This is a genomic window from Candidatus Borrarchaeum sp., assembly GCF_019058535.1.
Classification (GTDB): Archaea; Asgardarchaeota; Sifarchaeia; order Borrarchaeales; family Borrarchaeaceae; genus Borrarchaeum; species Borrarchaeum weybense.
Map to the genome: position 1 here is coordinate 1 of NZ_JAHPYX010000135.1, position 48,957 is coordinate 48,957.

Genomic DNA, 48,957 nt, shown 5'->3' on the forward strand with positions numbered 1-48,957 from the left:
ACACTGGGCTGCTTTCTACGGTCCACCGAGTTGCTGCTGGAAGACCTTAAATGCTACCAGCGGTACACACAGGCCGAGAGCGAACGTGAAAAACGCCAGATCGAGGATTACTGCCAGAATTTAGGCACTTACCCCACCTTCTTCGTGGACGAAATGAAAACCTACTCCGAACTGGTATTTGCCACCCTCCAACGCTATAAGGAATACGGCATCGATCCCACCGGCTGCGTCTTCTGGGAACTCTACGCCAGCCCACCCAGCCTGGACGTCGATGAGTTCCTCACATACGTTTACCCCCATATCTATGAGATGTATAAAAGCGTGAAGCGTTACCACCCGCTGGGCATCACCTATTACCCCGACAGCGTGGAGCGCTGGAGGATTCTGTTCGATTACGCCGTCAATGATAAACAGTACCTACCCACCATCTCTCTACCCGCTGCCATTACCTTCCCCATCAACGCCAACGGTGACCTGGAATGCGATCACCAGGCCATGATCCGGCTATGCAAGGAATACAACCAACCCTACACCGCTACCATCCTGCCCTACTTCATGCGGGACGCTACAAAAGAAGAAATCTACCAAAAGGTCAAAGAAATCGCAGAAGCCAGCGTCCAAGCAAATCTACCAGTTATGATCTCGCCGGCGGCGCTGACCAACGACACCGACCCCGAAAAAGTCGATATCTTCTTCCAAGCAGTCTGTGAGCATGGCAACTACACGTTCCCCGCCTATCGGAAACTCAGCAAGCAGCAACTAAAAGAATGCCCCGTCTGCCAACAGGTCACCGATGTGTGCTACGAGGACCGGACAATTGTCTGCCCCTCCTGCCACTACAAAGCACGGTTTGCCGGTGACGAACACATGGACTACGCCGTCATCATCCAAGAACACAACTAGTTGTCAGTTAGTCACTGACATATCAAAATTTTTTATTATAATCTAATTTTAGTTGGCAGATTAAATAAAAACAGTGCAGTATACCTCTTGTTTTAGGTTTGATCGTTCTTATAATGCGCAATGAAAATACTTTTCAGTACAAATAGTTCTTACAGAGAGATAGAAAGGGAATTCTTATTTTGGTGGTCTCTCTGGAGTTATATTTCAATCTCGCTAGTCTTGCATTAAAGGAAATTGAAAATGGATTATCAGCAAGATTAGCACTTAAGAAAATATCTTCTAGGTATAGTATTACTAATACGAAACTAAGAAGCAAAGTCCATGCTTTAGTCATTGAAACAATTCGTCGTCTTAACTACATAGATTGGGTTACAAATATCTCACTAGAAGGCACTTCTATTTCTCAACTTCCTCCATACATTCGATCCATACTAAGATTATCAGTATATCAGTTGAAGTTCTTATCAACTCAACCTTCACAGTTTTTTTCTGCATTAATAGGGCTTATTGCGAAAAAATTTGGCAGAAAAGATGCAGGATTCGTCAAAGCAATTCTATACGAAATTGAAAAGAGAGATACAACTTATTACTTCACAAGATTGTCTGAATACGAAAAAATAGGACTACAGCTATTTCATCCTACTTGGTTTGTAAGGTATTTGTTTCGAATTATGGGACGTTCTGAAGCATTAAAGGTAATGAGAAAGAATAATTCACAACCTACTCAATATATACGCGTAAATACTTTGAAAGTCCATCCTGAAATGCTCCAGAGGAAATTAGCGAAAGAAAAGACTATTGTGACTATTGATCCCGAATTATTTGATGTGCTGCATATTAAAAAGATGAAAAGACCTCTAATTCATAGTCCATATTATAAAAACGGCTTCTTTTACATTCAAAACAAAGCTTCTGCACTTGTCACTCATATCCTGAATCCTAAAGAAAATGATGTAGTTCTGGATGTGTGTGCTGCACCTGGAGGAAAAACTACTCACATTGGACAGTTTATGAAAAATGAAGGGGAAATTGTTGCTCTTGATAGTTCTAGCAAGCGTATGTATGAACTTATAGAAACGTCTCAAAGGCAGTCTATCAATATTATTCAGCCATTACTTGCTGATTCTCGATCAATTTCATTTGCCTCTAAAAAGCAGTTTGATAAAGTTTTAGTAGACGCCCCCTGTAGTAGTACAGGGGCTTTTTGGTCACGTCCAAGTAGAAAATGGTCTGTTAACAGGAGACTTATTAAGTGGCTAAGTCAAATTCAATGGTCTTTATTGGAACGAGCAGCAAGTTTAGTGCGCTCAAAAGGAATCTTGGTGTATTCGACTTGTTCACTTACTCTTGAAGAAAATGAAATGATAATAGAACGCTTCCTTAAATTGAATTCAGATTTTAAACTTACAGAAGCAACACCATTTATTGGAATACATGGTTTTAGGGGGTTAAATCTCTGTCAAAGATTATTTCCTCATATTAACAATACTGATGGGGTCTTTATTGCTAAGTTAATTCGGCGTTCTCGTGAAGAATAAGAAAATCTAACTCTGATTACAATGGAGACGACTAAACCAAGACATCATATCTTGTCTCGTCTATAAAATCTTAATTATTTACTCCCAAACTGAACTAAGAAATGACTTGTATTCTCTTGGTAACTCTGGCCTCTGAATTATTATTACAAGTCCATTCACAAAGCCTCCCATACCCATGACAAAAATTAGTGAGAATAAATCTTTAATAAACCCTATTTCCTTCAAAAACACGACAAAAATCAATGTGATGACGGCCGCTATAATACAAAATGAATAGATATGAATTAAATTAAGTTTTAGGAGTTTTCTTATATAATTTGAAAGATAAATGGCAACTGCGCATGTTGTTATAGTCCAAAGAACACTTAATCCTATTACACCAAAATTCAAAATCACTGGTATGCTTAAGCCACCAAGTATTATGAGTTGAATCAAATTCAGCTTTATTAGAAGTTCTGGACGTCCCATTGCATTTAGTAAATCTCTGTATGAAACAGATATCGCACGAAATAGACCATAAATCGACAATATTTGCAATAAAATTACCATCGGTAACCATTTTTCTGTATAGAAATAAAGTGTTATCTCCCAGGCTAAAGGAATAACGATTACGACAAAGGGAAGTATAAATAATAAAATGAGTTGTAAAAACCTTTCATATATCGATCGTAGCTTATTTTCCTGATTTAATGATTGTGATAAGGCGGGTAAGGATACTTTGCCTATAACTTCAGCGATCCCGTCGACTGGAATACTTGCTAAAAGGAAGGCAATTGAATAAAACCCGAGTATTTCAGAACCAGCAAATTTTCCGATAATCCCTTTATCTACATTAATCAACAAGAAAAGTAGATAACCAACCAAAGCATATCGTACACCTTTGTTTATCACATTTCTTACGATTTGTCCAGAAAAATTTAACTTTGGTAACCAGGGCGCAAGAATCCATACACATATAAGGCTAGCAATACATCCCACCAAAACACCATAAACAAGACTCAAAACCCCATAGCCTAACAAAGCTAATGGAATTGCTACTAAAGGAAATAGTATTTCACGAATTATTGCAGGTATCACTCTTTTCTCAAAAAGAAGTTCTTTCTCTAATTTTAAAGATGGAACGGCGCCAAAGGATGTAATAAGAAGCACTAAAGAAAGTATGGGCAATATTTCTGTTAGAAGTGCTGAATTAAAGAATGTACCAATAGGTGATGCTAAAAAATAAATAAACGTAATCGAAATTCCTGCAAGGATCGGTTCCAAGACGAATATTACAGTAAAAAGCATCGAGTTATCTTCATTTGATTGAATGATGCTGGTTCTAAATCCTAAGAATAGTGTTGTAAAAATGTTTACAAATAGCCACGCAAGCGTCAGGATTCCAAAATCCGAAGGAAATAGTATCCTCGCCAAAATTATGTATGATATAAAACCTATGAATCGTGCAACTCCTGAACTTAAGAAAATTGCTAATGTACTTCGAACTATTCGTTTTTGCACAAAAGGTTACCCCAGTGTTTCTTTTTGAAATATAAGATTCGTTCGTTCCTCTATATTCGAAATTCAATTCTAATTTTAGTCTTCGTAAAGGGCAGATAACCTTTACTTTATTTTTATCTTTTGCATACAGAGCTATTTTTCATTTAGTTGTAATATAAGCAAAAGATCATATCAATTGAATTGCATGGAGGATTGCAGAAGACTTTTATTGAATACTGGTTCTTGAAAACTGCTAAGTTTTGGTGTCATCTATGGTTAACTTTGCCGAATTTTTGAAACGAATGAGTTATGAACAATGGCTCTATCTTGTTGTAATTTTCTCTTTTATTCTTAGGCTTCTATGTTTACACCCTTATGTTTTTGAAGGACCAAGTTTTTATGATGAAGCACATTGGGTTATCAATGCGAGAGCTTTCGCATCAGGATTAGGTTTTACAGATCTTGCAATCCCTGGTAATCCACCAGAAAGCATTATTCAATATTCACCAGGTTTACCTATTGTAATCGCTTTACTGTTTCACATACTTGGTATTGAAAGTATATTGCTAATAAAAGCCATTCCAATACTCGCAAGTATAGGTCTAATTATAGTTACTTATTCTGTTACAAAATTACTCTTTGGAAAGCGTATAGGGCTTGTTAGTAGTATATTCGTCTCATTTCAATACCAATTATTTGTTTTTTCTCACATACTTCAGCCAGAAATTATCTTAAGTTTTCTTCTGGTTTTGCTTATCTATATCACTATTTTATGGTCAGAAACAAAGAAATCTAAATTTCTTTTCATTGCAATGCTAATTTCAATTACACTTATTGTTGTTAGAGTCGTAGGTTTTCTGATAGTTCCCTTACTTTTCATATACATTCTTTTAACGGGAGCAAATTGGAAAGAACGTATACTATTTAACATCTTCTTATATATTGGCGCTCTCTCTTTCTTCGCTCTCTTAATCTATGAATACTTCCTAACTGGAACTTTCTTAACATCTTATCAGAAGGAATTATTTTATTATAACCCTCATGATTGGAGTGGAAGCGCTGTCAGTAGTACAGATATTGGTTACATTTCAGCAAGAATCAGTACAGGTATAATATTCTATTTACTTGAAACACCATCAATATTATTATTTGAAATTATTCCGCAATTAGGCATACGCCTTATTTTAGGTTATTTCTTTCTAGGACTTGGTTTTTTTCTTGGTATGAAAAGAAGGCGAAAAGAAGTGATTATTCTTCTTTTGTTTGCAGCGCTTAATATGATCTTCTTCAGTTGGTGGTATTGGAAGCAAATTAGGTATATTTTACCCATTAGCCCGATATTACTCCCTTTCTGTGCAATATCGTTTGTTAAAATAGCTGACTGGACTAATAAGTTGCTTAGAACTAAAAAATCATATTTTCTTAAGTTTAATAGCAAGAATATGGCAATTATAATCTCCGCTATCATTGTTTTAGGCTTTATTATGCCTGATGCCATTCGTGCAGTTTTACACGTTGAAAAAGATAGAACGCATCCTTTAAGCGTAATTCAAGAAGAAACAGTTGATGCATATCAATGGATACGAGATAATACACCAACCGATGCCATCATTATGTCAAGAAATCCTCATAGAGCCTTCTATCTCTGTGAACGGAAAGGAGTGTTCCTTCAATTCGCTCTGGAGGAACAAAATCAAATAGAGTTCATGAGAGACTGGGATGTTTCTTACATCATTCTAGAAGATACACCTGATATAAGACAAGCCTATGATTGGTTGATTGATCCATCTAATGCTCCTAAAGAATTTCAATTGATGTATTACGTAGAAGTGCCACAAGAAGCACAAGAACCATTTTTCATCATAATATATTCATTCAAATGAAATCTTTTAAAAGAATAACTACTCGTCGCAGGTAAGAATGGATTATACACTCCAATCCTCACCTAAATCGAAATTAGTTAATAAATTGAGGCAATGATGGTATTTCTTGTTTATTGCAGTTACAAGATCTATATTCATAATGTTTGCGAGTGAAGCGGTCCAAGCGATAATATCAGCCAATTCTTCTTCAAGTTCTTCATAACTTCTATCTTTTACAATTGCACTCGCTAATTCACCTATTTCCTCAAAAAGCCAAAGAGTAGTCTTAAGAACACCACGTTCATAATCATTTTTGTAATACAGCTGCCTCATTAATTGTTGAAATTCTTTTAGTCGCAAAAATTCACCTCTAATTGTTTTGAAGAATGTGTTCTGGTTAAAGAATTTAAAATCTTTGTAGTAATTATGTAAGTTTAACAATCCCATAACAATTAAACGAATTAATCAGGTTAAAATAATGATTAAAGGTCAACTTAATCAATTTTGGCGACAACAAACCTCTTTTCATTAAGATATGTTAAAATTGATTTTAAGCACGTTTAATTCTTCAATTGAAGAAGGTGAATTTTTTAACCATAACATTTTTGTAAGATCATTTCTACAACAATTGTAGAGGCGTCTATAAAGGCGTTTAAAAATGGTATTTGGACGGACACCTCTATTTAGGTACAGAAACAAAAAGAAGTTTTTTGCATAAAAGTCAAAATCTATTGAGTTTAACAAATTAGATGAAAATTTCTATAAAAAGAAAAAGGGTGAAGACAATGCGAAAATGCCCTAACTGTGGAAGCACAAGTATTAAAGAAGAAATTGACCGAAGTAAGATTATTGGATATTTGCTTCACGACCCAATATATGAGAAAACGCTCGTTTGCAAGAACTGTACACATAGATGGAAATCTGGAGAAGAAGCACAAAAGCCTGCAAGGCCATCACCAGAAGAACCTGAACCCCCATTAGAAGAACCTGAATCCTTAATAGAAGAATCTAAACCCCTACCAGAGGAACCGGAAGCCCCACCAGAGGAACCGGAAGCCCCACCAGAGGAACCACCCACTTAAGACTAAGGTGGTATTTAAAGTTTCAGCATGACGTAGTAAAGACAAAAAGGCTAAAATTTCATAAAGACTCTTACTTTTTCACTATTTTTTGATATCTTTAGAGTTTCAAACTAAAATTAGGTTAAGCAAAAGAAAACATATTAAGAGAAAATGATAAATTAAGGAAAATCTTCATTCTCGTTGCGAATAATCTTTATAGACAGAAAAGCAGGCAACGAACCAAAGTTCTTATCAGTCATCTTATTACATTGTGTTAACTTTTCTCTCGATTTTCAGTCTTGGAGAGTGTCAAACTTAGCCAAATGGTATGATACCCTCTTGCGACAACTGTGCTATAGTTACTGCAATTATGAAAACAATGACCAAAATTATAACTGTTCCAGGGCCAACTTTAATTCCTGGAGCGTCATCTTGGTAAAATCTTATTAGTCCAGCACTCGCTGAAGGCATTGGTGCATCTTTTTTCTTTTTAGATTTCTTAGTTCTGCGTGACATAAAAACTCATCCTCATTTTTTAATAACCTGACTTTATAATGTTTTCCTCATTACAAGTTTCGTAAAGATTTATTTTATCTTTTCTCCGCAAGAAGACCCCTCAACTTGTTGGGTGGTAGTTCACCTTAATAAATTCTTAAGAATGAAAAGAATAGCCTAAAAAATACCATATTAGTGTTTATAGAATTCTTTTAAAGGGTTTTGTCGAATTTTTACTGAGAGGGGTTTACGCGACGCTAAGTTTATATGTCTCTTAGGAAAATACATTTTATAGAACTATTTTACTTATTTTCATGTTTTAACTCACTTTGTTATGAAATGTTCATCATTTCATTTGGATGGTGAGATGTGTAAAACAAGGATAGGTATGATCCATGAGTGATCCATTAAACAGTGAATATTTCAAAAATATTGAAGAAAATGTAGAAAAGTCATATGAACTTGCAAAAAAGGCAAGAGAAAAGAACTTAGATCCCTCACCACTTCCTGAAATAGCCTTAGCAAATGATCTTGCAGCGCGAGTTGAAGGATTGGTTGGGCCAAAAGGTGTTGCGCAGGCTATTCGCCAACTTCAAGAGAAACTCGAACGCGAAGAGGTAGCTTTTCAAATAGCAAAAGACATTGTCTATGAGAAATTTGGAAAAATGAGCGATGAAGAAGGTGCCGAACAAGCAATCCGGACTGCCCTAGCCATTCTTTCTAGTGGAATCACGGCTGCTCCATTAGAAGGTATTGCAAAAGTTAAAATCAAGAAAGGAGCAGATTCAAAACGTTATTTGAGCATCTATTTTTCTGGACCTATAAGAGCTGCTGGAGGAACAGAGACAGCATTGACCGTACTAGTAGGGGATTTTGTACGACGATTGCTGCATCTCGACAGATATAATCCTTCAAGTAATGAAGTCGAACGATATATCGAGGAAGTTGATCTTTACAAACGTGCAGTTCATCTACAATACCCTTCAATAGATGAAGAAATTCGAAAAGCAGTAGAGCACCTTCCAGTTGAAGTTACTGGTGAACCAACGGAGAAAATAGAAGTATCAGGTTATCGCGATATTCCTTCTATTGAAACAAATCGTGTCCGTGGAGGAGCTATTCTTGTACTTAATGATGGTATTTTAGGCAAAGCCCATAAACTCCCAAAAATAGTTAGAAAAATAGGACTAGAGGGATGGGAATGGTTAAAGAATCTAAAAGAGTTAAAATCCAAAAAAGAAACTGATGCAAGTGATTCAAAACGGATGACAAGTGATAAATACCTTGCAGATGTAATTGCAGGTCGTCCAGTATTTGCACATCCCTCTAGACCCGGTGGATTTCGTCCAAGATATGGAAGAGCTCGAAATACGGGACTTGCTGCTGTTGGAATAAATCCTGCAACAATGGAAATCTTAGACGAATTTCTCGCTACAGGAACTCATGTGGTTACTGAAAGACCAGGAAAGGGTGCGATCGTAGTTCCAGTAGATAGTGTAGAAGGACCAACAGTGAGACTCAAAGATGGTTCGGTGTGTTCATTCAATAACATCGAAGAAGCACGTTCACATATACATGACACAGAAAAAATCCTCTATCTTGGGGATATGCTCATTGCGTATGGTGAATTCTTAGAGAATAATCATCCTCTCATTAATTCAGGATACTGTGAAGAATGGTGGGTTCTGGAATTAAAGAACGCCTTAATGAAATCATCCCTTACAAAGGAAGATCTTTGTGTGCGTCTCAATATTTCTCCTGAACTTCTAAATCAATATATTGAAAATCCTTTCAGTATCTATCCGAAACCAATTGAGGCAATTAAACTTTCTCAATTACTAAAAATACCGTTACATCCAAGATATACCTATCTATGGCATGATATACTTCCTGAAGAACTTAATAACCTTTTAGAATGGCTTATGCAAGCAAAGATGGAATATAATGGCGAATTTTGTGCTGAAATACGCGTAATTAATACAGATTTTACTTCAAAGAATATTCTTGAGAAACTTTGCATCCCACACAGCGTGAGGAAGGATGAGATCGTAATATCTCACCATGCTCCAACATTGGCATATTGCCTTGGGTTCCAAAAAGATATTACATTAGAGAAGATCCGTTCCAAATTTCAAACGACTCCTATGATGAGGGATGTACTCTTCATAATTAATACCCTTTCTGACATCGAAGTCAGATCCAAAGCACCCATATTTATTGGAGGGCGCCTAGGACGCCCTGAAAAATCAAAAGCACGTGCTACATCTCCTCCTGTCCATGTACTTTTTCCAGTTGGATTTAATGTAGGTCATAATAGAAATATCGTTGAAATAGCAAAAAAGGGAGATGTTTCTCTTGAGATCGTTCGTAAAGAATGCTCATCCTGTCATTATACATCATTTATGAACTTATGTCCAAGATGCGGGCATCAAACTGCTACTGCACTTAAATGCCCTAAATGCCACACGGAGAGTCAAAAAAATATCTGTCCTAATTGTAAAACGCCTATTCGAGGATTTGAAACACAAAAGGTTTCTCTTCAGCGAATTCTCGATGAAGCCTTGCGGAAAACTGGAGTTAGAAACATAGAAAAAGTAAAGGGAGTTAAAGGCTTAACTAGCAAATTCAAACAACCTGAAATACTTGAAAAAGGCATTCTTCGCTCTAAATACGGATTATATGTGTATAAAGATGGAACAACACGATTTGATGCAACTGATGCGCCCTTAAGTCATTTTAAGCCAAAAGAGATTAAAACATCAATTGAAAAACTCGTAAATCTTGGATATACTCATGATTATATGGGTAATCCGCTCATTGACAATGATCAAATTCTTGAGTTAAAAGTACAAGATATTGTCATTCACGACGAATGTGGCGATTATCTTGTTAACGTTGCCAAATTCATTGATGAATTACTCGTCAAAGTATATGAGCAACCTCCTTTTTACAATATCGTTAAGAAGGAACAATTAATTGGACACCTTGCGATTGGATTAGCACCTCATACCTCTGCAGGTGTCATTGCTCGCATCATTGGATTCACTGAGGCATATGTGTGCTACGCGCACCATTACTTTCATGCTGCTAAAAGGCGTAATTGCCTGTTTGGAACAGAAGAGGTACCCATATGGGACATGGAGAAAAATCAACTTATTCTAACACCTATTAGCGAAATTATTGAAGAATCGATTCTTAAAGGCGCAAATAAGGAGATTGTAGATGATTTTGGGACGATAGCAGTGGAAAATCTCTACCCACAATGGCATGTTGTAAGTATTGATGAAACTACTAATGAGCCTATTTTTCAACCCATTAAACATTGGATCAAAGGAAAAAGCACTCATTGGGTTAAAATAAGGACCGAGACAGGCAGAATTCTAAAAATGACCCCTGATCATATTGCGCTTGTGTGGAATCAGTTTAGTCAGACAATTACAAGAATAAAAGCCAAACAGTTGAAAATCAGTGATTACATTCCTATTGTTACAAAACTTCCCTTGCCCATTTTAAAATCACCTTCAAAGATCAATATTCTCAGAGAATTAGCCAATAATTTACCTAATGATATTTTTCAAGAATTTAAACATCAGGTGCGCTTACGAAACGCAGAAGAATGGATGAAAACAAAAATTCTTCGATATGCAAGAAATCATAATTTATGTGATCTTAGCAAACATTACAAACGTATACCACCTCAAGTTAGAAAGCATCTACTCAAACTATTACCAGAAAAACCTTTGAAAAAATCACTTTATTATGATTGGTTCATGTCGATCCCCCTCAGTCATCTTGAAGTTCTTCAAAGAGAGGGCGTGTTTGAATGGGACGATATTCCCGATGATGCAATACTCGGTATGGCTAGAGATGATCACACTGTTAATCCCTACATTCCATTTTCAACTGATTTTATGAGATTACTTGGTTATCTCATAGCGGAAGGATACATCAGGGATGAAGCTACTTGTTACCAAACGAATTTTAGTGTTCCAGATTCTAATTTAAGAAAACATGTAGGATACCTTATCAAGGGTATCTTAGGATCTACCCCATATTATAAGAAGGATAATCAACAGTTGGTTCATACAGGACGTATACATGCATATCTATTTGCTTATGCATGGAGAATAGGAAAAACTGCTCTTACAAAGCGTATTCCTAAATATGTATTTTCTCTTCCAGAAGAATACAAATTTGCGTTTCTATCTGCTTTTATCGATGGAGATGGAAGTATTCCCTCTACAGATCCCTCAATTCTGTTCTATTCAGCATCTCAAGATCTGTTAAAAGATATAGGACTCTTGCTGAATACTCTAGGGGTTTTTTATAGAAATCGTAAACCATCTCCTATAGGACATTATGGAAAGAAAATTTTAGCAAGATATAAGACCCTTGGTAAATTACCGAAGGCATCAATCGTTTATCGAATTTCAATCCGTGGACCTGATTTGTGGTTATTGAAAAGATTAAAATTGATCCATAGTGATAAACGTAAGAATGCTGAAAGATTAGTTGCAAAAGGATTCATAAATGAACGAAAAATAAAACTCAGTAATGGAACTTTTCATTCTCTTGAAGAACACTCAGGATTGATTTTTGATCCTATTGCTGAAATTCAAATCTCTAATGAGATAGCACCCTCATATTGTTTGGAAGTCAAGACGTTTGATGACATAAATATCTTTAATAATTTTTCCACCATAGACATAATAACTGCTAACTGCGACGGGGACGAAGATTCTGTCATTCTTCTTTTAGATGGTCTTCTTAACTTCTCTAAGAAACTACTTCCTGAAAAAAGAGGAGGAATGATGGATGCGCCCTTGGTTTTGACGGTTTGTTTAGATCCTCATGAAATTGATGATGAATCATACACTGTAGATCAAGTTGCGAATTACTCCTTAGAATTTTATCAAAAAACGCTTGATAATGTTGACCCAAAAGATATTGAAGATATAATAGATAATGTTGGACATCGTTTGGATTCTCCAGCACTGTATGCAGGTTTCCGATTTTCACATCCTACATCCTCTATTGCGGCGGGACCAAGTTGTACAGCTTACAAGACACTTGACAGTATGGAGAAAAAGGTTATTGCCCAACTCAATTTAGCAAAGAAAATCCGTGCAGTGAACGCTAAAGATGTTGCAGAACGTGTATTCTCACACCATCTCCTTCGTGATATTGTGGGGTGTTTAAGAAGATTTGGTAGGCAGAAAGTAAGATGTACGACTTGTAACAGGAAATATAGACGAATTCCACTCTCCGGAAAATGTCTAAATTGTGGAGGGAAACTAATACTAACGGTTTCAGAAGGCACTGTTATGAAATATCTTGACTTAGCGGAAAAAATTGTAAATGGCCAAGATCTGGATTTATATCACAAACAACGTATCATTTTGCTTAAGAAGGCTCTAGAATCTTTGTTTGAAGATGATGCACCAAAACAAGTGAAATTAGGTGAATATATTTAGAAGATGCAAGTTTTTGTTTTAAAATTACCACGATAAGGAGACCCCTCCAAGTTGTTTGGAGGAGGAATTGTGTGTTTTTGTTTTTAGACATACTACCCTTTCTGCGGACACAGGGGTATATGCCCACGGGTGTTTTAATGACGGGTACTCTCAAGTCCCGTCGCTCCCAACATCAGGGAGTTGGTTCTCTTCGCCAAAGTAATCAGTCAGTACTATACGATGATCACTGAGAGTTTCCTCTCTGTTTAAACCACCGTTTACAGAGCAAGGGACTAGAGAAGCATCCCTTAGTATGTTCTTTAACTCTCCGGATAACGTAGATACCGCCATGCTTTACCACAGCCTCTCTTAGGCTAATCAACCAATTACTCTCGTTCCTCACGGAACAAGCCCCCACTTGTTAGGGGGTGATTGACCTCATCGCTAATATACCTCCTCTTGTGTAATAACAAAGATCTCCGTCCCTCAATGGACACTTGAGATCCAGCAGGAGCCCTCATCGGTACTGTTTCTTGTGTACGCCCTTCACGCCAAGCCAGACACCTGGGATATCGCATATTGTTATTGTAGTTAACTGCTATTTATGTTGATGGAGAACTGTGTGAAAGTGAAACAAGAAAAAGAAGAATCTCATCCCCGAGTAAAATCCTATTACTCTAGAAGAGATGAGGATTTTAGGAAGAATCATATAACTATATAAGTTCAGATTTACAAATAAACTATGAATCTTGCTTGAAAACTGGTGTTTAGCAACTCATATGGAGTTTTTCCATAAAACTAACTTACGAGTTGAAGAAAGCCTTACTTTAGTAAGGATAACTATTATTGAAATTAAATCTTTTTGAGGGATTCTTTTGGAGAAAGCTAGTGACATTATGACTAAAAATGTGGTCTGTGTAACAGTTCCAGGTACACGTGAAGATGTTCTGCAATTAATCCATGAACACAAGCATTTTGGTTTTCCTGTTGTTAAGAAAGAAGAAAACACGCTTGCAGGAATCATTACTAGAACTGATTTAATGCGAAAACCAGATGAAAACCAGATAGCGCTTCTTATGACGCGTGATGTAGTTTCATTAAATAAAGACGCTTCTTTGAAAGAGATTGCTTCAACCCTCTTATCTAACCGAATTCGTCGTATACCGATAGTTGAAGATGATCAAATAGTAGGTCTCATTACGACTGCCGATATCGTACATAAAACTATCCTACGTGCAAATATCAGTGATCCTATTGAGAAACATATGAAGAAAGAAGTTGTTTCTATTTACGAAGGTACCCCATTACCTGTTGCATTGACCATAATGGAATTAGCAAATGTTGAACTTATGCCGGTTCTTAATGATGCATCGGAACTTTCAGGTGTCCTTAGTAAGGCGGACCTCTTTTCATCATCTGAAATTATTTCTGAAAGAAGGATCTCCAGCATGTCTGCAGAAAGTGAAGGAGACTCATGGTCATGGGATGCCATCCCACAATTAGTAGTCACCAAAAAAGAACTTAGACTTCCTTCAAAACCAGTCTCTGAAATAATGATAAAAAATGTAATCTCAACATTTGAACAAACTCCTATTAGTGAATGCGCAAAATTAATGAGGAAACATGATATAGACCAAATACCCGTTACAACTTTGAATGGCGAACTTGTTGGGATTATACGAGATACTGATTTACTTCAAGCATACTTTGATAAGATCTCTGAAATGTAAATCCCAAAACAGATTCAATGTTTTTTAAAGATGATTGAGGACACATCCTTTATTTGACCTATTGCCTTGCAGGGACATTTCTAATCGAAAGATTAAATAATCAAAAAGGTCTACCGAATTCAATCTCTCCATAAATGAATGGATGTTGTTTCCTGCGGTGAAATAATAATGAGAAAAATTGCACAAAATAGGTCTATAGTGCTTTTCTTCATGCTTTCCATTTTACTAATTCAACTTACTGGCACTTTCATGTCACAGGATGTGTATGCTGATGAAAAAACAATTATCCTTTTTGATCAAGTTCATTTACAGTTTTATACGTCGGAACGAATGCAATCAGCGATAACATCATTAAATAATACTGAAGATTTCATAGTTTATTTCAATGATCAACGTTTTACTGAAACATCACTTCTTGGCGTGGATATCCTCGTTATAGAAAATCCAGAACGATCCTTTTCTTTGCAGGAACGTTTAGTTTTAGTCGAGTATCTAGACAATGGTGGAAATATTTTCTTACTGGCAGACCCTCGTGGCACAATTTCTAATCTGAATAATATCATAGATGCTGTTCAATATACAGATGGACGCTTTTCTCAACACGTTATTTTTGACGAAGAGTTCAATCAAAATAATATTTCCACACAAATCAGTGTTTCTCGTGAAGAATTGCGAGAAAGTAGCCCACTCACAAACGGTGTCAAAGAAATTATTACACATTCAATTTCGATCGAAGATGACGATCCTAACAAAGTTATTGCAACAGGAAGCAACTATTCACTCGCAGGACTAGAAGGAAAAAGCCAACCAGCTTGGCTTGTTGCATCTACGGTTGGACGATCTCGAATTGTCCTATGTGGTTCCACAAGGATGTTTAGTGATGTTAAACCAAGTAAATCTGAAGTTACATGGTATCAAACAAAAGATAATGCACGTCTTTGGCAAAATATCTTCTCATGGCTAGCTCAAAAGGAAATACCGCCCTCATTTCTAGGCACAACACTTCCACCTCCACTTACTTTAATTATATCAGCTTTTATTGCAGGGATCGTGTTCATCGGTGGGGGTTTTAGTCTCTATTATCTACTTCAACAAAAAGAACTGAAGCCAGTATCGGAAATATTAAGACGAAAGAAGAAAGCGGAGAAGTTAGAACCAACCCCAGAGGAAGAAATTGCGCAAATTGAAGGTGAGAAGGCCATTTCAATAGATGATGAAGAAATAATAACTGAAGAGAAACCTGCTCCTCCGAAAAAGAAGAAAAAGAGAAAAAAGCGGACATATAGAGTTCGTCGATAGATCTTAGACCTCGATAACTATCGCTAGAACATTTTCATATCTATGTTAAAACAGTCATTTTAGGATCTCAAATGTTTCCGTGTAAATACTTTCAACCTCAGTTTTCCATGCTTCAAGTTTTTCAGGAGAAGGATAATTCTGGAATAGTCCTTTGATTTCTTTCATTTTTGACGATATTTTTCTAAGTCGATTGATAAGTCCTAGTTTTCCAATGCCACTAAAGAGACGTTTCACCTTTTCGGTAAGGTTTAACACCAGATCTTCTCCTAAACTGGCACTCAAAATGTCTTCCTCTTTTAACAAGCGATGTTTCATCCCATAGTTCAATTCATCATCAGGAGTGTGTTGTAAAAATAGACGAAAGATGTCTAGTCCAGCTTGTTTCGCACCATATTCTTTCATATAATCTATATTATACTCCCAAAGACCTCTTTCTGATAGATCGCCTTTCTCAAGAGCACGATCCACGTTAGTGGCTGCTAAGTATCCACCCATCATTGAAGGACCGATCCCGCCTCCATGGATTGGATTAACCTGACATGCAGCATCACCCACTATTAACAAACCATTTGTCACCTGAGACCAAATAGGTCGTCTTGTTGGGACGAAACCGCCACCTTTATGCACTATTGTGGATTCTTCAAAAAGAGCGTCCTGTAATACATATGCATAAAGTTGTTTTCGAGGATGTGGGTTATTTGGTATATTCTGTACCCCTAAGCCTACGTTAACCCTTGTTATACTTTCTGGAAACACCCATACATATCCTCCAGGTGATATACTTTGTGTCAAATAAATTTTACAGAAGTTCGGATCTTCAATCTCGTGATTAAGATCTCTTATTTCTCTAAAACAAACAATTACATCTTCATTTTGAACAGTTCGTTCTACGCTACTGTTGCGTAATTTTCTACGAATTACTGCATTAACTCCACTTGCATCAATTATCACCTTTCCTCGAATTTCTTTTTTTTCTCCACTTTCTAACGAGCGTGTTAGTACACCAGCAACGTATTCTCCTTCATAAACAGGTGATATAACGGAGGTGTTATCTAAGAATTCCACTCCCGTGTCTATTGTAGCATTCAGTAACCTCTGACCGAATTTAAGACGATTTATCATATAGCCTTTGATGCCTTCTCCCTGAATTTTTAATATAGTCTCTTTATCTGGGGAAATCACATCAATTCCATCTATATTTGCCTCGCATTCATCTTTTGTAGGGTAACGTAATCCTATTAGTTTGTTTAAAGTATCAAAATAATGTTTCCCGATAGCATCTCCGCAAACTTTGTCTCCTACGACCTCTTTCTTCTTTCTATCAATTATTAAAACTTTATAGCCCTTCAATGCCAGTGTTCTTGCGGCTGTAGTGCCTCCTGTCCCTGCACCAACAACAATACAATCATAACCCATATGTTTCACCAAAAAATATTCATTCTGAAATTTCTGAGAAGGTACTAAATTTAGGATAAATATCATCAATATTTGCTCTGAAATAACCTAGCGAAAGGAAGAGTTGAGTATTTTTTAAGATTTTTCTAACACTTCCGAAGGTGCAAATTATCTTTATTATTTATGGTTCTTTTTAAAACTGAGTAGTTTTGCAACGCACATAATTTTTAGATAAAACTAAAAATACCTCCTGCACGTAAACATTATCAGTATTTTAAAGGGGTGAAGAGTTTTTGAATCTAGAAAAAATAATTGAAAAGATAAGAGCGCGATTAGATGAACTAGACAAATACCGTGAGAAAGCCATTAAACTCTCAAGAGCGACAGTAAGACTATGTGGAGAATCTATTCGGGCGGTTCACACACGCAACTACAACAAAGCCATTGATAAGAATAACTCTGCAATGGAAAAATTAGAAGAATTAAAAATGCTGGCAACAAATGCACCCGATTTTTTAAACTCATATCTAACTATTGCCTTTCAAGAGTATGTTGAGTCGAATGTATTATTGAACTTGATACAAAAAAATGATTTTACTTCACCAGACGAACTTCAAGTACCATATGTGCCCTATTTACTTGGACTAGGTGATGTAATCGGGGAGTTACGAAGATTTGCTTTAGATGCATTAAGATTTAATAAAATTGAAGAAATGCAACGCATGCTTTCTTTAATGGAAAAAATATACTCAGAATTAATGTTTTTTGACTATCCAAAGGCGATTATACCCGGTTTAAGAAGAAAAACAGATATTGCTAGAAGTCTCGTTGAAAAAACACGAGGTGATGCTGCTACGGCTGTTCAACAGGAAAAACTGCTCGCAGAACTAATGAAGTTTAAAAAAACTAGTGAAGAAAAGTGATCCTTAATAAAATGTACAAATTTCTTAGTATATGAAAATCAATGAAAAGATGTTTTTTATTTAAACTGGTTTTTTAACAACCATTCTACAATCATATATACTTTAAACTGTTTTCTTTTGGCGAGTTATATCATTATGCAAAAAAATCGAATTAGTCGGTAATTTATCTTTTTAGAGAAATATGTGGTGTTTAAATAGTAATTATAATTCGTTTTATCGAGGAATAAACCGTTATTTGACTTTTTAGCATGAATTTAGTAAAGCAATTTCTAACAATGAGGCGACGTGTGTGAAGGTAATAGAAAAGGGAAGATCTCTCGATTATGAAACATATGAATTTATAAGAGATTGTGGCATCACCGCCATTGTTTTACTTAAATTTGATCTTACTATGGGACCATATATTGCTTTTAAGGGATTATATGACCATAATGTGCCTATTATAGAAGCTTTAGATAATCTAGAATATCTCACGCAATTTTATATAGGAATTGCAGGAACAGAAATGGATTTCCTTGAAAAAAATGGTGAACGGATTATTATTGCACAACAAACACATAAAATAGATGTTACCGATATTACTGATGCCATGCTAATTTGTATCGATCGCTGGGTCTCGAAAACCGCTGCCCTTAAACTTGCTAATGAATTATTAAAGAAATCACACGCTGAACCTCATCGCCTTGAAGAAGAAATCACTCATCTTAAAGAAACATCACCAAATTTGAAAGCTGTTTTGAAAAATACACCTAGAAAGTTGACTCTAAAGCGCCCCTTACCAAAAAAAGTGAAAAAAAAGCAGAAAATAACTAGTATGATTGGATTTAACACGACGCCTTTTGCCGACTTTCAACAAAGAGAGTTCAACGAGATTGAATTGAAGTTACGTGCTTTGAAAAAATCAATGTTTTTTCTTCAGGTAAACCTGGAAAACCTTAACATAGCCCATTTCCTCGATGTGTTCATTTCTCATATTGAGTTGAACAAAGATACAACATTCTCCATTAATATAAGCAAAACGCAATCGAAATACGATTTAAATCTCACATTAGTTTTGCCCCCTAATCAAAGGAATTTCGTGGAACGCTTAGCAGCTGCCCTGTCTATGGCAGGAATTTCAGTCTCGATCGTGCGAGAAACCGCTCTTGAAGATAGTTGGATACTTCCTTTGGGAATTACTCACGGCACCTCACTTAGAATCTCAAGAAAACATAAAGACTACATCCAAGTACTCAGTTCACCAGAAAATTTCATTTCACTATTTAGAAGTACATTTTTATCATCTCTCACTTTGGCTACATTTCTCAACGCTCTAGAGACGATGCAAGTTACTGTTATATGCCAAGGGATCAAAGAAAATAAGGTTGCCGTCGAAATAATATTAGTAAAACTACACCAAGAAAAAGCAGAACTTGACAAATTCTGTTTGCCGAAAGAATTTTCTGAACATTTTGTTAAAGTAAGAGGAAGACGTGCTTTAATCAATGTCGTAAAGAACCTATTATTAAGGCATTGTACGAAAGGTATTAAAATCTCTTTACAAGAATTGACAGAATTCTTAGTTGGAGACAGCTAATGAAAATAGCTGAAATAGAATACCCATTTGTAACTAATAAAAAGGCGCATACTAAAGGCTTTAGTGATCACGTACATGTTTAAGAATATGTCCTGCTTCAGGGAGTATTAATCTTTGCATGGCTATTTTTACTGCATTTGGAGAACCAGGAAGACAAAAAATCACCTTATTCATAAATACTCCAGCTAATGCTCGGCTCAATATGGCTGCAGACCCGATCTCATCGAAACTGAGTTTTCGAAATAGTTCACCAAAACCAGGCAGCGTTTTTTTTAGTAGAGGGGAAATCGCCTCAATAGTTACATCTCGAGTTGTAAGACCAGTTCCGCCAGAAAAAATCAGCAAATCTACATCATCTTTATTTCCATATTGTTTTAGAATGTCTTTGATATAACTGATTTCGTCAGGAACATATACTATTTTCACTACAGAGTGCTTATATTCCTCTGCTAACATTTTTATTAGATTTCCAGAAACATCATCAGTTTCGCCAGATGCTGTAAATTGATCATACCTTGAATCACTTACTACTATTACACAAATTCTTAATTGTATAGGCATATCTTTCTTATGGAGAGATGCCGTTGGTGGTTGTCCAGTCATTCAACAGCCATCTCCCTCTTTATCTTTCTTACAACACGAATATCTTTCACTCGTGTGAGGGGATACTGCCCGTCATCATCCTTTTCATATTTTTTCACCATCTCCCAAATATTCAATAACGCCGTTGCAGTAGCCATAAGTGCCTCCATCTCAACCCCCGTACGCCCTATACTCTTAACACGTCCTCTCGCTGTTATGCTGCTGGCACCTACTTCATATTCAACCGATACATTTGTTATTGGGATGGGATGACAAAATGGGATTAGTTCTGGTGTTTTCTTTGCAGATATTATTGCTGCAATCTCAGAAACACTAAATACATCTCCTTTGTCCACTTTTCCATCCTTTATCAACTGAATCGTTTCAGGACTTAAAATAAGTTCTCCCTCTGCTAAAGCCTCTCGATAAACTTCCGATTTTCTACCAACATCAACCATATGACTGTGAATTAAAATCACCTCCAAGGAGGTCTGATACCTAACATATCCTTGTCGCTAAACATTGTATTATTAAATACTATTTAAAATTCAGTCTAAATGATATTTATGAAGTTTTTTTATACTTTTGATAGATTAATGAAAAATAAATCAGAAAATCATAAACATTGTCAATTAAAGACCGTTAATTATGGGTGTATCGCGCAATATCACCAAAGATTCATGTGCACGGTTCAACACGAATTCTTGTAAAGTTCTTTTATCCATACCTTTTCTTTTTGCATAGCCATACATCCCAGCACAAAAGAGACAAAAACCAAAATCGTAAGACTGTTGTTTGTTTGTTTCTTTAATGATTTTGTTTTTTTGAAAATAGTTTTCAGCTGTCTGAATGCTATATGCAAGAGCCTCTTGCATATTATCCTCAGCAAAACCTATAAACGCATCAAAATTGAAAAAATTGCTCAGGATAACGCGTCCAAGATACTCTCTGTAAATACATTGAGACCGGCAAAGTTCACAATGCTCGAAGGGTAGTTTATCACTTAAACAATCCGTTTGGAGTATCTCATAGAGGTTAGGGGATGCAGTAGAAATATTTAATGAATCTGGTCTTTGTATTTTGTGAATAACATTAGACATTGTTCTCTGGGGGATATTAATTTCGTTATTAAAAAAAGAGGGAATCGTTTGTTCTTCTGATTGAAAGTTGACGAATGATGTATCCTTCTTTAAAATTTCTGTTTTAAGTGTCCTTGCTATCCTTTGATAAAATTCCTCAGTCTGGTTAAGTTCTGATAGTACTTTATAATCACTGAAATAATATCGTAAAAGACAATATTTGATTCGAGAATGAACATCAAATTCTTTGAAATCATCTAGAAGACGTTCGGGGTTAGATTCATTTTCATAATATCTAGAGAGAAACTGATCCGCATCTGTTTTTGTCTTAATCTCCCATGCACTGTTTCTAAAATTTTTGCAATACTCAACTGCTCCTTCCAAAGGGCATTTTTCGCAGAAAATTAGTTTTACCGTTTTTGCAAGATCATTAATATGTTCAATTATATCTGAGGTTGCTATTTCAGATGAATTCGAATACTTCAAAGTGATAGATGCCCGATTATTGTCCTCAATAACGTCGTTCTCCTCGAAATTGTTTGCACGTACACGTGTAGGATATTTTAACGTCGGTGAAAAGACTAAACATTCCTGCCGCTGCATCCTCTTCATATAGTCTACCTGCATCTCATCTAAATTCATATACTTTTGAAGAATTTCAGCATCTTTTGTTAATTGAAATGCAACTATTGTATAACTATTAGCAAGACTGTTTTCCGCAAAAAGAGGCCGTGTCCCTACGAAGACAAATCCTATCCCATACGCGCGCAAAAGTATACTCAAGTCTTCGGTCGGTGTTGCATCAATGCTTGTCTTTTTTCTGTACAATTCGGGAACAAGAAACTGGCATTCTTCTACAATAATCAGATTTCGTAGAGTTTGTTGAAGCCCTCGTTTGATGGCATAATCTCCATATAATCTAACCAAAAAGTTCATCAGAAATCGGATATCATCTTTTGGTACTCGCCGAAACTGCATATATCCCAGATCTACGATCACATTCTTTCGAAGAAGATCATCAAAAACGATGTTCGACCTATCCACATCAAAAATTTCTTTTAAAGCCCCTCGAATGAATTTCTCCAGTCTATTGTATAATGCAGTAATGGTCTTATCTAGGAATGAAAATTTGTCTTTCTGCGTTATGCCATAGTTTTCAAGGGCTTTGAAAAAGCCTTTGAATCCTTTCACTCGTGCCGTTGGATCTGCAATATATTCATCAAGAACATCTTTGAGTACACGCTCCATCTGTACTGAAAGATCAATATCTTGTTGGAACATGGTTGAATATACCTCTCGTATAAGTGAGAAAACTCTATCAGCATGTTCTTCCGGTGGAAAACCACATGGATCAAAGAGATTGATTTTCAATGGTGCAAACTCAGAACCAGGTGCAAAAACTAACATTTCATTATGTAAATTAGTTTCTAGTTTAGAAAGCAATTGCCTATATTCTGACTTGTAATCAAACACAATCCAATTAACATTTGGCGCTTTTTGTGAGAGTTCCAATACCAAATTCTTTGTAAGGCAGGTTTTACCACTTCCTATTAAACCAAGAACTGTCATACTCCGTCTTAAGTCCTCAGTTTTAAGTAAAAGAGGTTGCAATAATTTTTCTCCACGAACAACTCTTCCGATTTCAATTCCTTCCTTTACATTGATTGTTTCAAGAGGAATCTCGAATTCTGGAGTATACTCACTTTCGATCCCTAAGATAGGCTTTTCAGGAAGATGTGTAAAGGGTGAAAGGCGAAATACACTCATCTCTGTTTCTTTTCCAATAGAAATCCGTAGTCCAGTTTTTTTATACGCTCTTTTAAGTTTTCGCCCTTTTAGTGTAGATGTTGTAACACAATAGTGAGTTCCCGAATATATTGTATTAAGAGAATTCTCTATGTCCAGAACTGCTCGTTTACATAACTCTTCATCTGGAGTTGTGATCAAAACATATGCACACACCTTTGTTAAACCAGACCTTAATCCTGCGGCATAATCCGATGCTTCCTGTCTTTTTTGATCTTCCAGAAGAGCATGTCTAACAAGATTATTACTAAGGGCTCCATTCTCATCTTCTTTTGCAATTTCTTCTAATTTTCCTTTTCTAATTTTTGTATCCTTGAAATTCATCACAAAAGTAACCTCGATTTGAAGGCTAAGGCAGTGCCGGATAAATCGATCATGTTGTGTCAATTCTCCATAGGCTTTATGCTCAGGAAGACCTTCAATATGAATAATTGAAGCATATCTTTGGTTATAGGAAGAACCCTCCAAAAAATTTCGTTTAACTTTCAGTAATGACTTTTCACTTCCGTATCCTTCAATTTCTGGAAGTAAAGTTATTTTTCTCAAGCCTTCCTCAGAAATTGTATTATCATCAATTTCAAAAGAAAGAGATTCGAGTCCTCCTTTCATACGAAAAAGAGCAGTTTGAGCAGCCTCAATTGCTTTGTTTAATCTTCGATGTGTACCAAAGACATAACGTCGCACTTTTACAGTGCCATTTTCATCTATAAAAATTTCTTGTGTGCCTTGGTGGCATTTCCTTAAATACGCTGCAATATCTTCGTATTCATATTTCCGTATTCCAGTGCTTTGAAAATTTTCCTGTAAAATTATAGGGCGTTGCTCACGACGAATGATTTCTCTTGGAATATGGGTGATTTCTAATGCTTTTATTACAAGATATCTATCCCTAAAAAGAAACAATGATACAAAACTGAAAAAATGTTCAACTTTATGTAAAAAATGAGGCAAAGGAACTCTACGACGAAAAACAATATAATCTGAACCCAGAGAATGAAATTCAAATTCTGAAAAGATATATGTGACACAGCTACTTGAAAGAATCAGACTGGTGAAAAACAAAAGAAATGAGTTGCTTATTAAACTGTTGCTAGTATTAAATGGTATAGAAATTGATGTTAACAATACACTTTGGAGTAAGCTGTATTTTATGAAATAAAGTATTAAACTTGAACAAATAGTAAAGATTAATGTACATATGACGATGGCCTCAAACTTCTCCTTGTAAGAGCCTTCTGAAAACCTTGAATGCTTTAACACATAATAAATGGAGATACCGAAACAGAGAAGGATTATAAATAGTAAATTTGAAAAGCGGATGAAAATAGACCAAAGCAATTGCTCAATATTATTCTGATTCATTTTAAACCAATATCTTTCTAATGAATCTCAATAAAACCTCCACGATTTTTAGCTTAAATCAACAAAAATTACTGAATCTAAGCAAAAAAGCACTACAGCTTTAGCGTGGTGATGAATTGCTGTAGTTTGTGTTCACTTGCATCACGTGCATTGAAGGGTCTCTCTAAAGTTATTTGAACAATAGCGGAGTTTATTAATCACAAGTAATTAGAAAAGATGTATAGCGATTAGTTAGCTCATTAAGACTCTTCTGAACTGATTAACAAGGGATCACACAATGCAACAATTGATTACGGTATTGTCGATATCAACAACAAAAAACGAGACGATCAAAGCCACCTTGAAAGCTACTAAAGAAAGACGAAAACGTCAAACCTGTAGGGTGTTTGAGCTAAAAATCGACAGCTCCCATCTTAACCATCACACCAAAGAACATTTGAAGCGCTTATTTCTGGAAGCCAAATGGTTGTATAACTATATTCTCTCGCAGCATAACGTGTTTGATACGGATTATAAACTCTCTGAAGTGCCTGTCAAAGTCAAGGATAATTTTGAACTCCGCGAACTACGTCATCTCTCCTCACACATGAAACAGAGTCTCATTAAGCGAACTATGGACAATATCAAGGGATTGACACGCTTAAAAGCTAACGGACGCAAAATTGGCAGACTCACATTCAAGAGTTATGTTAATTCAATCCCCTTGAAACAATCCGGAAATACCTACCGCATACTGAATGACAAATACATCAGGATACAAGGTATCTCACAACAACTACGTGTCAATGGCTTAACTCAAATTCCTCGCGGCAGTGAACTGGTAAATGCGACCTTAATCCAGCGGCATGGCGACTACTTCGTAACAATCACCACCTACCAGACGCGGGAACACACAACACCCCCTTCGAAAACGGTAGGCATAGATTTCGGAGTTAAAACACAGTTAACGCTTTCAGACGGCATTGCCATCCAGTATGTAATCCCTATTAGCAACAAATTAAGAAAATTGCACCAGAAATTAAGTCGCTGTCAATTTCGCAGCAAGAATTGGTATAAAACCAAGTGTAAACTGGAAAAAGCCTATGCTAAGGTTAACAATATCAAGAAAGACGTCAAGAACAAACTAGTCCATTATCTACACACTACTTATGGGATAGTGTGTTATCAGGATGGGAACATCAAGGCGTGGCAACGCTTATGGGGCAGAAAAATCGTATCCACCGCTATCGGAGGGATCATACGCACACTTGAAGTAAAGGTGCATACTCCGATCAAAGTCGATAGGTTTTTCCCCTCCACCAAAACCTGTTCGCGCTGTGGAAATATCCGTGACATCGGATTGGATGAACGAATCTATACCTGTCCAGTCTGTGGGTTAGTGATGGACAGAGATCATAATGCAAGTGTTAACCTAGATAACGAAGGATTAAAACAACTTGTACCTACGGGACGTAGGGATGTTAAGCCTGTGGAGACTGAATCCTCTACTTTGGCATCGCTGGAATACTTAAACGGTAATCCCTATGTGAAAGCAAGTTCGGTCTGCGAAGCAGGAAGCCTCATCGCTTCAGCGTGAGGTAGTTCACTAAGCAAAAAATAAATAGACGATTCTTTGTTTTTTTGGATAAATTATAAGAGAAATTATAAAATATCAAAACAAATTATTCCTTGAATTCTCAACCAAAAACAATGAATGTATAAGGTAAAAATTTGCTTTTATTACAATAGATAAAAGGTTCTTGAAATTCCAAAGATACAAGACGTATGCTTTTAAACCTACAAGATCTAAATAGGCGACGATTCATAGAATTACAAATTTTAAAAATGAAAAAAAATGTTAGACATTAGTTAACAAAGAAAAGCATCATGGATAAGATAACAATTTGCAGAACAGAGGTTGGATCATGGAGAACACTCTACGCGGTTTGTATATTGGAAGATTTCAACCTTTTCATAACGGACATCTTCAAGCCATAAAATATGTCTTAGAAAATGTAGACGAACTTATCATCGCAATAGGATCAATTCAAGACAGTCACGAGATTAAGAATCCTTTTACAGCAGGAGAACGTCATTATATGATACAAAGCGCTTTACTTGAAGCAGGAATACCTCATGATAGATTTTACATTGTATCGATACCAGATATAGATCGAAATGCCGTATGGCTATCACATGTGCGAACATTATGTACACATTTAGAGGTTGTTTATTCTAATAATTCTCTAGTAGCTCGACTTACAAAGGAATATGGAGGATCTACTAGATTGGCAACAATCCCTTTTTTTAATCGGAAATCATATACAGCAACCGAAGTACGCAGAAGAATCCTCGAAGGCGAAAACTGGGAAGAATTGGTTCCACAAGCAGTTACAAAAATTATACGCGAAATTAATGGAATAAATCGTATCCTTGATGTAGATGCCAGTGAAGGAGATCTTTTCTATTAATTGTAGAAGATATCTATCGAAGATTTGACTTAAGAAGATATTTTTGCCTCTATTCCTTCCTTATTTAGTATTCCACGAGCTGCAATTATACCTGTAGCAGCAGCAGTGACAATACCTCCAGATAATCCAGCCCCATCACCTGCTACAAAAAGATTTGAAACTGGTGTTTCAAGTTTTTGATCCACTTGAATCATGTTTGCATAAAATTTTATTTCAGGTGCATAAAGAAGGGTAGAACTGCTAGCAACTCCCGGTACAACATTATCTAGTTTGTCTAGGCCTTCTAAAATATCAGTTACTATTCGATGAGGAAAAGCCATAGCTATATCTCCTGGCGTAACATGCAATAAAGTTGGTTTTACATTACTACGTCTTATCCTCCCCCAGGTGCTTCTTCGCCATTGTTTTAAATCTCCTAGCCTTTGTAAAAGCGGTTTTCCTCCTCCTAATGTTGTTGTAATTGCCGCAAGACTCTGTCCGTATGCGGTGGTATCTTCTATAGGTTCGGTTAAGTTGACTCGAACCAAAAACGCAAAGTTTGTATTTTCACTTTTCTTAGAAAGCATTGCATGCCCATTGACACCTATTGTAGAATCATAAACTTCCTGAACGACAAATCCTCTAGCATTTGTACAAAACGTCCTTACGAAATCATCATACGTTTTTGAATAAATATGAAACTTTGGATCATAGTTTACTTCAATCACCGGATCCATGACAATTGCAGGCACTTCGACACGGACACCAATATCAATTGGTCCGTGTTTTATCGGGATGTTCAGTTTTCTGACCTGTTCTGCCAGCCAAGCGGCGCCGATTCTTCCTGGAGCAGCCAATATATAGTTGCATGAGATATCGGATCCGTCTTCTAACTTTAGTTTTCCCTGTTCAAGTTGAGTTACCTTTCTTTTAATCAGTAATTTGACTCCTTTCTTCATCAAATCCTCCTTAAAATTAGCAATAACACGTGGAGTATTATCGGTCCCCATATGTCTTTGAGGTATAGGAACAAAACGAATTCCTGACGCAGCTGCTTTTCGGGCAAGATCTCTTACTTGTTCATCATCTGCAGTATAAACATTTTGAGGAGCGCCATATCTAACAAATGCATCATCAACATGCCGTACCAAATCCCAACTCAATTCAGAACTATTAGTTAACTCCTCAAGGTTCCCACCAATATCTGGTCGCAGATTAAGAAGACCACTAGAAAGTGTACCTGCACCTCCTACACCACTCATTTGAGAACAAGGATTACATTTCTCACAAACGCCTGTTATAGTAGTAGCAGGACATCTTCTTTCATTAATGTCACGCCCCATATCTATTATGACTATTTTGAGATTGCTTTTCTCTGCTAATTCCAATGCTGCAAACATTCCAGCAGGGCCAGCACCAATTATTACAACATCTGTCTGCAAAAACTTCAACCCAAAATATCTTTATTGAATTTTCAAATTTAATTCAAGAAGTCTAAAGTAAACCAGCGTATAAACAAGCTAACTAGATTTAAAGATTACGTTTTTGCAATATCTTTCTCGAAAAGTATCTCAATGTGCCAAAAATATCTATTCACGTTTGTTTGGAACGTACAATGGCAGGGCGGTCGGGATTTTCCCTTTCTTAGTAGTCCTAAGCAAGATTTGAACCCGAGAGTCGACTGAGAACCAATTTAGAGGTTCTCTTTTCCGCTTATAATCACCTTATAGGCTATAACTTCGGTTCCGGAGACCGACGTCTTATCCTGGCTTGACCACCGCCCTATTTAATAACCTAAAGAGTTCTTTTTAACTCTTTAAAAAAATAGGTGTAGTGAAGTTATTGACTCAATACTTGACTCATGTCTTTAGCGGATACTAGTGATTTAATATGAGTTACTACTCCGATATCAGTATCCCATATACCATCTATCTCTCTTAATTCCATTATGAAGTCCCATGCACTTTGTACACCCATAGCAAAGAAATAAAATCCAATATCAAAGTCTGCTTGTTGAAAAGTGTAACCTAGGAATGCAGGTAAGACCGTGTCGCTCATTGTAATTTTAGACAGTTCTTGATAGACATCAATATCTTTTGTGGGTTCGATATCAAGTTTGACCGTGAAAAGGGGGAATTCAACAGTTGTATCTTGTCCCGAATATGAGCTTTGGAAGTCTGCAAGACTGAATTGAGCTAACCCTTTAAAAGAAGTAATTGGATAGACCATAATCTCGCGTATCTCTTTAATACTACGTATTCTCTTTAAAATGAAGTCATTTAGAGATTCTACATCTTTTGCCTGAATCATTATTTCAAGATCCGCTGTTTCAAAAATTTGTCCGATAAATAGTGGCATTACAGATTCCGTTCTATCTAAGTTTTCTAATAAACGTTCATAAGCCAGCTTATCAGAACCAGCTTCAATATCACACACTGCCATAAACAAGGTCATAGTTATCACCTTAAATCATCAATATTTCTTGTATCCTCCTAAAAATCATTCTACTTTTTCTCTGATAATGTTTAGTTATATAACCATATTCCACAAAGAATTGTTAGGTAGTAGTTCACTAAGGAAAACATCATTTAAAGGGAGAAAAGTGAAGCATATATATATTTTCTGCTAGTTTTTTGGTGATTTATCATCTATAGGTCTGAATAACGAGTATATCAAAAACACAAGTATAATAACCTAGAAAAACTAATATAGATAGATCACGTAAGAGAATAGTAAGGGAGCATTTCTTTTCTAAATTTTAAATGATGCATTTGACGGAGTAAGATAATTGATGCACTTGCCATCACCAAAAGACATTCGCCGAATGCGTAAGCGACTCAATCTTACACAAACAGATCTTGCTCAACGTGCAAATGTATCTCAATCACTAATTGCGCGGATAGAATCCGGATCTGTTGATCCGAGGCTTTCAACCTTAAAAAGGATCTTAGAGGCATTAGAAGCAACTACAAAGGAACAACGATACACAACTGCTGAGGATGTCATGTGTCAAACAATTGTTTCAATTGGACCAGAAGATCTCCTTGCACATGCAGCTGATCTTATGAGGGAAAATGGAGTATCTCAACTCCCGGTAATTGAAAAAGGCAATCAAATTGGAGCGATTCTGGAGACAGAAATTGTAAGTGCAATAATAGAATCCCCAAAGGCTCTTAATAAAAAAGTAAAAGAAGTGATGTTGGATAAATTACCTTCCGTTGATCCAAAGGCGAACGTGGAAGAAGTCTACGAATTGATTAAAGAAGGAAAACCTGCAGTAGTAGTTGAACAGGAAGGAAATATTATAGGAATTATTACTAAGATTGATTTGATTAGTTATTATTTTAAATGGCCACCAGTCGGACCTACACAATGATTGATGGTGCTAGCAAAAAATATAATTTAAAGCGCATGACTTTTTTGAAATCTTCTCTTTAACTCAAAATGAATACAAGTTAAGATTTTTCTTCACAATATTATGTCCATAAGAAATTAACCTCATTCATTATGTTAGTGCGAGCGCGTATGAATAGTAAAATATTGGAGTGAAATAGACGTTTTCTCCATTGATGAAGAGGAATGCGCGCCAACCTAGAAAATTCACAAGTTAACAAGATGCGAAAAAAACTTCATTCATTTCCATCGGAAAAGCTGCAGGGGGAGAGATTACCAGGAAATTATATAAAACAATCAATTTAACATAATGAGTTCTATATTATAGGTTAAGTAATAGTACAAATAATCAGTTTAAAAGAACTTAATATCAGTTATCTTAACATGTTAAGTTGGTGAAAACAGCAACTGTGTGAAACATCCTAAAAAACAAAGGAGATACGTCAAAAGTACGAAATCAAGACTCTTAACCCATTATGGTATTACCCACATAATAAACTAACTTTTATTGACGATGTTTACATATTCACATGTTAGTATCAAGAGGTATCAAATTGCCTAAAGTCACTTTCAATGATCCAGTAACTGGAAAGCCTTTGATGACACTTGAAGACAAAACCGCAAATGGAATAAAAAAATTAATTGAGCAAATCGAAAACTCTAGTTTTAAAGAAATTTTAGATAAATATCGAGATAGCTCTAAAGTGGCAAAATCGAAGACTCAAGAAAATGTTACGCAGTTTTCTAATCTTACAGTAGTCGATAAAATTAAAATGATTTTAAATGAATTAGTGATTGGCTGGCATACATCCACTGAGATTAAAGAAGAATATGAGCGGGTATTTAAAGAAGAAATTAAACAGCAAACTATTTCAACAAATCTTTTAAGACTTTCAAAACATGAAATCCTTGAAAGAAGACGTATTGGAAAAATGTACGAATATAGAGTTGATAAGGAGAGATTAAGAGAGTCTTTCTCCGACGAAATCCTACTTTTATCTGAACCTTGAACCTCTAATTTTTGTCGTTTAGTTTTCCGATGAAATTCTAGATTTTCTGACAAAATAATTTAATATTTTTTGTCGTTTTATTAGCATCTCCGTTAATTATATCGGATACGATGAAATCTTAAACTAACGAACCCCTTTAGTTCTTATCGAATTCCTAAAGGAATATAAAACAGATTTTATTGGAGTTATAAGCACAATTCATTTTGCTTGAGGGGTGTGTCCGATTATATTTTGTTATATTGAAAGTTATTTTGAATCGGGATATCGCTTTGGAACTATTGAAGACTTCATGATTTCCTAAGAAATCATTACTTCCTTAAATATATCCTGTTCATAGAAATAAGATTTTAGTGTGAAAATGATGAAGATGATGATATCAAATGACTGGATAGCTGGCTTTGTTGATGGGGAAGGGTGTTTCTCTATATGTATTCAAAAAAGACGAAATTATCATACATATACCCCTAAAGATTTCATTCTATATCTCTGTTTTAAGATTAGGTTGCATAGTGATGACGTCCATGCATTAGAGGAAATTAATAGAGTGTTAGGTGTTGGTAATGTGAGTATTTCTTCAAAGGTTGCACAATACGCCGTTTACAATTTAGAGGATTGTATTTTTCTCTCTGATTTCTTTAAGGATAAACTATTTACAAAAAAAAGAAAGGATTTCGAATTATGGTGTGAAGCACTTGAGATATTCAATACCAGGAAACATAGAACAAAGAATGGCTTTTTAGAGATCACTAAAATAAGGGATCTGATGAATGTTGATTCAAGTAAGAAACATAAAAACTATCGATCTAGTGAATGGTTTATTAGTTATTTCAGAGCAAATCCTCAAATGCAAGTACATCGATTAAAAACATGAAGCAATAGTATTATGATTTTGATTAATGGTTTTATTCTTATAGATTTACTATTTTCTTTTTGCTTTTAATTTAAACTATGTACTCCAGTATGGTATATATTTGAACATATGTTCTAAATAATCTATAATCTAATCTAATCATGCTTCGACGAGAAAAAATGGGGTCTGAGGGGAAAACTAAGTGGAAATTTTGTCTTTCTCCTTTCCGACAAAATTTATTAAATCATTTCAGTCGGCAAACAAGCTAAAAAATTGATGTAAGGGAAACAACTAAATATTTACTCATAAATTACTTGAACTATTTGCGATGTTGCAGAATAGAGCTACGCCATAATTTTTTAGCAAAGTTCAAATATTAGAACATGTGTTCCAATAGATATGTCGACTCGAAATCAAAGGGTCACTGGTTTATAAATAACAAAAAAACTGACTCTTTCTTCTTTCTTATCTCCTTAGTGTTCTGTCTAAAATAGATATTTTAATGTAATTAATTTCTATTAGAACATTCCATAATCCTTTTTTTACAAAACTGAGCTTTACTTTTCTCAAAAACCACAGTGCGCGCATTATTCAGTAGAAATCTATCCAAATGCTTATATCTCTGAATCAGATAATTCAAATTAACAATTAAAAACAGATACAGTTTAACTTAGGAGGTTGCTAATGTTGACACAAGTTCCACTAAACAAAAAACGTGGTTTGAGTCAAGAAACAGAAGGTGATTTCGAATATTTGGGTGGAGGAATAGTTAGTCCATCAATTTCTCTTGAAGAATATCTATTGAAAATATTACAAGATGGGCCGATGACTCGGGGTGAACTTTCAGTTGCTACAGGTATACCAAGAACCACTCTCTATGATACTTTAGTAAAACTAATCATGCAAGACAGAGTGGAAAAGTTTTCGTCGAGTAAACGTAAACGAGGTCGTCCAAACGTCTATTATCGTTTAGTGTCTTACTGAAATATTACCATTTGTCATAGGTCGACTTTGGTATCATAAAGGGGCACTTCTTGAGCGATTTTAAACGCTCTTGCATAAATAACATCTGAATAACTCTGGAAATATGCCATTAACTTTTCAAAATCTTTCTCTTGTATATTTTCTAGAAGAATTGTACTTTCTCCCACTTTGTCATACCATTTTAGGGAATCTAAGATCCCTGTTTTTCGTTTACGCATTCTCCCACTTTTGGTCTCCCATTCATAAAAATACCCATATAACCCCTTAGTAAATTGGATTCTCCGTGGATTCTGCTTCATTCCTTTTCTCATATCATAACTTATTAAAATCGATTTCATTTGTAGCAACTCATTTAGAAGATAATTGACATATTTTTCATAGCATAAATACTAGATTATTAGGGAAACATTTAAACCATTTTCGAGCAAACTTCATTCGTTCAAAAAATATACGAAACTACCGTTTGATAATTTTGTTCTCCAGCCATTTAAAATCCCATAATGATTCTTCAGTTTTTTTATCGGCTTTAAAATTTTACCTCAGTAACTTTTAAATAACCTAAAAAACAAAACCTGACACTACGCACTCATATTGCACCATCAGATACTTCTTGTGTCTTTTTAAATGGTAATACCATGATGACAGCTATCGCTTTTAAAATGGAAATGCCATAATTTCCACAAGAAATAAAGGTTCAGTCAGCCCATTAAAATATGGAGGCTAAAACATTGGATACACCGTCCCCGAAAGTTGATGCGATGATTGACAAATATTTAGAAGCTCCACAGATATTTAAAAACAGAGAAGCGCTAAACCATTCTTTTGTGCCCGATGAACTCCCACATAGGGATAAACATCTTGATAGAATGGTTTCTATTCTTATATCAGCATTAAGAGGTGGTACACCCTCTAACATCTTCCTCTATGGCAAAACGGGAGCAGGAAAAACAGCAGTAGCTCGGTTGGTGTTAAGGGCAATAGCATCCAAGGGAAGAGGAACAAATATGCCCCTTATTCCTTCCTATATTAATTGTAATCAGTTCAGCACAAACTATAGTATACTAAGAAAATTATGCAAGAAAATTGACATTGAAGTCCCCTTTACAGGATTGCCGACCGATGAAGTTTATTCTAGATTTAGAGACGGTTTGGATTCAGCTGAGCAATTAATGATTATCATTCTTGATGAAGTAGACAAACTTGTCAATAAAAGCGGGAATGATGTCCTATATGACCTTACTCGCATGAAGGTAGATTTGGAACGGGCACGGGTTAGTTTAATTGGTATTACTAATGATCTTAGATTTAAGAGCCAAATTGATCCTAGAGTTTTAAGCAGTTTAAGTGAAGAAGAATTATTTTTTGCACCATATAAAGCTACGGAACTACAAACTATTCTAGAACAGCGAGCTAAAATGGCATTTCATCCCGGAGTCTATGATTACGGTGTTATCACACTCTGCGCTGCAATTGGGGCTAGGGAACATGGTGATGCAAGAAGAGCATTACATTTGTTGAAGGTTAGTGGAGAGCTTGCCGAAACACAAAAACTCAACAAGGTTACAGAGGATCATGTGAAGCAGGCACGAAACCATATTGAACAAAAGACTATTAACACTTTCTTAGAGACGCTTCCAATCCAATCGAAAACCGTTCTGCATAGTATTTATTTGTTAGAAGTCAACGGTAAAAAGGAAATCTTTAGTGGAGACGTTTATGATGTATATTCCGAAATTTGTGGGATTGTAGGTTTGGATAGATTAACCCTACGTCGAATCAGTGATTTTGTTAATGAACTTATTATGCATGGAATTATTTCCGCACAGGAGATAAGCCGTGGAAGGTATGGGCGCACCAGACGAATGCAATTAAGCATCCCTCAAGAACAGGTGAAAAAAGTACTAGTCGAAGAAGATAAAACTGGCAGATTAAAACAAGTAATTGACTTCGTACCTACTTTACTTCGCCCATAGTTTAGTTAAAATTTATTTCTGTTACCTTTTTTGTGTGTAAATTTATTATAGGGACTATGCCTGGAGTTGGATTGATATTTAATTTCTTTTGATAATTCGTTTGTGCTTGGAAAGCCCCTGAATTAACGACTGTTACACCTCGATACATAGTGACTCCGTTCGTATGTGTATGTCCTGCATGAAATATGTCTGGTACATCTTCGATGACTAAGAAGTCATTAGATTCGTGTGCTAGTGTAGTTTTTCCACCCCAGCGCGGAGCTAAATGTCGTGCTTTCAATAATTCTACCATTGCTTTATCAGGAGATTCAGTGGCAACGGTTGGAATGCTTTCAACTACATCATCAAGAGATCTGCCATGATCAAGTAGGACTTTTACATTATGAATAGAAACGTATGTAGGACTTCCAAGAACTTGTACATTTGGCATTTCGTATAATTCCTCTGCAAATTCTTTAGGAATTGGTGGTTGAGGTAATGCTTGACGGGTTGCATCGTGGTTTCCAGGTATTATGATGATTTCGATATGTTGTGGTATTTGTTCAAGGAATTTACTAACCTCTTTATATTGCTGGTAGATATCTTTGATTAATAGTTCTTTTTCTTGGTTTGGAAAGATCCCTATCCCTTCAACAAGATCACCAGCAATGAGTAGATACTTGACGCTTCGACCAAGCGTTTTCTCCTTTCTACCACCCACTTCCCCCTTTAACCATGAAAAGAATTGCTCAAAAGCCCTATCTAAAAATTTCATAGACCCTATATGTAAATCAGAAATCAGCGCAGCGCATATAGGAATCGGTGCACCCTTCCATGAATGTGTTGTTGGGATCTCAGGAAGCAGTATATCCTTTACTAGAAACATTTTGTTACGCGTTGTGCCATGAATGCAAATAACTTGATCATCTAATAATCGTTCAGTTTTGTGTACTAAGTTTTCCTCATTTCTAGGAACAATCACTTGGAGTGTCCCAGTAGGATCATCAATTTCTAAGGAGTATCCGCCTTTTTTAGTCTCGCGTCTTGAAACTAACATGCCTATAATATGGAAATCTTCCCATTCGTCAGAACTATGTAATTCAGCTATTGGAACATAATTTTGTGTATCACTTCGTTTAAGAAGGAGTTTTTTAAGTTTAACATATCTTGAATGAAAAAGGTTAGCTAAATGTTCAATTGGGTTTTTTACAGCAGTTTTTATTATGTTTGGTGTTTTTATTATCACGATTTCTGCTTCAACTTCCTTAGCATCTATTAAAGTTATTTCTTGGTCATTTGCGAGTATTGTATCCCTTTTAATTACAGGTGCCGCGATTTCGAAATCTTTCTTGAACATTTCTGTTCCTATCGAACGCATCTTCCCTTTAGTCGATGGCTCTATGGAGGTTAAGAACTCTTTTGTGATTACTAAAGGACTCTTAGGTAATTCATTAGCTTTTTCAATGATTGTTTTAATTAGATTTTCTGGATTCTCTTTTGACATTAGAAGTTCAAGAACATCCGAACCAATTTGATATCCCGAAAGAACAAACTCTTTCAAAAATTCCGTAGCTTTCGATTTAATATGATTAGTCATACTAACAAGTTGCTCCTGATTTCTTGATATTCTATAGTTTACTTAGAGTTATATTCTTTTCTTTATTTAAAAGATACCTCGACAAAATCCATCTACGAACCTATTTCACTCCGAAACTAAGTCCGCTATATCAAGAGCAATTTCGCTAATAATATCCTCAATTTCAAGTATATCTTTTAGATCTAGAAATAAATCTATTGGCTGTTTAGGAGTTTGTTTTACCAGAACGGTCTCTACTTTTTCATATTGTTTTAAAAATTGTTTCCGCATTACAAGAATTTTATCTGCAAGGATTGGGTCTTTGTTTAAAACAGCATTAAATGCTTGTTGGTGCATCTTAACAACAAATTCATTCAATGATTTAAATGGTTCGAAGATTTGTTTATATTCGCCACGATCATAGGTTTCTAGTAACAAAACCTTTTCAGCAATTTCAACAGCACGATCTGCAAGACTTTCTAGACTTTTTGCTAGTACTCGATAGTCTAGACATTCAACTGGGCTAACATTCATTCTTTCAGAAAGAGATGGCTTTTGAATTACTGCTCTAAGTTGTCTGACTGCTAAAAAATAAAAGCGATCAACTTCATCATCTCGCTCGATCACATTTTGAGCAAGTTTGATATCATTCTCAAAGAACGCGACTAATGCATCTTTGTGCATTTTATTTGCGAGTAAATAAATCCTCCTAAATGTTTGATCAATTTGTACACCAGTAGGTGCGATTAATGCCTGTAATAATATTTCAGAGGACGATTCTTCTACTATCTCCACGCCAACCAATCGTCTTACGATTTTCTTAACATTTTCTCGTTCTTCGGGGGTAAGTCGGGTGTTAGAGGTTACTTTGATTTTATCAAAACCTAATAAATAGGCGCTTAAAATGCTTCGTCTAATATTTTGCTCAAGCGGGATTGTAGACTCGGTTAACTTATTAATGCTTTCAGCTTGAGGTGATAGAACTAGTGAGCCATCCCCTCGCTCAATGATATAGAGTACATCTCCACGTTTTAAATCACTTTTATTAACCCAATCTTTTGGTAATGAAATTAGGTACGTTCCATCAGCACCACCAGTTTGCTGTAATTTCCTTAGTTCCATAGAGGTTCACCAACATTCCGTATTCAAAAATATTAGACAATTTGTGAGGATATATAAACTTTATACTTTTTTAGGTGGAATACAAAGAATACCAACTTTATATAAAATGAATTTTCTACTAAGAAGTGACTTAAATCATTCAAAAAAGACGATTAGACGAAATGAGACTCATAATGACATCTTAGAATATATCTAAATTATCTTCATTCCTTGCATTAAATTGACCATCAATATAACCGATATAAGATCAGCTGTTGTGCCCGGGTTATATCTGTTCTCAGAGTCTCGTAAACTTCTGTCGAAGTGATGGAGAGCATCGGTCCCTTTTTGTGTCAGAAGCCCTCCCATTTCAAGTACTTCTTTTGCTTTGTAGGATACTTGCATCGCTGCTTCATTGCCTAATTTCCTTTGAATTAGTGTATCTGGTTTGCTTGAAAGTAGAAACAGAAATGTATGCACCGTTGTTATATTCACATCCTTTGTAGACACATATGTTTGCCTAAAAAACGGATATCCTTTTCCCAAAGAAAGTTCGAGTGCGGTAACAAATTCTTTGGAAATTGTATCCCATTCTTGAGAGATTTCCATTGTTCTAAAAAGTGTGATTTCCCTTTCCTTCAATATATTCCAAGTATTCTCATCAGTAACGTCTGCTTCATCATCAACTTTCCCCATACCTCCAGGAGACACCGTTGCTATTGCTTGGTAGAGGTCAAGAGCATCTTGAGGAGTTGTCGCCCGAACAATATGATTAAACTGTTTTCTTAATAACTCAATTTCGAATTCTCTTTTTTCAATTAACGTTCCCGCAGCAGTTGCTAATGGAACCATCAGTATTAGCATGCCAAGGTTTGTATTCGGTTCATTCCACTGCTTTACGTCACGGATGCCCTGAAGAATCCATCTGCCTATGCCTACATCTGAAGTTTGAATCTCTCCTTTCTGTAATTTTACACCCTGAGATGCTGCTCTTGCAATTGCAGGACCTATAGCCACAGCACCAGCTAAATAGTGTTCATATCGAGTATCTGCGAAATCTGCAGTCCTATGTACATTCCCAGGCTTTGGCCAACCACTAAGTTCTAGTGCTGCAGCAAGTTGGGCGCAACATTGTATCTTATTGACCCATGTCTCCTTTTGCATTTTCTTTTCATCCTTCTAACTTTAGGGTGCTCTAGGGTACTATAAGTCATCCCAGAATGCCCTCGTACGTGCGAATTCTTTCTCGGCGTTCCATAATGCTTTATAAAAGTCATGTTCTGAATTAAATTTTCTTGCAAGAATACGAGATGCTGTTTGAGGACCAATTCCTCTACTAGCAAGTGCAATAATCGCTTTTTTGCCATATGCCTCTACAAGTACTGAACTCTTGCCTCCACGCTTAATTTCTTTCTTATCCTCGATTGTCAATTTCATTTTCGCTTTTTGATGTCTTAATGCTGTCTTCAAGGCTGTATTTCTGGAAAAAACGACCGCTATAAAAACACTTTTGCATTTTGGGCATTTTAATCTTTCATCAGGCAAATATTTAACCTGTCTAACACTTTCCCATTGTCCACAGTGCATACAGACGAGTTTAATGCGCTTTTCATTTATCTTGTTTTTTACTGCCTCTATCAATACTGCTTCAGGTCGTGCTGACTTAACATAACTACCTGACTTTGCATTCCTAAGAGCTAGAAGAGAAAATGGAGATCCAAATTCAATAGAACCTTTTTGAACGATGTCAATAGTAGTGAGACCATTGGAAATTTGGGATAGAATCTTTTTTGTGTTCGGAATATCAAGTTTTTCTAACTTTATTTCTCTCAATGTCTCTATAACTGCCGTAGTATCTCTATATGCATGAACTATTTTTTCAATTAGAGTTGAATGGAATTCAGCCCCCTTATCGATAATTCCGAAGCGTTGCGCAACTTGGCTAAACCTCCATAAAAACAGAGATGATCGACTTAGAGAGAGATCCAAGATATGATCCACATGTTCCGGGTTTTTAAGTAACTCTGGAATTATTTTAGGATTTATTCGGGTTGGCAGTTGGAGTTGAATTGTATATGGTGACGAACGCATCACAACATTGGAACCCATTTCGGTAGTAAGCAATGCGGAAAGTAGTTCCCCTATTGTCTCATTGATTTTACTTCCGAAACAACAATGAATAATTATGTAGTCTCCAAAGGCTTCTATTACAATTCGCTTATGAGTTGGAATTGGAACATCACTTTCAATCTGTTGTATATTTGTATTCAAAATGATTTCTTTGACATTAGAAGAAAGCTGATATTCATCCAAGATGGCGTCAGTGTCCCCATTATTTTGATATGCTTGTTCTAATCTATGCCTTAATTCTCCCACTTCTTGTGCGACTTGATAAGGAACAGGAATTAACTCTCCTACCCATCCAGGAATAGCACCAGTGGGATCTGGTGCGGGTGTAACTTCAATTTTGTTTTCATTAAGATTAAGAATTTTCCAAGGCCTACCCCTAACTATGAAAACAGTTCCCAGTTTCGCTTTAGTTGCAACGAATTCATTATCAAGAGTGCCAATTGGTCGATTTGTGGTTATATCAATAACTTGCCAACGCTGACCAACATCAGGAATCGTAGAAACTCTCTTATAATAAAATAGCAAAGTTTTACGACTTCTCTTCAGAATCCCATTATTTTCCCAGATAAGTTTTAGTTGGAGCATTAGATCAATTGTTTTGTTTAATAGTTCCTTGTCAAGATTTGCATAAGGATATGCTCTTCCTATAATCTGCTCTACCTCATTTATAGTTACTTCCCGCTTATCCATGACTATTCCAGCAATCTGATGCGATAATACATCTAGTGCGTTTTCATGAATTAAAATGTCTTCAAGCTCGTTTTTCAGTGCTTTTGAGACTATTACTATAGACTCTGCAATGTCATCAAAGTCCATAGTAATGATCGTGCCCCTTGAAACCTCACCGATCTTGTGCCCTGCTCTCCCTACTCGCTGAATTAGTTTTGATACCTGCCTTGGACTCATTAACTGAAGGACTTTATCGACGCTGCCTACGTCTATACCGAGTTCAAGAGATGATGTGCAAACAATTGCTTTTAGTTCTTGTGACTTGAATTCCTCTTCTGCTTGGATTCTCACGTCTCTCGATAAAGAACCATGATGAATGGCATAATTAAAATCAGGGTCAAGTAGTCTTAAATGGCTAGAAAGCATTTCGGCATGGTCACGAGTATTTGTGAAACAAAGTACAGAGTTATTGTTTTCTATATGATATGCAATCCTATTTATCCTAGCAGCAGTTTCGGCAGTGGTATATAACTTTTTAGCGAGAGATCGATCTTCATCTGTAGCTAATGGATTTTCAATAGTAATTTCAAATTTCTTTTCTGTGTCAGTTTTAACCGTCTCAATTGATCTCCCTATTCCAGCCAAGAATCTTGCCACACGTTCTGGGTTACCGATCGTTGCAGAAAGTCCGAGAATTTGAAATTCTCTTTCTGTACGATCTCTCAATCTTTCAAGTCCAACACTTAACTGAGTGGCACGCTTACTTTCAACAATTTCGTGGATCTCGTCTACGATAACGACTTTTACATTTTTTAGGTGCATCCCCATCCTTTTCGCAGGTAAGATCGATTGAAGGGTCTCAGGCGTTGTAATAAGAATATGTGGAGGTTTTAATGCTTGCTTTCGTCTAGCATTAGAACTTGTATCTCCATGTCTTATCTGTATATCAAGCCCGAGATCTTGCCCCATTTCGATTAAGCGGCGGAAAATATCGCGATTGAGGGCTTTTAATGGCGTTATATAGAGAACTTGTATTCCTCTAATGAGTTTATTTCTGTTTTCTTGAAATAATGTTTCAAAAATAGGAAATATCGACGCTTCCGTCTTTCCTGTACCTGTGGGTGCAATTAATAATAGGTTTTTTCCCTCTAAAACTTTAGGTATGGCTTCATTTTGTATTGGGGTCGGCTGTACAAAGTTATACTTCTGTATAGTTTTTTGTATTTCTTTGTGAAGCAGATTAAAACTATTTTGCGAGTTAACCGAGTCTTGCAAATTCTACACACCAAAGTTTCAGAATCGAAATGATTTACCTAGTTTTTAGGCGTGAATTGTTAAGAAATGTAACGTCAAAAAATAGATAAATGCCACTAACCGTGCATAAAGTTGGAAAAACGCATAAAGAATTTGACAATGGATTATTTATAAATAAATTCATTTTTCCGCAGCTTCATCCTCTGAAAGTACTTGATACGCAAGAATAAGGATGACTGCTATAAATCCAAACGAAAATACTAAAGTTCGGACAATAAAGGGGTCTACGCTCAAAGATTTTCCTCCACAAAAAAAACTGGTACATACAACGATGTGTAATGGATTTAAAAAGTTGTCTCATTATGTTAAATTTCTGCTTCCTTATCAAATTTTGATATATATCTTTGAAACCTACTTTCCATTCTATTTTCTATCTTTTAATGCAATTTCCAAAAAATCATGTGCAATTATCGTATTTGGAAAAATCTTTGTAGCTTGCTCATAAAGAATCGAAGTATCTTTGTATCGTGTACTGATATGTGTTAAGATTAACTGCTTGACCTTTGCATCTTTTGCTATCTTAGCGGCTTCCCCTGCTGTAGCATGTCCTGTCTGGATAGCCTTTTCTAAAAGAGAATCATCAAAAGTTGCCTCGTGAATCAAAACATCACTATTTTTGCTTAATAAGACAATAGATTTTGTTGGACGTGTGTCAACTGAGTAAGTGACTTTTCTCCCAGGTCTTGAAGGTCCAACAACTTCGGAGGAATTGATAACTCTCCCATCTGGTAATTGAATATTCTCTCCTGCCTTTAATTTTGCCCATAATTGTCCCTCAGGAATTCCAAGTTCTCTTGCTTTTTCTGGAAAAAACTTACCCGGATATGGTTTTTCAACAATAGAGAATGCAAATGTATCAATTCCATGATCTGCTAAAGTAGACTCAACTACATACTCTTTCTCTTCAATTACAATCCCTTCTCCTATCTCACTTATGCTAAGTTCAAATTGTGTATCTAGCACACCTGCTATAGAATTCACAGCAGCCAGATATTGTTTTATACCAGGAGGACCATAAAGATGCAAAGGTTTTGTTCTTTGATACATTCTGAGAGTAAGAATCAACCCAGGCAGGCCGAATATATGATCTCCATGAAGATGACTGATGAAAACTTTTGAGATTTTCATTATATTGAGTTGAGCATTAATGAGTTGGTACTGCATTCCCTCTCCAGCGTCAAATATGAGAATTTCGCCTGAATTTTTCCTTATAATGGCAATACTTGACAGTTTCCTCGTTTTCGAGGGGACGGCAGCACCAGTACCCAAGAAAACAATTTTCATTCTAGTTGCTCCAATCTAATTCTGAAAAACGCCAATTATTCGTGTTAAACTTTTATGAACTCGCATCTTGTGGAGTTCTACAGTTTTAAGTCCAATCTCATTTGCTATCGTTTGAAGATTTATATGAGTAGGGGTACAGATACAAATATACCTCTTTTTTTGCAGAATATTCGTTGCAGATCCAAGAAAAGATTGAATTAACTTGTTTAATTCTATACCTTTTGTAGTAGATGATCTTCCGTAGGGAGGGTCCGTAGCAATTGCATAAATATCATCCTTAAAGGGAAGTTGACGTGCATCTGCGCAAATTAAGTTACCAGATAGATTAAACTGCTTTAAATTAACGGATGCGCCTTTTACCATCGTTTTTTGAACATCACATCCTAAGATGGTTGCTCCTATTAACCCCGCTTCGATGAGGATTCCACCACTACCGGAAAAAGGATCCAGAAACAACTTATCATCTTTTGCGCGTGAAAGATTAACCAATACCCTAGATAAACGAGGTTCTAATGTACCTGGATGAAAAAACTCCCTCTTATGTCCCCTTCGTTTATCAAATCTCTGGAAATAAGTCTCTGATTTCCAAAGGTTTAATCCGAAGAAAAACTTATTTTCTGTAAATATTCCATAAAATGTGATATCGGGATTTTCAAGGTTAACCTTCATCACTTTGTTTATCTGTTCTAAGTGATTAAAAAGTACTGCCCCAAGTTGTCGCTCAAGTTCTACTTTATCAATATGCGCTCCATAGTTCTTTATGCGTTTTATACGCACAGCAAAACTCTTTCCAAATATGAGCGAATTATCGACTATCATTTCTTTTGCGGTTTCAATGATCTCCTCAAAAGTATCATCTGATTCAAAAAAATAGGCACAGCAACGGTGCACAAGTGCACTTCTCCGAGCTATCACCTGGACACTATCCATTGAAGTAGAGATTTTCATGAGTTGATCAAATTTTGTGAAGTTTGAATATTGTCTTTCGGTAGCCTGTAGAATAGATATGGCTTCTGAAAAAGCTAATTTTGGATATTCTCCGTTTAATACAAAAAATAAATCTCTTGAGGCCATTTGAGACCATTTCTTTATTAATTGTTTCAAATATCGCAACCTAATTTTCAAAGACAGTTAATGCTTCAGAATAATCTAAATAGAGTATCTATGTAAGGGCATCTGCAATGAGTGATGCAACTGAAATTTTACTTACTTCACTTAGAACGGAGTCTGTTCCAATAATTTCTTCAACTTGTGCTTGCATGATACGCGTTCGTGCATTTTGGATAAGTAAAGCATGTGTTGCCCCTACAAAAACCCTTCTCGCCCCTTGTGCCTTTAGCATTTTCGCAGCATTTACAATTGTACCGCCTGTTGAAATAATATCATCTATTATAACCGTATCACGCCCTTTAACATTAAGTTTCACTACTTCTGTTTCAATTTCTCCAGTAATAAGATCTCTTTTTTTGAAGCAGCTACTAACATCTGCATGGAGCGTTTCTGCTACTTCTTTTGCCAAGAATTCTGCTCCTTGATCAGGAGATACAATATATGGGTCTTTCAAATCATACTTTTTTAGATAAGTTCCAATAGCATTCATAGCGCTTAGATTGATTATGGGCATTTTAAATTCACTCAATACCGCATCTTCGTGAATATTAATCGTATAAAGTTCGTCCACGCCAATATTTTCAATCAAACGGATAATTGTCTTTATACTTATTGCCTCTCCAGGTCTGAATCTTTTATCTTGTCGTGCATAGGCAAGATATGGAACGATCGCAGTTATTTTGGACGCAGCTAATTCCTTTACTGTATCTAGAAGCAAAAAAAGTTCAATAAGATGCGGATCAGTAGGAAATGTAGATTGAACAACCGCTACATGTTCACCTTGAATATCTCCATCGATTCTTATGTAAGCTTCCCCATCTGGAAACCGCTTATAGTCCAAAGGCACTACTTTTGCTTTTAGCAAATTTCCTATTTTAAATCCTAAAATCTGTGACGCAGGGCCAGGTATTACAATCATATTGTAACCTCATTAGTTGATCGTATTATTCTTGATGAATTTTGTCTCTTTCTAGAAAGAATTCCTTCTAAAATCGTTGTCATTGTCTATCTTTATTATTTCTAATTTTTTAATTAGATGTATCTGCATAACAACTATGTTTAAAAACAAAACTCTGAAGCCAAAGGGATTAAATCAAATGGACTATTGTAGCTTATAAAAGAGTGATAACACGCCCCCCATTTCTTTAAGGGATTAGTATTTCTCTCTAGTTATAGGTTTCTGTTAACTTTTTTTTCGGGCGATAATAACTACTCCAATGAATAAACCTATTACAGGCAAAATATATACTCCTAAAAATATTGCTGATGGATTTTCAATTGACCCCTGAGGAGGAGTCCATAATTTCGTTTCAATACTAATTTCAACCGTGTTTGAACTCACAGTAAAACTTTCTCCAGTTAATTCGAAATTGATTTCAGCAGCTTCTAGCGTATGATTGCCTGAACTTCGTGCTTCAAGGATGTATGTGTGGTTAATGCTTTCAAGTGCATCAATACTAGACCAAAATTCAATTAAAGAACCCGAAACTACAAGAAATGCGTCTGGAACGGTATCAATTAACTCTACGTTTCGTATTGGTAATGAGTTTTCATTGTTTATAGTTACCGTTACATTTAATCTGTCGCCTGTTCCTATGATTTCTTCACTAACAGTTTTCTCAACATTAACTCCATTATTTTGTTGATATTGGAGTGCGGTGGTTGTATTTACAGAAAGAATTGCCCCACATAGCAACACAACAGTCAACAGTGCTAATTTCTTAGGATTAATAATTTCTCTCACCATTTGTGAAATTTATTGTTTATTTTTATCATTACAATCTAAATGGTGGTACCATATTGGAAGGGACTGAAAATCTATCCCTATTTAACTTTATCGGCGAGGAGACCTCGTTTTCTAAAACAACTAAATTATGATTTTATCATACATTTTTTTTATGGACAGATGGACGTGATTGCAAATAGATTAGCAAGTTAGGAAAAAGTAGCGAGGTTTTTATATCTACTTGTTCTTTGCAAGTGAAGACTTTGATAATGAAAACCTTCCCAAAGTACTGTTTAAAAGCCAAAATAAAATAAAGAAGGAAAGAAAATGCTAAAAAAGTTTTTAAGAAACAAAAAAGGCTCGCCTTTGATTGAAGAGGTTATGTTAATTGGGATGGCAATTCTTATGTTTGCCTTGGTGATTAGTTTAATATTTGACATCTTTAATTGGACTGGAGCATCAACGTCGGAACTATACCAAGAATTGGCCAATCTTTGGAGCGAATTTCGTTGATGAAATAAGATCAAGTTTTTAAACATTATGGAGCCTTAGATCATTGTTTGAAATATATTGATAACAATTAGCAATCAATAAAGTTTTTTCTCCTCCCTAGAAAACTAGGAGAACCATTGTACTTGTTATAATATTTTTTAACACTTAGATACAAGTTGAAGACAAAAGATATTTATGTAATCAATGTAGTTTACGCACATGGAGGATTATACGTGGCTCAGGTGTACATAGATGCATTAACGAAATGGAAGGCTATGATAAAATTACTAGAAGGAGAGAGTGATGCTTCCCGAGATAGGGGTCTCATAGCCGCAATATTAGTTATGACGGCAGAATTCATAAAATATAGAAAAGGTAGTAACGAGTAGGAAATGAATATACTTTTTAGGAAGGACGCAACTAACCGCCTTTCCATTTTCTGTCAATACCCTTATGAATCTTGTTAGTAGCGCTCATCTCTTAATTGAAATAAAGATTGTTCCAAATATATTATTTCAATTAAATATGGAATAACTTCTAACTAACTAGAATTAACTCTTTTGAATCCACTTAAGGTATTTCTCGATATATTTCTCTTTGATATTCGTTCGCATCAGTTCTTTTTTAATAATATCTAAAGGCATATTTTCGTCCTTTAACGACATATAGAGTTTTGTGATAGTTTCTCTACGTTCCCAAGGAAAAACTATCCACTTATCGGTTTCAAGGATCCAGTAATCCGGGTTGCATTTGCTCCAAGGCTTCATATAGAGGGCCGCTACACGTACATCTGATGCACCAGATTCTTTTATATGGTCAATGGCTGCCAGTAGACTCTCGCCAGTATCAGCTACATCATCACATAATAGTACCTTTTTCTTTTCAACTGATACAGAGATGGGTTGAACAATTCTTGGTTTTTCTTCAGTTTGATTAATATCAGCGTAGAATTCAATCTTTATATTCGCCGTTAGATTATTTTCTGAAAAATCGGAAAGCAGTCGAGCAGGAATCCAACCTCCTCTTGCTACCCCTACAATAATATCAGGAAAGAACCCATCTTGTAATAGGTTTTCATATAATTCGATAGTTATATCATATATTTCGTCCCATGAAGGTGTAACGAACTCCACCAAATACATTCCTCCAGAATTCCTAATGTATCTTCTGATGTAACTCTTTTAATTCGGGCATACTAAGTGTTTTCAAATTAATAATGTGGTCTCTAATGAATTCTAAAAATGTCTTGATCAAGTCTCTAGAGGTTAATTATTTACATTTTAAATTTGTTGGAGTGACTGGCTTTCGAGGTATAAAGCCTTTCAATATAGACAAATTATTAGGAAAGATAACAAGGCTGGGGAATGAAAAAAATGTCACAATCCAACTTTTTGATAGTGATTTGATTGCCACATGGGAACATCTATTTTTTGCAACTCTCCACGGAGTCAAAGCATTCTTGTATTCTCGAAATATCTCAAAATCGTTAGCAATTGAATCTCTCATATATGCATCTGGTCAAAGACAGATAAAACTTGCAGTAAAAGTTCTAGGACTTAAGCCAAAGACTAAGAATTGTGCTTTATTACTAGTAGGAACTTCTCCAGAGAATATTGAATCCGTTGCAGAGGAGGTTTATAGATATTTAGGCGGTAAATTAGACTTGAGTGTTTTGGACATTGATGAATCAAAGTTCAATAGAATAAAGACGACTTTCGATGTATCTGATACCGAAATTGACACACTCATTTCAAACAATACATGGGACGATCAAAAAAATGCTTTAGTAAAACTTATACTCGAACGACTTGCATTTCTTCATTTCTAATTTATAAATCTAAACAGTCCCTCATTTAGGAGAAGTGAACTACCTCACGCTAAAGCGGTGAGGCTTCCTGTTTCTGCGACCATACTTGCCTCAACGTAGGCTATCTGATTCAGATACTCCAACATTAAGGTAGAGGTATTAGTCTCCACAGGCGTGACTTCGGTAGGTCCCCTACCTAGTAACCTACGCCCTTCGTGTTCTAGCACACAACTGCTGTTATAATCACGGTCTATCACTAGACCACAGTGGTGACATGCATAGGTGCGTTCGGCTAAACTCATGGGGCGCTGATGACCGCAACGCGAACAAGTCTTTGTGGAGGGGAAGAAACGGTCAATTTCCACCGGTGTATGCACCTTTATTTCAAGCATGCGAATGATTCCACCGAGGCTGGTTGACAGCATTCTTCTACCCCACAGGCGTTGCCAGGCGCCTAAATTCTCATTTTGATAACATACTACTTGAAAATTGGTGTAGAGGTAATGAACGAGTTTATTGCGGATGTCTCGTTTAATATTGGTGGTTTTGGCGTAGGCTTTGAGCAACTTATATAACGTTTTCCACCA

At 35.9% G+C, this 48,957-nt stretch carries 40 protein-coding genes and 1 tRNA gene; 19 read left to right on the top strand and 22 right to left on the bottom strand.

Going from position 1 to position 48,957, the window contains the following annotated elements:
• On the top strand, positions 1–903 hold a 903-nt coding region (locus QVB70_RS07725), incomplete at its 5' end, for a hypothetical protein (protein WP_287585088.1).
• A 182-nt stretch (positions 904–1,085) separates the two neighbouring features.
• Positions 1,086–2,441 (top strand): RsmB/NOP family class I SAM-dependent RNA methyltransferase, encoded by a 1,356-nt coding sequence (locus QVB70_RS07730; protein ID WP_287585148.1) that lies wholly within the window; start codon positions 1,086–1,088, stop codon positions 2,439–2,441.
• A 78-nt stretch (positions 2,442–2,519) separates the two neighbouring features.
• Here the strand turns inward: QVB70_RS07730 and QVB70_RS07735 are convergent, their stop codons facing one another.
• Positions 2,520–3,941 carry an oligosaccharide flippase family protein gene (locus QVB70_RS07735; protein ID WP_287585090.1) on the bottom strand — a complete coding sequence of 474 codons (1,422 nt, stop codon included), beginning with the start codon at positions 3,939–3,941 and terminating at the stop codon, positions 2,520–2,522.
• A gap of 251 nt (positions 3,942–4,192) precedes the next feature.
• On the opposite strand from QVB70_RS07735, the gene QVB70_RS07740 reads away from it, so the two are divergent.
• Positions 4,193–5,803, top strand: coding sequence for a glycosyltransferase family 39 protein (locus QVB70_RS07740; protein WP_287585091.1), 1,611 nt, complete (start codon positions 4,193–4,195; stop codon positions 5,801–5,803).
• Between the two features lie 42 nt (positions 5,804–5,845).
• Here the strand turns inward: QVB70_RS07740 and QVB70_RS07745 are convergent, their stop codons facing one another.
• The gene (locus tag QVB70_RS07745) at positions 5,846–6,142 is read right to left on the bottom strand and encodes a MazG nucleotide pyrophosphohydrolase domain-containing protein (protein WP_287585092.1); all 297 of its coding nucleotides are present in this window, start codon (positions 6,140–6,142) and stop codon (positions 5,846–5,848) included.
• 425 nt (positions 6,143–6,567) lie between these two features.
• Between QVB70_RS07745 and QVB70_RS07750 the strand changes: the two genes are divergently transcribed.
• Complete coding sequence (locus QVB70_RS07750; RefSeq protein ID WP_287585093.1) at positions 6,568–6,864, top strand: hypothetical protein; 297 nt, start codon at positions 6,568–6,570, stop codon at positions 6,862–6,864.
• A 294-nt stretch (positions 6,865–7,158) separates the two neighbouring features.
• On the opposite strand, the gene QVB70_RS07755 is transcribed toward QVB70_RS07750, so the two are convergent.
• The gene (locus QVB70_RS07755; protein WP_287585094.1) at positions 7,159–7,359 is read right to left on the bottom strand and encodes an SEC61-beta family protein; all 201 of its coding nucleotides are present in this window, start codon (positions 7,357–7,359) and stop codon (positions 7,159–7,161) included.
• A gap of 374 nt (positions 7,360–7,733) precedes the next feature.
• Here QVB70_RS07755 and polC point away from each other — a divergent pair, with 374 nt between their 5' ends.
• A complete protein-coding gene (polC, locus tag QVB70_RS07760; protein ID WP_287585095.1) occupies positions 7,734–12,812 on the top strand; it encodes a DNA polymerase II large subunit in 5,079 nt (1,692 codons plus the stop codon).
• A 150-nt stretch (positions 12,813–12,962) separates the two neighbouring features.
• Here polC and QVB70_RS07765 read toward each other — a convergent pair whose 3' ends face one another.
• Complete coding sequence (locus QVB70_RS07765; RefSeq protein ID WP_287585096.1) at positions 12,963–13,142, bottom strand: hypothetical protein; 180 nt, start codon at positions 13,140–13,142, stop codon at positions 12,963–12,965.
• A 524-nt stretch (positions 13,143–13,666) separates the two neighbouring features.
• Between QVB70_RS07765 and QVB70_RS07770 the strand changes: the two genes are divergently transcribed.
• Together QVB70_RS07770 and QVB70_RS07775 are read left to right on the top strand one after the other, a co-directional pair.
• Positions 13,667–14,521, top strand: a complete 855-nt coding sequence (locus tag QVB70_RS07770) for a CBS domain-containing protein (RefSeq protein ID WP_287585097.1) — start codon at positions 13,667–13,669, stop codon at positions 14,519–14,521.
• 168 nt (positions 14,522–14,689) lie between these two features.
• A complete protein-coding gene (locus QVB70_RS07775) occupies positions 14,690–15,820 on the top strand; it encodes a hypothetical protein (protein WP_287585098.1) in 1,131 nt (376 codons plus the stop codon).
• Positions 15,821–15,874: 54 nt separating this feature from the next.
• On the opposite strand, the gene QVB70_RS07780 is transcribed toward QVB70_RS07775, so the two are convergent.
• Complete coding sequence (locus QVB70_RS07780; RefSeq protein ID WP_287585100.1) at positions 15,875–17,236, bottom strand: NAD(P)/FAD-dependent oxidoreductase; 1,362 nt, start codon at positions 17,234–17,236, stop codon at positions 15,875–15,877.
• A 272-nt stretch (positions 17,237–17,508) separates the two neighbouring features.
• Here QVB70_RS07780 and QVB70_RS07785 point away from each other — a divergent pair, with 272 nt between their 5' ends.
• Both QVB70_RS07785 and QVB70_RS07790 read left to right on the top strand, forming a co-directional pair.
• A complete protein-coding gene (locus tag QVB70_RS07785; RefSeq protein ID WP_287585102.1) occupies positions 17,509–18,138 on the top strand; it encodes a hypothetical protein in 630 nt (209 codons plus the stop codon).
• Between the two features lie 289 nt (positions 18,139–18,427).
• Positions 18,428–19,714 carry a hypothetical protein gene (locus QVB70_RS07790; protein WP_287585104.1) on the top strand — a complete coding sequence of 429 codons (1,287 nt, stop codon included), beginning with the start codon at positions 18,428–18,430 and terminating at the stop codon, positions 19,712–19,714.
• A gap of 60 nt (positions 19,715–19,774) precedes the next feature.
• Here the strand turns inward: QVB70_RS07790 and QVB70_RS07795 are convergent, their stop codons facing one another.
• The 3 genes from QVB70_RS07795 to QVB70_RS07805 all read right to left on the bottom strand — a co-directional run bounded on the left by QVB70_RS07795 (position 19,775) and on the right by QVB70_RS07805 (position 24,084).
• Positions 19,775–20,317 carry a molybdenum cofactor biosynthesis protein B gene (locus QVB70_RS07795; RefSeq protein ID WP_287585106.1) on the bottom strand — a complete coding sequence of 181 codons (543 nt, stop codon included), beginning with the start codon at positions 20,315–20,317 and terminating at the stop codon, positions 19,775–19,777.
• Positions 20,314–20,775 (bottom strand): cyclic pyranopterin monophosphate synthase MoaC, encoded by a 462-nt coding sequence (gene moaC / locus QVB70_RS07800; RefSeq protein ID WP_287585150.1) that lies wholly within the window; start codon positions 20,773–20,775, stop codon positions 20,314–20,316. Before moaC ends, QVB70_RS07795 begins: the two co-directional genes overlap by 4 nt.
• A gap of 153 nt (positions 20,776–20,928) precedes the next feature.
• Entirely contained in the window at positions 20,929–24,084 is a 3,156-nt protein-coding gene (locus QVB70_RS07805; RefSeq protein ID WP_287585108.1) for an ATP-binding protein, read from the bottom strand.
• Positions 24,085–24,820: 736 nt separating this feature from the next.
• On the opposite strand from QVB70_RS07805, the gene QVB70_RS07810 reads away from it, so the two are divergent.
• Both QVB70_RS07810 and QVB70_RS07815 read left to right on the top strand, forming a co-directional pair.
• Entirely contained in the window at positions 24,821–26,119 is a 1,299-nt protein-coding gene (locus tag QVB70_RS07810) for a transposase (protein ID WP_287585110.1), read from the top strand.
• A gap of 328 nt (positions 26,120–26,447) precedes the next feature.
• The gene (locus tag QVB70_RS07815) at positions 26,448–26,993 is read left to right on the top strand and encodes a nicotinamide-nucleotide adenylyltransferase (protein ID WP_287585112.1); all 546 of its coding nucleotides are present in this window, start codon (positions 26,448–26,450) and stop codon (positions 26,991–26,993) included.
• Between the two features lie 29 nt (positions 26,994–27,022).
• On the opposite strand, the gene QVB70_RS07820 is transcribed toward QVB70_RS07815, so the two are convergent.
• The 3 genes from QVB70_RS07820 to QVB70_RS07830 form a co-directional block, all read right to left on the bottom strand.
• The gene (locus QVB70_RS07820) at positions 27,023–28,414 is read right to left on the bottom strand and encodes an NAD(P)/FAD-dependent oxidoreductase (protein WP_287585114.1); all 1,392 of its coding nucleotides are present in this window, start codon (positions 28,412–28,414) and stop codon (positions 27,023–27,025) included.
• Positions 28,415–28,588: 174 nt separating this feature from the next.
• A tRNA-Arg gene (locus tag QVB70_RS07825) sits at positions 28,589–28,756 on the bottom strand.
• Positions 28,757–28,811: 55 nt separating this feature from the next.
• Positions 28,812–29,426, bottom strand: coding sequence for a hypothetical protein (locus QVB70_RS07830; RefSeq protein ID WP_287585116.1), 615 nt, complete (start codon positions 29,424–29,426; stop codon positions 28,812–28,814).
• Positions 29,427–29,763: 337 nt separating this feature from the next.
• Here QVB70_RS07830 and QVB70_RS07835 point away from each other — a divergent pair, with 337 nt between their 5' ends.
• From QVB70_RS07835 to QVB70_RS07850, 4 genes are all read left to right on the top strand, one after another.
• On the top strand, positions 29,764–30,348 hold the full coding sequence (locus QVB70_RS07835; protein WP_287585152.1) for a CBS domain-containing protein: 585 nt from the start codon (positions 29,764–29,766) through the stop codon (positions 30,346–30,348).
• 571 nt (positions 30,349–30,919) lie between these two features.
• Positions 30,920–31,375: a helix-turn-helix domain-containing protein gene (locus QVB70_RS07840; RefSeq protein WP_287585118.1), complete on the top strand. Its 456-nt coding sequence runs from the start codon at positions 30,920–30,922 to the stop codon at positions 31,373–31,375.
• A 361-nt stretch (positions 31,376–31,736) separates the two neighbouring features.
• Positions 31,737–32,246 (top strand): LAGLIDADG family homing endonuclease, encoded by a 510-nt coding sequence (locus QVB70_RS07845; protein ID WP_287585120.1) that lies wholly within the window; start codon positions 31,737–31,739, stop codon positions 32,244–32,246.
• Between the two features lie 663 nt (positions 32,247–32,909).
• Positions 32,910–33,209, top strand: a complete 300-nt coding sequence (locus tag QVB70_RS07850; protein WP_287585122.1) for a helix-turn-helix domain-containing protein — start codon at positions 32,910–32,912, stop codon at positions 33,207–33,209.
• Between the two features lie 14 nt (positions 33,210–33,223).
• Here the strand turns inward: QVB70_RS07850 and QVB70_RS07855 are convergent, their stop codons facing one another.
• Positions 33,224–33,547, bottom strand: a complete 324-nt coding sequence (locus QVB70_RS07855) for a hypothetical protein (RefSeq protein WP_287585124.1) — start codon at positions 33,545–33,547, stop codon at positions 33,224–33,226.
• Positions 33,548–33,937: 390 nt separating this feature from the next.
• On the opposite strand from QVB70_RS07855, the gene QVB70_RS07860 reads away from it, so the two are divergent.
• Positions 33,938–35,182 carry an ORC1-type DNA replication protein gene (locus QVB70_RS07860; protein ID WP_287585126.1) on the top strand — a complete coding sequence of 415 codons (1,245 nt, stop codon included), beginning with the start codon at positions 33,938–33,940 and terminating at the stop codon, positions 35,180–35,182.
• Position 35,183: 1 nt separating this feature from the next.
• On the opposite strand, the gene QVB70_RS07865 is transcribed toward QVB70_RS07860, so the two are convergent.
• The 8 genes from QVB70_RS07865 to QVB70_RS07900 all read right to left on the bottom strand — a co-directional run bounded on the left by QVB70_RS07865 (position 35,184) and on the right by QVB70_RS07900 (position 46,092).
• Positions 35,184–36,758: a DNA-directed DNA polymerase II small subunit gene (locus tag QVB70_RS07865; RefSeq protein ID WP_287585127.1), complete on the bottom strand. Its 1,575-nt coding sequence runs from the start codon at positions 36,756–36,758 to the stop codon at positions 35,184–35,186.
• Positions 36,759–36,863: 105 nt separating this feature from the next.
• Positions 36,864–37,859, bottom strand: coding sequence for a phosphate uptake regulator PhoU (locus QVB70_RS07870; protein ID WP_287585129.1), 996 nt, complete (start codon positions 37,857–37,859; stop codon positions 36,864–36,866).
• Positions 37,860–38,051: 192 nt separating this feature from the next.
• Entirely contained in the window at positions 38,052–39,002 is a 951-nt protein-coding gene (locus tag QVB70_RS07875; protein WP_287585131.1) for a triphosphoribosyl-dephospho-CoA synthase, read from the bottom strand.
• A gap of 39 nt (positions 39,003–39,041) precedes the next feature.
• Positions 39,042–41,912, bottom strand: coding sequence for a DEAD/DEAH box helicase (locus QVB70_RS07880; protein WP_287585133.1), 2,871 nt, complete (start codon positions 41,910–41,912; stop codon positions 39,042–39,044).
• Positions 41,913–42,314: 402 nt separating this feature from the next.
• The gene (locus QVB70_RS07885) at positions 42,315–43,235 is read right to left on the bottom strand and encodes a ribonuclease Z (protein WP_287585135.1); all 921 of its coding nucleotides are present in this window, start codon (positions 43,233–43,235) and stop codon (positions 42,315–42,317) included.
• A gap of 15 nt (positions 43,236–43,250) precedes the next feature.
• Positions 43,251–44,339 (bottom strand): THUMP domain-containing protein, encoded by a 1,089-nt coding sequence (locus QVB70_RS07890; protein ID WP_287585137.1) that lies wholly within the window; start codon positions 44,337–44,339, stop codon positions 43,251–43,253.
• 58 nt (positions 44,340–44,397) lie between these two features.
• Positions 44,398–45,264 (bottom strand): ribose-phosphate diphosphokinase, encoded by an 867-nt coding sequence (locus tag QVB70_RS07895; protein ID WP_287585139.1) that lies wholly within the window; start codon positions 45,262–45,264, stop codon positions 44,398–44,400.
• Positions 45,265–45,528: 264 nt separating this feature from the next.
• Positions 45,529–46,092, bottom strand: coding sequence for a BatD family protein (locus QVB70_RS07900; RefSeq protein WP_287585140.1), 564 nt, complete (start codon positions 46,090–46,092; stop codon positions 45,529–45,531).
• Between the two features lie 306 nt (positions 46,093–46,398).
• On the opposite strand from QVB70_RS07900, the gene QVB70_RS07905 reads away from it, so the two are divergent.
• Positions 46,399–46,584 (top strand): hypothetical protein, encoded by a 186-nt coding sequence (locus QVB70_RS07905; protein WP_287585142.1) that lies wholly within the window; start codon positions 46,399–46,401, stop codon positions 46,582–46,584.
• Positions 46,585–46,796: 212 nt separating this feature from the next.
• Entirely contained in the window at positions 46,797–46,952 is a 156-nt protein-coding gene (locus QVB70_RS07910; protein WP_287585143.1) for a hypothetical protein, read from the top strand.
• A 162-nt stretch (positions 46,953–47,114) separates the two neighbouring features.
• Here the strand turns inward: QVB70_RS07910 and QVB70_RS07915 are convergent, their stop codons facing one another.
• On the bottom strand, positions 47,115–47,696 hold the full coding sequence (locus QVB70_RS07915) for a phosphoribosyltransferase (RefSeq protein ID WP_287585154.1): 582 nt from the start codon (positions 47,694–47,696) through the stop codon (positions 47,115–47,117).
• Between the two features lie 95 nt (positions 47,697–47,791).
• Here QVB70_RS07915 and cgi121 point away from each other — a divergent pair, with 95 nt between their 5' ends.
• Entirely contained in the window at positions 47,792–48,391 is a 600-nt protein-coding gene (gene cgi121 / locus QVB70_RS07920) for a KEOPS complex subunit Cgi121 (RefSeq protein ID WP_287585144.1), read from the top strand.
• A gap of 44 nt (positions 48,392–48,435) precedes the next feature.
• Here the strand turns inward: cgi121 and QVB70_RS07925 are convergent, their stop codons facing one another.
• Positions 48,436–48,795, bottom strand: coding sequence for a zinc ribbon domain-containing protein (locus QVB70_RS07925; protein ID WP_287585146.1), 360 nt, complete (start codon positions 48,793–48,795; stop codon positions 48,436–48,438).
• Positions 48,796–48,957: the final 162 nt, after the last annotated feature.

Excerpts from the sequence above, each read along its gene's own strand:
- QVB70_RS07830 (WP_287585116.1), bottom strand. The coding sequence starts at position 29,426 with ATGACCTTGTTTATGGCAGTGTGTGATATTGAAGCTGGTTCTGATAAG.
- QVB70_RS07810 (WP_287585110.1), top strand. The coding sequence starts at position 24,821 with ATGCAACAATTGATTACGGTATTGTCGATATCAACAACAAAAAACGAG.
- QVB70_RS07765 (WP_287585096.1), bottom strand. The coding sequence starts at position 13,142 with ATGGCGGTATCTACGTTATCCGGAGAGTTAAAGAACATACTAAGGGAT.
- QVB70_RS07870 (WP_287585129.1), bottom strand. The coding sequence starts at position 37,859 with ATGGAACTAAGGAAATTACAGCAAACTGGTGGTGCTGATGGAACGTAC.
- QVB70_RS07780 (WP_287585100.1), bottom strand. The coding sequence starts at position 17,236 with ATGGGTTATGATTGTATTGTTGTTGGTGCAGGGACAGGAGGCACTACA.
- QVB70_RS07925 (WP_287585146.1), bottom strand. The coding sequence starts at position 48,795 with ATGCTGTCAACCAGCCTCGGTGGAATCATTCGCATGCTTGAAATAAAG.
- QVB70_RS07845 (WP_287585120.1), top strand. The coding sequence starts at position 31,737 with ATGAAGATGATGATATCAAATGACTGGATAGCTGGCTTTGTTGATGGG.
- QVB70_RS07855 (WP_287585124.1), bottom strand. The coding sequence starts at position 33,547 with ATGAAATCGATTTTAATAAGTTATGATATGAGAAAAGGAATGAAGCAG.
- QVB70_RS07875 (WP_287585131.1), bottom strand. The coding sequence starts at position 39,002 with ATGCAAAAGGAGACATGGGTCAATAAGATACAATGTTGCGCCCAACTT.
- QVB70_RS07815 (WP_287585112.1), top strand. The coding sequence starts at position 26,448 with ATGGAGAACACTCTACGCGGTTTGTATATTGGAAGATTTCAACCTTTT.
- QVB70_RS07850 (WP_287585122.1), top strand. The coding sequence starts at position 32,910 with ATGTTGACACAAGTTCCACTAAACAAAAAACGTGGTTTGAGTCAAGAA.
- QVB70_RS07900 (WP_287585140.1), bottom strand. The coding sequence starts at position 46,092 with ATGGTGAGAGAAATTATTAATCCTAAGAAATTAGCACTGTTGACTGTT.
- QVB70_RS07895 (WP_287585139.1), bottom strand. The coding sequence starts at position 45,264 with ATGATTGTAATACCTGGCCCTGCGTCACAGATTTTAGGATTTAAAATA.
- QVB70_RS07740 (WP_287585091.1), top strand. The coding sequence starts at position 4,193 with ATGGTTAACTTTGCCGAATTTTTGAAACGAATGAGTTATGAACAATGG.
- QVB70_RS07795 (WP_287585106.1), bottom strand. The coding sequence starts at position 20,317 with ATGACTGGACAACCACCAACGGCATCTCTCCATAAGAAAGATATGCCT.
- polC (WP_287585095.1), top strand. The coding sequence starts at position 7,734 with ATGAGTGATCCATTAAACAGTGAATATTTCAAAAATATTGAAGAAAAT.
- QVB70_RS07905 (WP_287585142.1), top strand. The coding sequence starts at position 46,399 with ATGCTAAAAAAGTTTTTAAGAAACAAAAAAGGCTCGCCTTTGATTGAA.
- QVB70_RS07865 (WP_287585127.1), bottom strand. The coding sequence starts at position 36,758 with ATGACTAATCATATTAAATCGAAAGCTACGGAATTTTTGAAAGAGTTT.
- QVB70_RS07755 (WP_287585094.1), bottom strand. The coding sequence starts at position 7,359 with ATGTCACGCAGAACTAAGAAATCTAAAAAGAAAAAAGATGCACCAATG.
- QVB70_RS07885 (WP_287585135.1), bottom strand. The coding sequence starts at position 43,235 with ATGAAAATTGTTTTCTTGGGTACTGGTGCTGCCGTCCCCTCGAAAACG.
- QVB70_RS07750 (WP_287585093.1), top strand. The coding sequence starts at position 6,568 with ATGCGAAAATGCCCTAACTGTGGAAGCACAAGTATTAAAGAAGAAATT.
- QVB70_RS07775 (WP_287585098.1), top strand. The coding sequence starts at position 14,690 with ATGAGAAAAATTGCACAAAATAGGTCTATAGTGCTTTTCTTCATGCTT.
- QVB70_RS07835 (WP_287585152.1), top strand. The coding sequence starts at position 29,764 with ATGCACTTGCCATCACCAAAAGACATTCGCCGAATGCGTAAGCGACTC.
- cgi121 (WP_287585144.1), top strand. The coding sequence starts at position 47,792 with ATGAATTCTAAAAATGTCTTGATCAAGTCTCTAGAGGTTAATTATTTA.